Origin of the sequence: Actinomadura sp. GC306, from assembly GCF_004348665.1 — a bacterium.
Classification (GTDB): Bacteria; Actinomycetota; Actinomycetes; order Streptosporangiales; family Streptosporangiaceae; genus Spirillospora.
Window position 1 is genome coordinate 1 of the sequence record NZ_SMKM01000019.1, and the last position, 45,714, is coordinate 45,714.

Consider the following 45,714-nt stretch of genomic DNA (forward strand, 5'->3'; position numbering starts at 1 on the left):
CCGAAGAGCCGGCCCCCGCAGGGCGGGCTCCCGCAGCGCAGGCCCCCGAAGCCCAGGCTTCCGGCGGGGCCTCCGAGGACCAGGCTTCCGAGGACCAGGCTTCCGGAGAGCAGGCCGCCGATGAGCCCGCCGTACCGTCCAGGCCCGCACAGGGCACGATCCCACCGTCCGCCGCCCGGGTGCGCCGCCGGCTCGCCAGGCTCGGCGCCCAGCGCGGCCCCGCTATGAACCCGGTACTCGAACCACTGATCAAGACGGTCCGCAACACCCATCCCAAGGCGGACCTGCGGCTCATCGAGCGCGCCTACGACGTCGCCGCGCACCACCACCGGCACCAGAAGCGCAAGAGCGGCGACCCGTACATCACGCACCCGCTCGCCGTCGCGACGATCCTCGCCGAGCTCGGCATGAACACCGAGACGCTGTGCGCGGCGCTGCTGCACGACACCGTCGAGGACACCCCCTACACGCTCGACCAGCTGCGCGACGACTTCGGCGACGAGATCGCCGCCCTCGTCGACGGGGTGACCAAGCTCGACAAGGTCAAGTACGGGGAGGCCGCCGAGGCCGAGACCGTCCGCAAGATGGTCGTGGCGATGTCCCGCGACATCCGCGTGCTGGTGATCAAGCTCGGCGACCGCCTGCACAACATGCGCACGCTGCGCTACATGCCGCGGCACAAGCAGGAGAAGAAGGCCCGCGAGACCCTGGAGGTGTTCGCGCCGCTCGCGCACCGCCTCGGGATGAACACGCTGAAGTGGGAGCTGGAGGACCTCGCGTTCGCCACGATGTACCCCAAGCGGTTCGACGAGATCGCCCGCCTGGTGTCCGAGCGCGCCCCGCGCCGCGACGTCTACCTCCAGGAAGTGATCCAGTACGTCTCCGCCGACCTGCGCGACGCCCGGATCAAGGCGACCGTCACCGGGCGCCCGAAGCACTACTACTCGATCTACCAGAAGATGATCGCGCGGGACGTCAGCTTCGACGACATCTACGACCTGGTCGGCATCCGGGTCCTCGTCGACAGCGTCCGCGACTGCTACGCCGCCCTCGGCACCATCCACGCGCGGTGGAACCCGGTCCCCGGCCGGTTCAAGGACTACATCGCGATGCCGAAGTTCAACATGTACCAGTCGCTGCACACGACGGTGATCGGCCCCGGAGGCAAGCCCGTCGAGCTGCAGATCCGCACCTGGGGCATGCACCGCCGCGCCGAGTACGGCGTCGCCGCGCACTGGAAGTACAAGGAGGAGACGGTCGCCGGGCGCAAGGCCGGCGACATGCAGTGGCTCCGCCAGCTCCTCGACTGGCAGAAGGAGACCGCCGACCCCGCCGAGTTCCTGGAGTCGCTGCGGTTCGACCTGTCGGTGTCCGAGGTGTTCGTGTTCACGCCGAAGGGCGATGTGATCGCGCTGCCGCAGGGCGCGACCCCCGTCGACTTCGCGTACGCGATCCACACCGAGGTCGGGCACCGATGTATCGGCGCCCGTGTCAACGGGCGGCTCGTCCCCCTCGAATCGACCCTCGACAACGGCGACACCGTCGAGGTCTTCACCTCCAAGTCGCCGGACGCCGGCCCGAGCCGCGACTGGCTCGGCTTCGTCAAGAGCGCCCGCGCCCGCAACAAGATCAAGCACTGGTTCTCCAAGGAGCGCCGCGACACCGCGATCGAGTCCGGCAAGGACGCCATCGCCCGCGCGATGCGCAAGCAGAACATGCCGCTGCAGCGGATGATGTCCGGCGAGGCGCTGCTCGCCCTCGCCCGCGACATGCGCTACCCGGACGTGTCGTCGCTGTACGCGGCGGTCGGCGAGAGCCAGGTGTCGGCGCAGCACGTCGTCCAGCGCCTCGTGGACGCCCTCGGCGGGGTCGAGAGCGCCGAGGAGGACCTCGCCGAGCTCGCGCTGCCGACCCGGCGCAAGCGGACCCGCCCCGCGGGCGACCCGGGCGTCGTCGTGGCCGACGACCCCGACGTGTGGGTGCGGCTGTCGCGCTGCTGCACCCCGGTGCCCGGCGACGAGATCGTCGGGTTCGTCACGCGGGGGCACGGCGTGTCCGTCCACCGCGCCGACTGCGTGAACGTCGAGAGCCTGAAGTCGCAGCCCGACCGGCTCATCGACGTGAAATGGTCCCCGGGCGAGGACTCGGTCTTCCTGGTCGCCATCCAGGTCGAGGCGCTCGACCGCCCGCGGCTGCTGTCGGACGTGACCCGCGTGCTGTCCGACCAGCACGTCAACATCCTGTCGGCGTCGGTCACCACGACCCGCGACCGCGTCGCCGTCAGCCGCTTCACGTTCGAGATGGGCGACCCGAAGCACCTCGGGCACGTCCTGAAGGCCGTCCGGTCCATCGACGGCGTCTACGACGTGTACCGGACGCCGAGCGGCGCCGCCCGCTGAGGGACGGCGCCGCCCGCGCCACGGTTCGTTCCCCGCCGGTCAGCTCCCGGCGGCCGCGCTCTTCTGCTCGGGGTCCGCGTCGACGCCCGCCTCGGCGCGCTGCCGCGGCGTGATCGGCGTCGGGGCGGCGGTCAGCGGGTCGTAGCCGGACGCCGCCTTCGGGAAGGCGATCACGTCGCGGATCGAGTCCTGCCGGGACAGCAGCATGACCATCCGGTCCCACCCGAACGCGATGCCGCCGTGCGGGGGCGGCCCGAACTTGAACGCCTCCAGCAGGAACCCGAACTTCGACTCGGCCTCCTCCTTCGACATGCCGAGCACGTCGAACACCCGCTGCTGCATCTCCGCGCGGTGGACGCGCAGCGACCCGCCGCCGATCTCGGTGCCGTTCAGCACGAGGTCGTAGGCGTTGGCGAGCGCACCGCCCGGGTCGTCCTGGAAGGTGGCGGCGAACTCCGCCTTCGGCGCGGTGAACGGGTGGTGCACGGCCGTCCAGCCGATCTGCTCGCCCTTGTCGTCCTCGACCGGCTCGAACACCGGCGCGTCGACCACCCACACGAACTTCCACGCCGACTCGTCGATCAGCTCGCGGCGGCGGCCGATCTCCAGCCGGGCGGCGCCCAGCAGCTCCTGCGTCGCGTGCCGCTTGCCGGCGCCGAAGAAGATCGCGTCGCCGATGCCGGCGCCGGTCCGGGCGGCGAGGCCCTCCTTCTCGGCGTCGGAGAGGTTCTTGGCGACGGGGCCGCCGAGCGTCCCGTCCTCCTGGACGAGCACGTACGCGAGGCCGCGGGCGCCGCGCGCCTTCGCCCAGTCCTGCCAGCCGTCGAGCTCCCGGCGGGTCTGGGACGCGCCGCCCGGCATGACCACCGCGCCGACGTACGGGGCCTGGAACACCCGGAACGACGTGTCCGCGAAGTACTCGGTCATGTCGGTCAGTTCCAGGCCGAACCGCAGGTCGGGCTTGTCGGAGCCGTACCGGGACATCGCGTCGGCGTAGGTGATGTGGGGGATCGGCCGGGGCACCTCGTACCCCGCGATCTCCTTCCAGAGCCGGCCGACGAGGTCCTCGGAGACCCGGATGACGTCGTCCTGGTCGGCGAACGACATCTCGATGTCGATCTGGGTGAACTCCGGCTGCCGGTCGGCGCGGAAGTCCTCGTCGCGGTAGCAGCGGGCGATCTGGTAGTACCGCTCCAGCCCGCCGACCATGAGCAGCTGCTTGAACAGCTGCGGCGACTGCGGCAGCGCGTACCAGTGGCCCGGCTGCAGCCGGACCGGCACCAGGAAGTCGCGGGCGCCCTCGGGCGTCGACCGGGTCAGCGTCGGGGTCTCGACGTTGACGAAGCCGTGCTCGCGCATCACCTCGTGCACCAGGAACGACGCCTCGGAGCGGACCTTCACCGCCCGCGCGACGGCGTCGCGGCGCAGGTCGAGGTAGCGGTACTTGAGCCGGATCTCCTCGTTGACGTTGACGTCGCCCTCGATGGGGAACGGCAGCGGCGCGGCCTCCGACAGCACCTCGATGTCGGCGGCGGCGACCTCGATGTCCCCGGTCGGCAGCTCGGGGTTCTCGTTGCCCTCCGGCCGGATCCGCACCTCCCCGACGACCTTCACGCAGAATTCCGAGCGCAGGTCGTGCGCGGCGTCCTCCTCCCGGAAGACCACCTGGGCGGTGCCGGAGGCGTCCCGCAGGTCGATGAACGTGACGCCGCCGTGGTCGCGGCGGCGGCCGACCCAGCCGGCCAGCGTGACCTGCTGCCCGGCGTGCTCCCTGCGGAGCGTGCCCGCCTCGTGGGTGCGGATCATTTCGAGAGCCTTTCCTTCAACGTCGTGACGATGGCGGTGAGCGGGACGGCGGCCTGCTCGCCCGCGGCGAGGTCCTTGACCTGGGCGACGCCCTCGGCGATGTCCCGCTCCCCGAGGATCACGGCGTAGCGGGCGCCGGAGCGGTCCGCGTCCTTCATGGCGCCCTTCAGCTTCTTGCCGCCGAACGCCGTGTCGGCGGCGATCCCGGCCCGGCGCAGCTCGTCGACCAGCGCGAACATGCGGCGCTCGGCGGCGTCGCCGAGCGGCACCCCGAACGCCTCGCAGCGCGGCCGGGCGGCGGCCGCGGCGGCCCCGCCCTCCGGCGCCTCGGCCTCCAGCGCGAGGACCGTGCGGTCCAGGCCGAGCCCGAACCCGATGCCGGGCAGCGGCGGGCCGCCGATGTCCTCCGACAGCCCGTCGTAGCGGCCCCCGCCGCCGATGCCGGACTGGGCGCCGAGCAGCGGGTGGTCGAACTCGTAGGTCGTCCGGGTGTAGTAGTCGAGCCCGCGGACGAGGGTGGGGGTGTCCTCCCACGTGATGCCGAGGTCGCCGAGCAGCTCGCGGACCCGGTCGTGGTACGCCTTGCAGGCGGGGCACAGGTGGTCGGCCATCAGCGGGGCGCCCGCCAGCTGCGCGCGCACCTGCGGCCGCTTGTCGTCCAGCACCCGCAGCGGGTTGATCTCCACCCGGGCGCGGGTGTCCTCGTCCAGGTCCAGGCCGCGCAGGAAGTCCTGCAGCCGGGCCCGGTACGCGGGGCGGCACTCCTTGCAGCCCAGCGAGTTCAGCAGCAGCCGCACCCGGGTCAGCCCGAGGGAGCGGTACCAGTTCCACGCGATCGCGATCGTCTCGGCGTCGACCCGCGGGTCCTCGCTGCCGATCGCCTCCAGGTCGAGCTGGTAGAACTGCCGGTAGCGGCCCTGCTGGGGCCGCTCGGCGCGGAACGCCGGCCCGGTCGTCCACACCTTCACCGGCAGCGCGCCCTTGTGGAGGTTGTTCTCCAGCACCGCCCGCAGCACCGACGCGGTGAACTCGGGACGCAGCGTCAGCGAGCGGCCACCCCTGTCCTCGAAGGTGTACATCTCCTTGGAGACGACGTCGGTGGACTCCCCGACACCGCGCCGGAACAGGTTGGTGTCCTCGAAGACGGCCAGCTCCAGGTAGCCGTACCCGGCGAGCCTCGCCTGCTCGGCGAACGCCTCCCGGATGCGGTAGAAGAGGTCCGCGCGCGGCGGAACGTATTCACTGACCCCCTTGGGGGCCCGGAAAATCGAACTCATGGTCTTTTAGGCTCAGAATCCCTTGCCGGGGCCGTCCGCGGGCGCCAGCTCCGAGAGGAACGGGTTCGTCGCGCGCTCGCGGCCGATTGTGGTCTGTGTCCCGTGGCCGGGCAGGACGGCCGTCTCGTCGGGCATGGCGAGGCACACCCGCGACAGGCTGGCGAGGATCTCCTCGTACGACCCGCCCGGCAGGTCGGTGCGTCCGATCGAGCCGGCGAACAGCAGGTCCCCCGTGAACATCACGTCCGGCAGCTCCCGCGTCTTCGGCGTCCGGAAGGTCACCGACCCGGGCGTATGGCCCGGCGCGTGGTCGACGGTGAAGCTCAGCCCGGCCAGCTCGAGCACCGCCCCGTCGGCCAGCTCCTGCACGTCGTCCGGCTCGGTCAGCTCCAGGCCGCCGAAAAGCTGCTGCCCGGCGCCGAGCGACAGCCCCTTCGCCGGATCGGTGAGCAGGTCGCGGTCGTCCGGGTGGATGTAGGCCGGGACGTCCTTCGCGCCGCAGACCGGCGCCACCGACCACACGTGGTCGAGATGGCCGTGCGTGAGCAGCACCGCGACCGGCTTCAGCCGGTGCTCGCGCACGATCTCGTCGATCCCCGCCTCGGCGTTCTCGCCGGGGTCGATGATGACGCATTCCTCACCCGCGGCGGGGGCCACGACGTAGCAGTTCGCGGCGAAAGATCCGGCGGGGAACCCGGCGACGAGCACGGTCGTCCTTCCTTAGAACCATCTCGGTGGGCCTGTCCGAGGGTACCGGCGCGGCCACGGCCACCGCGAACGAGATCACCGGGTCGCCGTGTCGCGTCCGGTGCCCGGCGGCCGGGGCGGCGCCGCCTGAGCGCCCGCTGAACGCCGGGACGCGTTCACCCCCGGGGGCCGCTACTATGCGCTGCACGTTCACCTGATCACATCGGAGGAGCAGCCCGTGGCGGGGAAGGACCGCAAGAAGCAGCTCGCGCGTGCGCGGTACGAGCGGCAGGAGCAGCGGCGGGCCCAGCAGGCGGCGCGGGCGCGCCGCCTCAAGGTCATGGGCTCGGCCGGCGCGGTGGCCGCGATCGTGGCCGGCGGGGCAGCGATCGTCGCGTTCACCGGCGGGGACGACGAGTCCGAGGCCGCCGCGCAGGCGTCCGCGAGCCCCCAGGCCAAGCCCGGGGAGTGCCTCTACAAGCCGGCGCAGGTGCCGGGCGCGCCCGAGGACCTCGGGACCCCGCCCGTCAAGCCCGTCCACAAGGGGACGGTGAAGGCGACCGTCAAGACCAACCACGGCGACGTCGTGCTGGAACTGGACGGCCAGAACGCGCCTTGCACCGTTAACTCCTTCGCGTTCCTGTCGGAGAAGGACTTCTACGACAAGACCGACTGCCACCGGCTGACCAGCGGCGGGCTCAGCGTCCTGCAGTGCGGCGACCCCACGGGCGAGGGGACCGGCGGGCCGGGCTACCAGTACGCCAACGAGAACACCGAGGGCGCCCAGTACAAGGCCGGCACCCTCGCCATGGCGCACAGCTCGCAGCCGGACTCCAACGGCAGCCAGTTCTTCATCGTCTACGAGGACTCGCAGCTCCCGCCCGACTACACCGTCTTCGGGAAGGTCTCCAAGGGGCTGGACGTCATCAAGGGGATCGCGAAGGCCGGGTCGGAACCCGACGGAGACGGCGAACCCAAGAAGAAGGTCACGATCCGGGACGTCTCGATCGCCGGGAAATAGGCGAACGGGATACTAAGGTGTGGAGGGTCCGGTGGCTGGAAAAGCGTCCGGACCCGCGATTCAGGAGGCAAGGGTGTCCAGCGCGACCGATCCCTGGGGCCGGGTGGACGACGACGGCACCGTGTACGTCAGGACGTCCGACGGTGAGCGCGTCGTCGGGTCCTGGCAGGCCGGTGCGCCCGAAGAGGCCCTGGCCTACTTCAAGCGCAAGTACGACGCGCTCGTCACCGAGATCGGCCTGCTGGAGCAGCGGGTCCGCACCACCGACCTGCAGCCCGCGCAGGCGCAGCAGAGCATCGACCGGCTCCGCGAGGCCGTCTCCGACGCGCACGCCGTCGGCGATCTCGACGCCCTCGCCCGGCGCCTGGACGCCCTCACCGAACTGGTCGGGCGGCGCCGCGAAGAGGTCAAGGCGCAGCGCGAGCAGCACCGCAACGAGGCCCGTGAGGTCAAGGAGCGGATCGTCGCCGAGGCCGAGCGGATCGCCGCCGAGGAGACCCACTGGAAGAACGGCGGCGAGCGGCTGCGCCAGCTCGTCGAGGAGTGGAAGGCCGCCGACCGCATCGACCGGCCCACCGAGACCGCCCTCTGGAAGCGCCTGTCGTCCGCCCGCAACGCCTTCACCAAGCGCCGCAAGGCGTACTTCGCCACCCTCGACGACCAGCGCGAGGAGTCCCGCAGGGAGAAGGAGCGCCTCGTCGCCGAGGCCGAGGCGATGGCCGGCTCGACCGACTGGGGCGAGACGGCCGCCGCCTACCGCGAGCTGATGCGCCGCTGGAAGTCCGCCGGACGCGCCTCCCGGGACGCCGAAGAAGACCTCTGGACCCGCTTCAAGGGCGCCCAGGACACCTTCTTCCAGGCCCGCAGCGCCGCCTTCGCCGAACGCGACGCGGAGTTCCGCGGCAACGCCGCCGAGAAGGAGAAGATCCTCGCCGAGGCGGAACGGCTGCTGCCCGTCAAGGACGTCCGGCAGGCCAGGCAGACGCTGCGCACCATCCAGGAGCGCTGGGAGGCCGCCGGCATGGTCCCCCGCGACCAGCGCGACCGCCTCGAAGGCCGGCTCCGCAAGATCGAGGAGACGGTCCGCGCCGCCGAGGAGAACGAATGGCGCCGCACCAACCCCGAGGCCCGTGCCCGCGCCGAAGCGACCGTCACCCAGCTCCGCACCTCCATCGACCAGCTGGAGAAGCGCCTGGCCAAGGCCCGCGACGCCGGCCGCGAGAAGGACATCAAGGAAGCCGAAGAGGCCCTGACCGCCCGCCGAGCCTGGCTGGAAGAAGCAGAACGAACCCTGGCCGAGTTTTCTTAATCCCCCAGGGGGCGACCCCCGGAACCTCCGTCAGCGCACGGCGAGCCGTGCGTCGGGTGCTCGGCTGGCTGGGTGGTCAGGAGTGGGGGGTTCGGCCCAGGAAGGCCAGGAGGCGAGATTGTTCGTCCGCGCCTTTCGGGGGGTGTTGCGGGGGTGACAAGTGGCCTGTGGTGCGCAGGTGGGGGGCCACTACCTGGGCTGTGGCGAAGGCGTGGTGGACCAGGTCCGGGTCCAGGCGGGACGGCTGGGCTGTGGCTTGTGCCAGGTCCCAGGCGTGTACCAAGGGCTCCAGAATGTACGCCTCCAGGCAGTCGGCCAGGGGAAGTTCGCCTAGGCCGCCGAACGGGATCGGGCGGGTCAGGGCGTCCTCGGTGAGGGCGGCGGCGCACTCTTTGCGCGCCGCGCACCAGCTCATCAGTACGTCGCCCGGGACGAAGCGTGCCGGGTCGCCGCCGATGCCGGGGACGGGCCGCCCGGCCGCCAGCGCCATGATCAGGAACTGGCCGCCGGTCACGTGGCCCGCCACGTCGCGGGCGGTCCAGCCCTCGCAGGGGGACGGCGCGTCCCAGCCGTCCCGGGGGACGCCGGCCACCAGGCCCTCGAACAGGTCGAGGGCCCGGTGGTAGCCGCTGAGGTTCCGAGCCATGGTCGTCAGTGACCCGCGATACGCCCGGCCTGTCAAGCGGTATCGCCAAGGTCGCCCGTCTCACGCTTCGGGGGCGCCCCGCTCGCGCAGCATCCCGTTCATCTGATCGATCTCCGACCGCTGGCCGTCCACCATCGTCCTGGCGAGCCGGCGCACCCGGTCGTGGCCGCTGAGGGTGAGCACCGCCTCCGCCATGTCGACGCCGCCGCGGTGATGGGCGATCATCAGCCGCAGGTACCGGACCTCCGAGTCCTCACCCGACGCCTTCTCCAGGCCGGCGAGCTCCTCCCGGGTCGCCATGCCCGGCATCGCGCCCGGCGCGTGGCCGTTCCCCGCGTGCCCGTGCCCCGCGTGCCCGGACATCCAGCGCATGGGGCCCGCCGGGTCGGTCTTCGGCAGCCCCCACTCGTCCAGCCAGGCGGTCATCATGCCGATCTGCGCCTGCTGGGTGTTGATGATGTCGTAGGCGAGCAGGCGGACGCCGTCGTCGTCCGTCCGGTCCCGGACGATGAACGACATCCGCACCGCCTGGGCGTGGTGGGTGCTCATATCGCGGGCGAACCCGGCTTCCGGGTCGTTCGGGCCGGGTCCGCCGGAGCGGAACAGGAGCAGCGCCAGCCCCGCCACGAGGATGAGGACCGCGAGGACGACGGTGGGGCGCCGCCCCCGGGTCACGGTGCGTCCTTGGCGCCGTCGCAGGGCGCGCCGGGCTCAGGGGTCTGCGGGCCCTTCACGAAGGCGCGGAGGAACTCGTCCACGCGCGGGTCGGCGGCGTCCTGCAGCTTGAGCTGCTTGCCCCAGGCGCTGAGCGCGATCGGGGAGTCCTGGGAGGGGTACGGGCTCATGAACGTGTAATCGGTGCCGTTCACCCTGGTCTGGAGCGCCTGCAGCTGGTCGGCGGCGAGCCCCGGGCGGTAGGTGATCCAGACGGCGCCGTGCTCAAGGGAGTGCACCGCGTTCTCGTTGCGCAGCGGCGCCTCGTACACGCGGCCGTTGCAGTTCTGCCACGCGCCGTCGTGCTCGCCGCCCATCGGCGGGTCGGTCTCGTACTCGACGCTGCCGGTCACGTGGTCGCGGCTCAGGTCGTCCTTGGTCACCAGCCCGGCGATCGACTCGTCGGCGGACGACCTCGACTGCATGAACGCGTAGCCGATGGCGACGAACGCCACGACGCCGATGACGGTGAAGAAGGCGATGGTGCCCCACGGCACCTGCCGCTGGGTGAGGACGTTCTTGGCGGGGGCCTTCTTGGCGGGGGTGCTCTTGGCGCGGGCGTTCCTGTTGCGGGCGCTCTTCGACATGCGAGGGGTTTCCTTCCAGGGGGCTGGGTCCGGCTGTGCGTGACGTGCCGCGGCGCCGGGGGACGCCGCGGTGGCCTTGCGGCCGGTCGTCTACAGCCGGAGCACCTGGAGGGAGTGCCGGTGGAGGGGGACCCGCCTGCCTTCGGGCAGCCGGACGACCGCCCAGCCGACCCGGGCGGGCAGCCGGAAGGCCGGGCGCCGCGTCCCGGCGGCGAGGCCGAGCAGGAGGAGGGTGAACAGGACGGCGAGGCACAGGCAGGCGTCCGGCGGGGTCTCCGGCCGCTCCTGCTGCGGTGGCGTGCGGTCCTGCAGCGGCGCGCTCACCGCCTGCTCGGTGCAGACGCGGGACACCGGCGCATGGCCCAGGCCGTAGCTGAAGGCCAGCCCGCCCACCACGAAGAGAATCACGAGCAGCCCGGCCGGCCCGTACCGACGCCGCGGGGTCGTACCGGACACCGTCACGCTCCTGTATCTACACTCCGGGCTGTTCCAACGCGACACCGGGTTCCCGGGTTCCCGGGGCCGGGAGTGTCCGCCCCGCCGGATACTGTCGGAGCGTGACCACGGGTGAGCCGGAGGGACTCTTCGACACGGAGGCGGGGGCGGCGCCGGAGCCCGCCGCGCCGCAGGCGCCGCCCGCCGCGGCCGGGCCGGGGGCCGGGCAGCCCCTCGCGGTGCGGATGCGTCCCCGCGCGCTGGACGAGGTCGTCGGCCAGGGGCACCTGCTCGGCGCCGGCACCCCCATCCGGCAGCTCGTCGACCGGGACGTGCCGATGTCGCTCGTCCTGTGGGGGCCGCCGGGCACCGGCAAGACGACCCTCGCCACGGTCGTCAGCCACGTCACCTCCCGGCGGTTCGTGGAGATCTCCGCCGTCAGCGACGGCGTCAAGCGCGTCCGCGCCGAGATCGACCTGGCCAAGCGCGAGCTGGGGATGACCGGGCGGCAGACCGTCCTGTTCGTGGACGAGGTCCACCGCTTCAACAAGGCGCAGCAGGACGCGCTCCTGCCCGCCGTCGAGAACCGCTGGGTCTCCTTCATCGGCGCCACCACCGAGAACCCGTTCTTCTCCGTCATCAGCCCGCTGCTGTCGCGGTCGCTGCTGCTCACCCTGGAGCCCCTCGGCGAGGAGGCGCTGCGCGAGGTGATCCACCGGGCGCTCGCCGACGAGCGCGGCCTCGGCGGGGCCGTCGCCCTCGACCAGGCGGCCGAGGACCACCTCGTCCGGCTGGCCGGCGGGGACGCCCGGCGCGCCCTCACCTACCTGGAGGCCGCCGCCCTGGTCGTCGAGGACGGCGCCGTGATCGACACCGGCGTCCTGGAGAAGGCCGTCGACCGGGCCGCCGTCCGCTACGACCGCGAGGGCGACCAGCACTACGACGTCGTCAGCGCCTTCATCAAGAGCATCCGCGGCAGCGACGTCGACGCCGCGCTGCACTACCTGGCCCGCATGATCGAGGCCGGGGAGGACCCGCGCTTCATCGCCCGGCGGCTGATCGTCCACGCCAGCGAGGACATCGGCATGGCCGACCCGACCGCCCTGCAGACGGCGGTCGCCGCCGCGCAGGCGGTGGAGTTCGTCGGGCTGCCCGAGGCGCGCATCAACCTCGCCCAGGCGGTCATCCACCTGTCCCTCGCCCCCAAGTCCAACGCGGTGATCACGGCGGTGGACGGTGCGCTCGGCGACGTGCGCAAGGGCCTCGCCGGGCCCGTCCCCGGGCATCTGCGCGACGCGCACTACAAGGGCGCGGCGAAGATCGGGCACGGGCAGGGCTACAAGTACGCCCACGACCACCCCGGCGGGGTCGTCCGGCAGCAGTACGCGCCCGACACCGTGGACGGACGGGAGTACTATCGCCCGACCAGGTACGGTGCCGAGTCCAGGTTCACCGAGGTGCTCGCGCGGATCCGCTCGGTCCTGCGCGGTACCGCGGACCGGCGCTGACCGGAACCCGACCCGCCCGGTGGTCCCGGCATGTGGGGCGGCTGACCGGTAAGGTCTGTCACTGGCCACATGTCCGGCTCCGAGCCGAACTCACGCGAACGGAAAGCCCTGATGCTCACTGGTGGACAGCTGGCAGGTCTCATCGTGGCGGTGTTCTGGGCGGTGCTCGTCACGTTCATCGCGCTCACCCTGCTGCGGCTCTCCCGCCTCCTCGGCGAGGCGACCAAGGTCGTCCACGACATCGGCGACCAGGCGGGCCCGCTGATGAACGACATGACCCGGACGGTCAAGCGCGCCAACGAGCAGCTCGGCCGCACCGACGTCATCACCAAGCAGGTGGCCGGCGTCACCCAGAACGTCTCCGCCGTCACCACCGTCATGACGTCGGTGGTCGGCGGCCCGCTGGTGAAGGCCGCCGCGTTCTCCTACGGGGTGCGCAAGGCCCTCGGCGGGCGCGACGGCGACGCCGATCCGGGCAGGCCGCAGCTGCAGGCGCGCTCCTCGGGCAGGGGACGCGGATGAGGCGGCTGTTCTGGGTCTCGGTCGGGGCGGGCGCGGGCGTCTACGTCTCGCACCGCGTCAAGCGCCGCGTCGAGCGGATCGCGCGCGCCTGGTCCCCCGAGGGGGTCGCCGCGCGGGCGGTGTCCACCGGGCAGGGCGCGAGCGAGCGGTTGAGGCTTTTCGCCTCCGACGTGCGTACCGAGATGCGTGCCCGTGAAGAGGAGTTGCGCGAGGCCGTCCGCATGGACCAGGCTCCGCCGGACGCCGAGCAGCCCGGCCGGCGCCGGGTGCTCAAGGCGCGATACACGATCATCGACAACGCCGATAACGACAAGGATGGCCACTGATATGGAGTCGGCAGAGGTCGCACGCCGCTTCCTCACGTTCTTCGAGGAGCGCGGGCACCTGGTGGTGCCCTCGGCAAGCCTCGTCGCCGAGGACCCGACCCTGCTGCTGGTGAACGCCGGCATGGTCCCGTTCAAGCCGTACTTCCTCGGCCAGCGCACCCCGCCGTCCCAGCGGATGACCAGCGCGCAGAAGTGCGTGCGGACGCCGGACATCGAGGAGGTCGGAAAGACCACCCGGCACGCCACGTTCTTCCAGATGCTGGGCAACTTCTCCATCGGGGACTACTTCAAGGAGCAGGCGATCCCGTTCGCCTGGGAGCTGCTGACCCGGCCGCGCGAGGACGGCGGTTTCGGGTTCCCCGAGGAGAAGCTGTGGGTCACCGTATTCGACGATGACGACGAGGCGCGGAGCATCTGGCACGACAGGGTCGGCGTCCCCCTCGACCGCATCCAGCGGCGCGGCATGGAGGACAACTTCTGGTCGATGGGCGTCCCCGGCCCGTGCGGGCCCTGCTCGGAGATCTACTACGACCGCGGCCCCGCGTACGGGCGCGAGGGCGGGCCGGTCGCCGACGAGGACCGCTACCTGGAGGTGTGGAACCTCGTCTTCATGCAGTTCGAGCGGGGGCCGGGCGACGGCAAGACCGACTTCCCGATCCTCGGCGACCTGCCCGCCAAGAACATCGACACCGGCATGGGCCTGGAGCGCATGGCGGCGATCCTGCAGGGCGTCGACAACATCTACGAGACCGACACGCTGTGGCGCGTCCTGGACCGCGCGGCCGGGCTGACCGGCGCCCGGTACGGCCGCGACCGGCGCGCCGACGTGTCGCTGCGCGTGATCGCCGACCACGTCCGCAGCGGGACGATGATGGTCGCCGACGGCATCCGCCCCGGCAACGAGGGCCGCGGGTACGTGCTGCGCCGCATCCTGCGCCGCTCCATCCGCAACCTGCGGCTCCTCGGCGGCCAGGACGCCGGCCTCATGCACGAGCTGACCGACGTCGCGATCAAGGCGATGGGCGAGCAGTACCCCGAGCTGGTGCGCACCGCCGCGAACATCCACACGGTCATCGACGCCGAGGAGGACTCCTTCCTCCAGACGCTGCGGACCGGCACCGCCATCTTCGACACCGCGGTCGAGGAGGCCAGGCGGTCCGGCGGCCGCACGCTCGCCGGCGACCAGGCGTTCAAGCTGCACGACACCTACGGCTTCCCGATCGACCTCACCCTGGAGATGGCGTCCGAGCAGGGCCTCCAGGTGGACGAGGAGGGCTTCCGGCGCCTCATGCGCGAGCAGCGCGAGCGCGCCAAGAAGGACGCCCGCGACAAGCGGACCGGCAACCTGGACGTCTCCGTCCTCGACGAGCTGCTCACCGGCGCCGGCGGCGAGGTCGACTTCATCGGCTACGGCCACCTGCGCGGCGACGCCCGCCTCGTTGGCCTGCTGGTCGGCGGCGCGAACGCGCCCGCGGCCGGGGAGGGCACCGAGGTCGAGGTCGTCCTCGACCGCACCCCCTTCTACGCCGAGGGCGGCGGGCAGCTCGCCGACCACGGCGTGATCAGGCTCGGCAACGGCGCGGTCATCGAGGTGACCGACGTGCAGGCGCCCCTGCCCGGCCTCATCGTGCACCGCGGCCGCGTCCTCAGCGGCGAGGCCCAGGCGGGCGACTCGGCCCACGCGGAGGTCGACGTGGAGCGCCGCCGGGCGATCTCCCGCTCGCACACCGCGACCCACATGGTGCACGCCGGCTTCCGCCGCGCGCTCGGCGAGTCCGCGGCGCAGGCCGGGTCGGAGAACTCGCCCGGCCGGTTCCGGTTCGACTTCACCGCGTCCGGCGCGGTGCCCGCGAGCGTGCTGCGCGACGTCGAGGACGAGGTCAACGAGGTCCTGGTCGCCGACCTGGACGTCCGCGCCTTCCACACCTCGATCGACGAGGCCCGCGCGATGGGCGCGCTCGCCCTGTTCGGCGAGAAGTACGGCGACGAGGTCCGCGTCGTCGAGGTCGGCGACTACTCCCGCGAGCTGTGCGGCGGCACCCACGTCGCCCGCTCCGGGCAGCTCGGCCTGGTCAAGGTGCTGGGCGAGTCCTCGATCGGCGCCGGGGTACGCCGCGTCGAGGCCCTCGTCGGCATCGACGCGTTCCGCTTCCTCGCCCGCGAGAGCGTGCTGGTCGCGCAGCTCGCCGAGCAGCTCAAGACGCGCAAGGAGGAGCTGCCCGAGCGGATCTCCGGTGTCGTGACCCGGCTCCGCGACGCGGAGCGGGAACTGGACAAGCTCCGGTCCCAGCAGGTCCTCGCCATCGCGGGCTCGCTCGCCGACACCGCCAAGGACGTGGGCGGCATCGCCTTCGTGGGGCACCGCGCACCCGACGGCACGGGGGCCGACGACCTGCGCAAGCTCGCCGTGGACGTGCGGGGCCGGCTCGTCTCGCGCCCGGCGGTCGTCATGGTCACGGGTGTGCCGAAGGACCGTCCCGTCGTGGTGGTCGCCGTCACCGAGGGCGCGCGCGAGCGCGGCCTCAAGGCGGGCGCGCTCGTCGGCACGGCCGCCAAGGCCCTCGGCGGGGGAGGGGGCGGCAAGGACGACCTCGCCCAGGGCGGCGGCGCGAACCCCGCCGCGGTCGGCGAGGCGCTCGACGCGGTCGAACGCGCAGTAGGGGCCGCGTGATCCCCGCACATCGGGGTAGAGCGACCGGGGGCGAAGCGACGACACCCGCACAGGGCGCGCCGGGGAGGCGCCCGCAGCCGCTGAGCGGAGCGAGGCCATGAGCGCGGAGGGCGCGGCGCCGGCTGGACTGAGGAGCGCGCGGAGCGACGAAGGAGTGAGCACGCGACGAGGGAGGCCGGTGCCGGGAAGGCGCCCGGAGCCGCTGAGCGGAGCGAAGCCATGAGAAACGGCGTCCGGCTGGGGGTGGATGTGGGGAGCGTGCGGGTCGGGGTCGCGCGGTGCGATCCCGGCGGCGTGCTCGCCACCCCCCTGGAGACCGTGAAGAGCGGCAAGGGCGACGTCGACCGGCTGGTGGAGCTGGTCGCCGAGTACGAGGCGGTCGAGGTCGTCGTGGGCCTGCCGACGTCCCTGTCGGGCCGGGAGGGCCCGGCGGCGGAGGCGGCGCGCAGGTTCGCGGCCCGGCTCGCGGACCGGCTGCCCCCCGGGACGGTCCGGCTGCACGACGAGAGGCTCACCACCGTCACGGCCGAGAGCGGCCTGCGGGCGGGGGGAGTGCACGGGAAGGCGCGCCGCAAGGTCGTCGACCAGGCCGCCGCGGCGGTGCTGCTCCAGGCGGCCCTCGACGCGGAACGATTGACGGGAAGCCCCCCAGGAGAGATCGTCCGGGGGAGCTCATGAACGACTTGGACCTTTTTTCGGACCCGTACGACGACCCGTACGGCGACGGGCGGCCGCCGCCGGAGGAACGGCCGGGCGGCAAGGACAAGCGGCGCACCCGCAAGCAGCAGAAGCGCCGCAGGCGCAACGGCCGGGCCGCGGCGCTGTTCGCGATGGCGTTCCTGGTGGCGATCTTCGGTACCGGCGGCGTGCTCGGCTACGCGTGGCTCGACGACAAGTGGAACCCCCCCGACTACGCCGGTCAGGGCACGGGCAGCGTCACGGTCCAGATCAAGGACGGCGCCAGCGGCGCGGTGATCGGCAAGGCGCTGGAGGAGCACGAGGTCGTCAAGAGCTCCCGCGCGTTCGTCAAGGTGTTCCAGACGGAGACGCGCGCGTCCAGCATCCAGCCGGGCTTCTACCAGATGCGGCAGCGGATGTCGTCCGCGGCGGCGATGGCGCTGCTGCTGGACCCGAAGTCGCGCGCCGACACCCAGATCACGATCCCGGAGGGCCGGCGGGCCGTCGAGGTCTTCGAGCTGCTGGCCAAGAAGACCGGCATCCCGGTGAAGGAGTTCGAGGCGGCCGCGAAGAAGCCGGAGGGCCTCGGCCTCCCGCCGTACGCGAACAACAGGGTGGAGGGCTACCTCTTCCCGGGCCGCTACGACCTCGACCCGAACGGCTCGGCGGGGCAGATCCTCAAGCAGATGGTGGACCGCTTCAACGAGCAGGCGGAGAGCGACGACCTCATCGGCAAGGCGCGCGAGGCGGGGATGAAGCCGGGGACGGTCGTCACGCTGGCCAGCCTCATCCAGGCGGAGGGCGCCCGGCCGAGCGACCTGCCGAAGGTCTCCCGGGTGATCTACAACCGGGTCGACCAGGACATGCCGCTGCAGTTCGACAGCACGGTCGTGTACGCGCTCGGCAAGCGGACGCTCACGGTGACCAACGAGGACCTCAAGTACGACTCGCGGTACAACACCTACAAGTACAAGGGGCTGCCGCCGGGGCCGATCGGCAACCCGGGCAGCGCGGCGATGGAGGCGGCGCTGAACCCCAAGCCCGGGCCGTGGCTGTTCTTCGTCACCACCGACCCGGACCGCGGGATCACCAAGTTCGCCGCCACCTACGAGCAGCAGCTGGAGCTGGAGAAGGAGTTCCGGGCCTGGCAGCGGGAGAACCCGGGCAACTGATCCGAGGGAGTGACGGTGGGGGAGACGGCCCGGCGGGCCGCCGTACTGGGCGCGCCGATCGCGCATTCGCTGTCGCCGGTGCTGCACCGCGCGGCGTACGCGGCGATGGGACTGGACGCCTGGTCCTACGCGGCGGTCGAGTGCGATGAGGGCGGCCTGGCGGGGCTGCTGGACGGCCTCGGGCCCGAATGGGCGGGCCTGTCGCTGACCATGCCCTTGAAACGCGTCGCGCTGGACCTGGTGGACACGGTGTCGGACCTGGCGGTGAAGGTCGGCGGCGTCAACACGATCGTGCTGCGGGACGGGCGGCGCCACGGCGACAACACCGACGTGCACGGCATGGTGGCGGCGCTGACCGAGGCGGGTGTCACGGTCGGCGGGCCGGACGCCGGAGCGGTGGTGCTGGGCGGGGGCGCGACCGCCGCGTCCGCGCTCGCCGCCCTCGCCGCGCTCGGCGCGGCCGAGGCGGTGCTCGCGGTGCGCACGCCGGAGCGCGCCGCCGAGACCGTGCGGGTCGGGGAGCGGTTCGGGCTCGCGGTCAAGGTCGGCACGCTCGACCGGGTGGCCGGGGAACTCCCGGCGGCCGGGCTGGTGGTGTCGACGCTGCCGGGTCGGGCGGCGGACGCGTTCGCCGCCCCGGTCGCCGCGTCGGGCGCCGCCCTGTTCGACGTCGTGTACGCGCCGTGGCCCACGGCGCTCGCGACGGCGGTCGAGAAGGCCGGCGGGACGGTCGTGGGCGGCTTTCCGATGCTGCTGCACCAGGCGGTCCGGCAGGTGGCGCTGATGACCGGCCGCGACGACGTGCCCGTGGCGGCGATGCGCGCCGCCGGGGAGGCGGAACTGGCCCGCCGGGCGCGCCTGGCGTGAGCCCGGTCAGGGCGCGGAGGACGGCGGCCCGCGCGGGGTGCGGCGCCGCCGCCTGCGCGCCACCGGGCCGGCGGCCGGCGGTGCGGCAGCAGCCCGCTCAGCGGCACGTCCCGGGCGTGCGCGCGCTGACTGCAGCCCGAGCGGTGCCCCTCGTCACCCGCCCCGGGAATGCACCGGCGGCCCGGCATGTTGACGAGGTGGCGTACCTCACGCGGACCGGCCGCGAATCCGCGGGATCGCAGGCCGCCGACCGGGGCCATGCGGTCCCCGCGGATGGTAATGTGGTTGGCCGACCGGCCCTGTGCGCGCGGCACCTGCTCGTGCGGACGGGGCGCTCTAAGCGGAGGCCACCTCCCACCTGACCGGCCTGGAGGCCGGTGGGTCCTCGGTCCGGCGAACGGGCTCCGTGCCCGTCGCGCCGTCGTCCTCGGACGGCTCCGCCGTCCAGGAGACCGAAGGTGGCCCCGTGCGTGAGTCGTACGGGGCTTTTCTCGTGGAAGCCTCGGGGTACGACCGGTCCAACGAACTTGAGAACGGCCCCAAGGAGGTCCCATCAGCGCCGAACCGCGTATCAACGACCGCATTCGCGTGCCCGAGGTCCGGCTCGTCGGCCCGAACGGCGAACAGGTGGGCATAGTGCCCATCGCCAAGGCCCTTGAGATCGCGCGTGAGTCGGACCTCGACCTCGTCGAGGTCGCGCCCACCGCGCGGCCGCCCGTCGCCCGGCTCATGGACTACGGCAAGTTCAAGTACGAGTCCGCGATGAAGGCACGTGAGGCGCGGAAGAACCAGGCGCACACGGTCATCAAGGAGATCAAGCTCCGCCCGAAGATCGACCCGCACGACTACGAGACCAAGAAGGGTCACGTGGTGCGGTTCCTGAAGGCCGGGGACAAGGTGAAGGTCACGATCATGTTCCGCGGTCGTGAGCAGTCCCGCCCCGAGCTCGGCTACCGGCTGCTGCAGCGGCTCGCCGACGATGTCGAGGAGCTCGGCTTCGTCGAGTCGCGGCCCAAGCAGGACGGCCGGAACATGATCATGGTGATCGGTCCGCACAAGAAGAAGACGGCCCGCGGGCAGGAGGCCGAGAGCACCGCCTGACGGCCGTTCGGGACCGGCCACGCGGCGGCCCCGGACTCCGCGACCTCGCGCCTGAGCGGGGTCGCGGCGCACGTACATTGATGCCTGACCTGGCGTGTCCACGGAACCTCGTGCGATACGCCGATCAGGCGCGCTCCCATGCGTCCGGCACGGGAGCCGGGAAAGAAGGAGACGACGGCGACCATGCCGAAGACCAAGACGCACAGCGGTGCCAAGAAGCGCTTCAAGGTGACCGGCTCCGGCAAGGTGATGCGCCGCCGCGCCAACAAGAACCACCTGCTCGAGCACAAGTCGTCCAAGCGGACGCGGCGGCTCGACGGCCCGGCCGTGGTGGCCGACGCCGACGCGAAGAACATCAAGAAGCTGCTGCGCAAGTAGCCCTCGACCTGCAACATCAGCGACCGGCCGAGGCTGGCATGGCCCCGGCCCCCACGAAGGAGTCAGCACGTGGCACGCGTGAAGCGGGCGGTCAACGCCGCCAAGAAGCGTCGGGTCGTCCTGGAGCGGTCGAGCGGCTACCGCGGTCAGCGTTCGCGCCTGTACCGCAAGGCCAAGGAGCAGCAGCTCCACTCGATGACCTACGCGTTCCGGGACCGCAAGGACCGCAAGGGCCAGTTCCGCCGGCTGTGGATCCAGCGGATCAACGCCGCGGCCCGCGCCAACGGGATCACCTACAACCGGTTCATCCAGGGCCTGAAGGCCGCCGAGATCGAGGTCGACCGCCGCATGCTCGCCGAGCTGGCCGTCAACGACCCGGCGGCGTTCACCGCGCTGGTCGAGGTGGCCAAGGGCGCGCTTCCGGTCGAGGGCTCGGAGGCCGCCTGATCCCGCGCCCCGGGCGACAGGCGATTACAGCGATATGGCGGGCCGCGAGCTGACCTCCCTCCGATCACCACGGGTGAAGGCCGCTCGCCGGCTCGCCAAGCGCGCCTTCCGGCGCCGCGAGAGCCGGTTCCTCGCCGAGGGGCCGCAGGCGGTGCGCGAGGCGCTGCGGATCCCCGGCGGGCTCGCCGAGCTGTTCACCACGGCCGAGGCGGAGGCCCGCCATCCCGAGCTGGTCCTCGCCGCGGAGCGCGCGGGCGCGCCGGTCCTGCGCGTCAGCGGCGAGATCATGGCCGAGCTCGCGCAGACCGTCACCCCGCAGGGGCTGCTGGCGGTCTGCGAGTTCGTCGACGTCCCGCTGGAGGAGGCGCTGAAGGCGGGGCCCCGGCTGGTGACCGTCCTCGCGCACGTCCGCGATCCCGGCAACGCGGGCACCGTCCTGCGCACCGCCGACGCGGCGGGGTCGGAGGCGGTCGTGTTCACCGACGCGTCCGTCGACCCGTACAACGGCAAGTGCGTGCGGGCCTCGGCGGGCAGCCTGTTCCACCTGCCGGTCGTCGTCGGCCCGCGGTTCGGCGAGCTCGCCGCGGAGCTGAAGGGCGCCGGGCTCACCGTCCTGGCCGCCGACGGCGCGGGCGACCGGACCCTGGACGAGGCGATCGACCAGGGGCTGCTCGCGCGGCCGGCCGCCTGGGTGTTCGGCAACGAGGCGTGGGGGCTCCCCGAGGAGATCCTCGCCCACGCCGACGAGGTCGTGCGGGTCCCGATCTACGGGCGCGCGGAGAGCCTGAACCTGGCAACGGCCGCGGCCGTATGCCTGTACGCCTCGGCACGCGCTCAGCGCGGCGCCGCCGCGGCGGGTGAGGCGGTTCCGCCGGAATGAGAGGAACCGGGCGGGACGACCGCAGGTGACGGCGGTCGCGGCGGTTCGATGCGGTGCGCAGCGTACCCGGATGGCCGCCATCGGTCGCCTCCGGCGTCGTTTTCCGGCCGGTTGACTGCGAGGATGTTCCGCGCACGGGCGGAGGGTCAGGGGGCCCGCCGCGACGCGGTGCTCGTTCGCAGGTAGGAGCGGGATACGGGCCCGGCGAGGGAGTTCGCCGGCCGGTTCCGCGGTCTACGGTGTTGATCAGTGCGTTGACCAGGGGCGGCGAGGGTGCCGTGCAGAGTTGGGGGCGAAAGTGATGACCGACGGGTTCAGGCCGTCCAGGCGGACGGCGGGCCGGCGCGCGCCGGAGGTGAGGTGCCGCACCGCCGCTCCGCCCGGAGCCGCCGCGCCCGCGGCACCCTCCGCCGAGATCCTCGGCGAGCAGGAGGCAGGGCCGGACGAGTTCGGGTTGGACGGGGCGGGGCTGGACGTCGCCACCGTCCGGGTCAGCGGCGAAACAGCCGTCGTCCTGGTGACCGGCGAGATCGACCTGCGCACGGCCGACCTCCTGCGGGCGAGGCTCGTCGAGCTGCACGCCGCGGGCCCGCGCCGGCTGGTGGCCGACTTCAGCGCCGTGCCGTTCTGCGACGCGGCCGGGCTCGGCGCGCTCGTGGCGGCGCACAACCAGATCGCCGCGACCGGCGGCGAGATCGTGCTCGCCGGGGTGCGGCCCGCCCAGCTGCGGCTGCTGCGCGTCACCGGGCTGCAGCGGCTGTTCGCCGTCCACCCGGACGTGCGCGGCGCACTCGCCGCCCTGGACTCGCCCACCGCGTCCGGCTGAGGTCCCCGGCGTTCCGGTGACCGTCCCGTCCCCCGCCGGAACGCCGCCCGAAGGCTACACATGCCTTTCCGCGGGGCGGTTTCCGGCTCCCGTCAGGTGTCCGAATGCGGCTAGAGTCTCTTCTCGACAGGCCGCGTTCTCTTCGGTGTTGTGGAGGCCGCTGTGGGCGGAGAGGAACCCCCTCGCGTGGCCGCGCGCGCGCCCGCGGCCGGTCCGGGCTCCGCCATGGCGTCCCCGGACGACCTTCCCGACGGGATGCTGGTCGCCGACCGTGCCGCCCGGGTCGTCGTCTTCAACGCCGCCGCGGCGCGGATGACCGGGATCTCCGCGGCGTCCGCGCTGGGCCGCGACTTCCGCGACGTCCTCCCGCTGCACGACGCGGAGGGCCGCGACTGGTGGAAGTGCCTGTCGCCCTACGACGGGCTGCGCACCCGCACCCGCCACCCCGAGCGCGTGCTGTTCCTGCCCGGCGGCACGGAGCTGCTGGTGACGGCCGCGTACCGGCGTGACGCCGAGGGCGGTGTGGAACGCTTCATCGTGTGCCTGCGCGACGCGCTGCACCGGGCCCGCCAGGAGCGCGACCGCGCCGACCTGGTGTCCACCGTGGCGCACGAGCTGCGCTCCCCGCTGACGAGCGTGAAGGGCTTCACCGCCACGCTGCTGGCCAAGTGGCACCGCTTCAACGACGACCAGAAGCGCGTCATGCTGGAGACCGTCAACGCCGACGCCGACCGGGTCACCCGCCTGATCACCGAGCTGCTGGACGTGTCCCGCATCGAGGCCGGCCGGCTGGAGATGCGGCGCCAGGTCGTCGACCTGCCCGGGGAGGTCCGTAAGATCATCGCGGGCCGGGTCGCCGCCGGGGAGCCGGAGGACCGGTTCCGCTTCGAGTCCCGCGGCGTGCTGCCGGAGATGTGGCTCGATCCCGACAAGATGGGCCAGATCCTGGGTAACCTCGTGGAGAACGCGGTGCGCCACGGAGCCGGCACCGTCACCATCGTGGTGGAGCCGGACGCGCACAAGGAGGGAGCCGCCGTGTCGGTGCGCGACGAGGGCGAGGGCATTCCGCCCGAGGCGGCCCAGCGCGTCTTCCGGCAGTTCTGGCGCGGCCCCGGCGGCAACCGCCGCGGCGGCACCGGCCTCGGGCTCTACATCGTCAAGGGCCTGGTCGAGGCGCACGGCGGCGTGATCACCGTGCGGCGGGCGCCCGGCGGCGGCGCCGAGTTCCGATTTACCGTGCCCGCAGGGGCCCCCGACTACGCCACCTGAGCGCGGCGCACGCCGCGCGTCCCGCCCGGCGCCGCCGGCGGAGGCGGTACCGGGCTCCGCAGGGCCAGCGCGTCACGCGCACGCTTGCCGGATACTCACCGCCCGCGCACTAGACTGCGGGCGTCCCACGCCGACCGGAGTCGATCACACCACCATGTCTGCACCCAACAAGTCCTATGACCCCGTCGAGGTGTCCGCGCTGCAGCCGGAGGAGCTGGAGCGGGCCCGCGAGGAGGCGCTCGCGGCCATCGCCGCGGCGGCCGGCCTCGACGAGCTGAAGCGGGTCCGCCTGGCGCACGCCGGCGACCGCTCGCCCCTGGCGCTCGCCAACCGCGAGATCGGCGCGCTGCCGCCCGCCGCCCGCGCCGACGCCGGCAAGCGCATCGGCGCCGCCCGCGGCGCGGTGTCCAAGGCGCTGAAGGAGCGCCAGGCCGAACTGGAGGAGGAGCGCGACCAGCGCGTCCTCATCGAGGAGACCGTCGACGTCACACTCCCGTGGGACCGCGCCCCCCGGGGCGCCCGCCACCCGCTGACCACCATGCAGGAGCGGATGGCCGACGTCTTCGTCTCGATGGGCTTCGAGGTCGCCGAGGGGCCCGAGGTCGAGGCCGAGTGGTTCAACTTCGACGCGCTGAACTTCAAGCCCGACCACCCCGCCCGCACCATGCAGGACACTTTCTTCGTCGGCTCGGAGGAGACCGGCCTGGTGCTGCGGACGCACACCTCGCCGGTGCAAATTCGGGCGCTGCTGTCGCGTGACCTGCCGGTCTACGTGGTGGTGCCGGGGCGCACGTTCCGCACCGACGAGCTGGACGCCACGCACAGCCCCGTCTTCCACCAGCTGGAGGGCCTCGCGGTCGACGAGGGCCTCACGATGGCCGACCTGCGCGGCGGCATCGACGCGTTCGTCGGCGGCATGTTCGGCGCGGGCCTGAAGACGCGGTTCCGCCCGTCGTACTTCCCGTTCACCGAGCCGTCAGCCGAGGTCGACATGCAGTGCTTCGTGTGCCGCGGCGCGTCCGCCGAGCCGGGCGGCGACCCGTGCCGCACCTGCAGCTCGGAGGGCTGGATCGAGCTGGGCGGCTGCGGCATGGTCAACCCGCGGGTGCTGGTGGCCTGCGGTGTCGACCCGGACCGCTACAGCGGCTGGGCGTTCGGGCTCGGCGTCGAGCGGACGCTGATGTTCCGGCACGGCGTGCAGGACATGTACGACATGGTGGAGGGTGACGTGCGGTTCACCCTCCCGTTCGGGATGGAGATCTGATGCGGGCCCCGCTTTCCTGGCTGCGCGAGTACGTCGAGCTCCCGTCCGGCGTCGACGGCCGGGCGCTGGCCGAGAAGCTGATCGCGGCGGGCCTGGAGGTCGAGACCGTCGAGCGGGCCGGTGCCGACATCACCGGCCCCCTCGTCGTCGGCGAGGTCTTGGCGGTGGAGGAGCTGACCGGCTTCAAGAAGCCGATCCGCTACTGCCAGGTGGACGTCGGCCAGGCCAACGGCACCGGTGCGCCGCAGAACATCGTGTGCGGCGCCACGAACTTCGCCGCCGGCGACCGCGTCCCGGTGATCCTGCCGGGCGGCGTCCTGCCCGGCGGCTTCGAGATCGGCGCCCGCAAGACCTACGGCAAGGTGTCCGAGGGCATGATCTGCTCGGTCAGCGAGCTGGGCATCGGCGAGGACCACAGCGGAATCCTCGTCCTGCCGCCGGACACGCCCGTCGGCGCGGACGCGATCGAGCTGCTCGGCCTGCGCGACGACGTCCTCGACATCGCGGTCACGCCCGACCGCGGCTACGCCCTGTCGATCCGCGGCATCGCCCGCGAGGCCGCGACCGCCTACGGCGTCCCGTTCACGGACCCCGCCGCCGTGGAGCTGCCGGAGGGGGACGGGGACGGCCCCGGGTCCTACCCGGCGAGCATCGCCGACCCGTCCGCGTGCGACCGGTTCGTGCTGCGCGAGGTGCGCGGCTTCGACCCGGACGCGGCGACCCCGCTGTGGATGCGGGTCCGCCTGCACCGCGCGGGGATGCGCCCGGTGTCGCTGGCCGTCGACATCACCAACTACCTGATGCTGGAGCTCGGCCAGCCGCTGCACGCGTTCGACCGGGCCGAGCTGACCGGCCCGATCACCGTGCGGCGCGCGGCGCCCGGCGAGAAGCTGGAGACGCTCGACCACGTCACGCGGGAGCTCGACCCCGAGGACATCCTCATCACCGACGAGTCGGGCCCGATCTCGATGGCCGGCACGATGGGCGGCCTCGCCACCGAGATCGGCGACCGCTCGGCCGACATGGTCATCGAGGCGGCGCACTTCGACGACATCGGCACCGCCCGGATGAGCCGCCGCCACCGGCTGCACAGCGAGGCGTCCTACCGGTTCGAGCGGGGCGTCGACCGCGAGCTGCCGCTGTACGCGTCCTACCGCGCGGTCCGGCTGCTGGCGGAGCTGGGCGGCGCGCAGGTCGTGCCGGGCGTCACCCACGCCGAGGCGCCGGTCGAGCCGGTCACCGTCACGATGGACGCCGGCCACCCCGACCGCGTCGCGGGAGTGGCCTACGGGCGGGACGCGGTCGTCCGCCGCCTGGAGCAGGTCGGCTGCGCGGTCGAGGGGGACGGGACGCTGACGGTGACGCCGCCGTCCTGGCGCCCCGACCTCACCGACCCGAACGACCTCGCCGAGGAGGTCATCCGGCTGGAGGGCTACGAGGACATCCCGGCCCGCGCCCCGCGCCCGGCCGCGGGCAAGGGGCTGACCGCCCGGCAGCGGCTGCGCCGCCGCGTGGGCCGCGCCCTCGCGGGCGCCGGCTACGTCGAGGCGCTGACCTTCCCGTTCGTCGCCGGCAAGGACCTGGACGGCCTCCAGCTCCCCGGTGACGACGCCCGCCGCCGGACGCTGCGCCTCGCCAACCCGATGTCGGAGCAGGAGCCGCTGCTGCGGACCACGCTGCTGCCGGGCCTGCTCAAGGTGCTGGCGCTCAACGTGGGCCGCGGCTTCGGCGACACCGCCCTGTTCGAGCTGGGCGTGGTGTTCCGGCCGCGCCCGGACGCGCCCGAGCGGGCGCCGCGCCTGGCGGTCGACCGGGGCCCGACGCGGGAGGAGCTGGCGGCGCTGGAGGCGGCGCTGCCCGACCAGCCGCACCGGGTGGCCGTCGTCCTGGCGGGCGACCGCGAGCCGTCCGGCTGGTGGGGCGAGGGCCGGCCGGCGCTGTGGGCGGACGCGATCGAGGCGGCCCGCACCGTGGCCCGCGAGGTCGGCACCGAGCTGACGGCGAAGGCCGACCAGCACGCCCCCTGGCACCCGGGCCGCTGCGCCGCGCTCTATGCCGGCGACACCCTCGTCGGCCACGCCGGGGAACTCCACCCGCGCACCATCAAGGCGTACGGGCTGCCCCCGCGCTCCTGCGCGATGGAGCTGGAGCTGCGCCTGCTGGGCGAGCCCGCGAGCGTCCGCGCCCCGCACGTGTCGAGCTACCCGGTCGCCACCCAGGACGTGGCGCTGGTCGTCGACTCCGCGGTGCCGGCCGCCGAGGTGGAGGCGGCGCTGCGCGACGGCGCCGGGGAGCTGCTGGAGGCGATCCGGCTGTTCGACGTGTACACGGGCGAGCAGGTCGGTGAGGGCCGCAAGTCCCTGGCCTACGCCCTGCGGTTCCGCGCCCCCGACCGCACCCTCACCGCCGAGGAGGCGTCGCAGGCCCGCGCCGCCGCCGTGGCGTCCGCGTCCGACCGCACGGGCGCGGTCCTGCGCGGCGCCTGACGACCGGGCGAAGACGCCCCGGCCCGGTTCTCGGGCCGGGGCGTCTCCATGTCCGGGACGATTCTCTTAATGCTACTTGTGTAGCGATAAGCGGTGGGGTAGTCTCGACCGCGTCACATCGCCGCCCGGCAGGGGAGTCCATTGAGGATCTGAGGTCCGACACCGCGCGTCCGGCCGCCATCGGCCCATGCGCACGTGACCTCAGAGCGGACTCCGTCCCGCCGGGCTTTCTCATGCCCGCCGGCACGTCGCGTGACCCGCGGTGTCTCCATGCGTCCAGCACCACCTGCTCACCACCCATGGAGACCGCCCATGTCATTCGCCATCGTGTGCTCGGACCTGTCGTTCGCCTGGCCGGACGGCACCGTCGTCCTCACCGGCCTCGACGCCGCGTTCGGCACCCGCCGGACGGGCCTGATCGGCGCCAACGGCTCCGGCAAGTCCACCCTGCTGAAGATCATCGCGGGGGAGCTGCGGCCCCGGTCGGGGACCGTGTCCGTCGCGGGGGAGATCGGCTACCTGCCGCAGAGCCTCGCCCTGGCCGGCACCGCCACGGTGTCGGACCTGCTCGGGATCAGCGCGACGCGCGCCGCCCTGCACGCCATCGAGCGCGGCGAGGCCACCGAGGAGAACTTCACCGCCGTGGGGGACGGCTGGGACGTCGAGGAGCGCGCCCGCGCCGAGCTCGACCGGCTCGGCCTCGACCGCGTCGGCCTGGACCGGACCGTCTCGACGCTGTCGGGCGGCGAGACCGTGATGGTCGCGCTCGCGGCGCTGTTCCTCGCCCGCCCCGCCGTCCTGCTGCTGGACGAGCCGACCAACAACCTCGACCGGGCCGCCCGGCACCGCCTGTACGACGCCGTCGCGTCCTGGACGGGCGTCCTCGTCGTCGTCAGCCACGACCGGGAACTGCTCGACCGCGTCGACGAGATCGCCGACCTGCGCGACGGCGCGATCCGGTCGTTCGGCGGGAACCTGTCCGCCTACGAGGAACTGCTCGAAGTGGAGCGGGAGGCGGCGGAGCGGACGGTCCGGGCCGCCGAGACCGACCTGCGCCGCCAGAAGCGCGAACTGGAGGACGCCCACGTCAAGCTGGCCCGGCGGCAGCGCTACGGCAAGAAGATGTACGAGAACAAGCGCGAGCCCAAGATCGTCATGGGGGCGCGCAAGCGGCAGGCGCAGGAGTCGGCCGGCAAGCACCGCATCATGCACGAGGAGCGGCTCGCCGATGCCCGCACGCGGCTCACCGAGGCGGAGGAGGCGGTCCGCGACGACGCGGAGATCCGGATCGAGCTGCCCGCCACCCGCGTCCCGGCGGGCCGGACGGTCCTGACCGTGACGGGCCTGACGGCGCCCGAGCCGGTGCCCGGGACGCTGTCCGAGCTGATCGTCCGGGGCCCGGAGCGGATCGCGCTGGAGGGCGCGAACGGCTCGGGCAAGACCACGCTGCTGCGGACGCTCGTCGGCGACCTCGTCCAGGAGGGGGTGGCGGTCCGGATCGGCGTGGACGGCGTCCGGTACCTGCCGCAGCGGCTCGACGTCCTCGACGACGACCTGAGCGTCCTGGACAACGTCCGCGCGCAGGCGCCGTCGGTGCCGCCGGCGCGGATCAGGGCCGGGCTGGCGCGCTTCCTGTTCCGCGGCGCGCGGGCCGAGCAGCGGGCGGGGACGCTGTCGGGCGGCGAGCGGTTCCGCGCCGTGCTGGCGTCCCTGCTGCTCGCCGAGCCGGCCCCCAGGCTGCTGCTGTTGGACGAGCCGACCAACAACCTCGACCTGGCGAGCGTCGCGCAGCTCGCGCAGGCCCTCGCCGCCTACGAGGGCGCGCTGGTCGTCGCCAGCCACGACGAGCGCTTCCTGGCCGGCCTCGGCCTCACCCGCCGGCTGCGCGTGGACCGCGCGGCGGGCCTGACCGAAGCACCACCCATATAGAAAAATGCGGTGATATGCCGATCAACGACTGTTAGCGTCGTCCTGCATCGAGGGGGTCGTGCATCGAGGGGAGTGACGGGGTGCCGACGAAGCTGAACCAGATCATCGCGGTCGAGAAGGGCGTCAAGAGCAAGTCCTTCCAGGACCTGACGGCCGCGCACCACTCGGTCCAGAAGGCCCCGCTGCTGTCGGGGATCTCGCGGACCTACCAGCCGAAGGACGAGGAGGGCGAGCAGCTGCCGGCCGAGTCGACCCGCGTCCAGGTGAAGGTCGACGACGTCCTGCGCGACGTGACGGCCTCGCTGACGCGGCTGTTCGACGTCACCGCCACCAAGGACTGGGCGAACTGCGTCGCCCGCGCCGACGTGACGGTCGACGGCACGACGCTCCTGCGCGACGTCCCGGTCTCCTACCTGCTCTTCCTGGAGAAGCAGCTCAAGGACCTGCACACGTTCGTCAAGAAGCTGCCGGTGCTGGACGCCGCGGAGACGTGGACGTTCGACCCGTCCACCGACGTGTGGCGCACCGAGGCGGTCCGCACCGTGAAGACCAAGAAGGTGCCCCGCAACCACGTCAAGGCGGAGGCGACCGAGAAGCACCCGGCCCAGGTGGAGGTGTACTACGAGGACGTCAGCGTCGGCCACTGGACGACGGTGAAGTTCTCGGGCGCGCTCCCGGCCAGGCGGGTCAACGAGCTGCTCGGCCGTGTCGAGCGGCTGCAGGACGCGGTCAAGTTCGCCCGCGAGGAGGCCAACGGCACCGAGGTGACCGACCAGCGCGTCGGCGAGGCGGTCTTCGGCTACCTGTTCGGGTGACCGGCCCGCGACCCGGCGGACAACGTCGACGAGTCACACAACTCAATAGGATCCCCCCGCCGCCGCGCGGGGGGTGCGCGAGGAGCGCAAGCTGAAGCTGAAGCCGAAGCTGACCAGGGTGAGCGACACAGTGCGGGTTCGACTCCCGCCCCCGGCACCCGCGCCGGGGTAGCCCAAGTGGTAGAGGCGGCCGCCCGCTCAATCTCAGACTCTCGCTCCAGACTCAGCATTCGCCGCCGATCGCCGGATCGCGCGGACGTGGACGGAAACCGTCGAGATGCCGGTTCGAATCCGGCTCGCTCTGCTCGGAGGGCGATGGCGTAACGGGATCGCGCGACGGTCTGAGAGTGATCCGCGTCCATCCATGTGCCGGCGTGCGAATTGGGCGGCAACCACAGGGGCCCAGGGGCGGCTAGACCCCCGGGCCCCGCTCGCGCCGGTCGGTGTCCGGTTTGACCGCCGCCGCCGGGATGGGCATCGTCGCCTGAATGATGCGGATCTCGATGCGGCGGTGCGGCGCCCTGGCCGCCGCGGCGGTGCTGGCGGTGGCCGGATGCGGCGGAGGCGACGGCGAGGGTGAGCGGGCGCCCGCCCCGCGAGCGGCGTCGCCGTCCGCCTCTCCGTCGGAGTCACCCTTGCCGGAGCCCAACGGCGAGCTGGCGAAGGACCCCGAGGGCCTCGCCGCGGACCTGGAGCGGACGCACCAGGCCATGGGGTCCGCCGTCGACCAGTGGCTGCGCGCAGACCCGGCCAGGACCGGGCCGCCCGCCTCGATCGTCCACCTCTCCCTGCGCCAGCAGCGGATCTACCGGGCGCTGGCGAAGGACGAGGGGCTCGAAAAGCGGACGAGGAAGCTCCTGCCGGGCGAACTCGCCGGCGCGGCGCGCGACAACGCGGTCGCCGCCCGCAAGCTCCTGGAGCTGGCCAAGCCGGAGGACGACCTCGGCAAGTTCCGCACCCGGGAGCCGCGCCCCGCGGGCGAGCTGCTGAAGCACTTCGAGGACGCCGGGAAGCGGTTCGGCCTCGACTGGCAGGTGCTCGCCGCCATCATGCTCGTGGAGACGAAGTACGGCCGGATCAAGTCGCCGAGCTGGGCCGGGGCGAAGGGCCCCATGCAGTTCCTGCCCTCGACCTGGCGGCAGTACGGGATGGGCGGCGACATACACGACCCGCGCGACGCGGTCATGGGCGCCGCGAACTACCTGAAGGCGTCCGGGGCGCCGGGCGACTACCGGCGCGCGCTGCACGCCTACAACCCCACCCCGCTCTACGTCGACGCGGTGCAGAGGCACGCGCGCCAGATGAGGAAGGACGCGCGTGCCTACTACGCCTACTACAACTGGCAGGTCTTCGTTGTGACCAGCCGCGGCGACGTCCGCATCACCGGGCCTGCCGCGCGCCGCTGACGGCGCCCGTCAGGTGAGGACCCGCTTGGTGAAGGTGCGGGTCGCGGCCCACGTCAGCAGGACCGTCCCGCCGACGATGGCGAGCAGGAACGCCCACGCCGGCATGTGCGGGACGTCCGGCGTGAGCGCGCTGCGCAGGCCCTCGCTGACGTACACGAGCGGGTTGAACAGGCTGGCGACCTGCAGCCAGCGGATGTCGTCCAGCGCCGCCCACGGGTAGTAGACGCAGCCGAGCATGGTCATCGGCAGCAGCACCATCCCGAACAGCACCTGGACCTTCTGCGGGTTCATCAGCGTGCCGAGCAGCAGCCCGCCCGAGGCCGACATCAGCGACCCCGCCACCATGACCAGGACCAGCACCGGCCAGTTCGCCACGTGGACGCTGGGCGACTCGCCCTCGGCGTGGATGAACAGCACGGCGGGGAACACCAGCAGCCCGCCGATCAGCCCCTGCGCCGCCGCCGCGACGATCTTCTGGGCGGCCAGCAGCGGGATCGGCACCGGCGCGAGTGCCCGGTCGGTGATGGACTTCTGCCAGTTCAGCTCCATCATGAGCGGGAAGATCACCGCCATCATGGCCTGCATGATGATGGACGACCCCACGAGGCCGGGCAGCAGGATCGTGGCGAACGTCGGCCCGCCGGACGCCGCCATCGCGCCGCCGCCGAGCTTCGGCAGCACGTAGGCGAACACGAAGACGAACATGACCGGCTGCACCAGCACCCGGACGAACGTCGACACGAAGTTCCTGCGCATCACCCGGGCCTCGCGCGCCATCATCGCGGCGAACGTGCGGGGGAGCGTAGCCCGCGCGGGGGGCGGCGGGGCGAGGACCATGGGCGCGGTCATTCGCGGTAGTCCCTTCCGGTGAGGGTGAGGAAGACGGTCTCCAGGCTGGGCCGGAGCTGGGTGGCGTCGGTGACGCCCGCGCCGGCGCCGGTGCCGATCGCGACGAGCTCGCCGAGGATGCCCTCCGGTTCGGCGGCGAACACGCGCGCCTGGCCGTCGTTGATCTCGACCCTGCTGATGCCCTTGCGGTCGGCGAGTGCCCTGATCTTCTCTGGGACGGGCGCGTCGTAGGTCACGGTGATGATGGTGTCGGCGCCCGCGCCCGCCTTCAGCTGGTCGACCGTCCCGCTGGCGAGGATCTTGCCGTGGTCGACGACCGCGACCCTGTCGCAGAGGGCCTCGGCCTCCTCCATGTAGTGGGTGGTCAGCACGATGGTCTGCCCGGCGGCCTGGAGACCGCGCAGCACCTCCCACAGATTGGTGCGCGTCTGCGGATCGAGCCCGGCGGTCGGCTCGTCGAGGAAGAGGACCTCCGGCCCGTGCATCAGGGCGCGGCAGATCATGACGCGCTTGGCCTGCCCGCCCGAGATCTCGAACGGGTTGCCGCCGCGCTGCTCGGCCAGCCCGAACAGCTCCAGCAGCTCGCCGGCCCGCGCGCGGGCCTCGCGGGCGCCGAGCCCGAAGTAGCGGCCCCGGAACTCCAGGTTCTCGGCGACGGTCAGGTCGCTGTCGAGGGTGTTGTTCTGCGACACCACCCCGATGCGGCGCTTGATCTCTACGGCGTCCCGCACGACGTCCCGGCCGAGGACGTGCGCGCTGCCGCCGGTGGGGACGACGAGGGTGGTGAGCATCCCGATCGTGGTGGACTTGCCCGCGCCGTTCGGGCCGAGCAGCCCGAAGAACTCGCCGCGCGGGACGTCCAGGTCGATGCCCTGGACGGCCGGCACCGCGGGACGCGGCCCGGACGGGGGATAGGTCTTCTCCAGGCCGGCCGTGCGGACGGCGGCCTCCGAGGGGTCGGTCATGCGCCGTCTCCCTCCGTTTCCTGTGCGTGGGGATGGTTCTCGAACTTCTCGATCAGGCTGAGCAGGAACCTGCGGACGGCGGCCTCGTCGCCCTCGTCCACGACGTCGTAGAGCCGCGACAGGTCGCGGCCGATGGGGCCGGACTTCTCGGCGAGCAGCCGCCGCCCGGAGTCGGTGATGCGCAGCAGCACGCCGCGCCGGTCCCGGTAGGAGCGCTCGCGCCGGACGTGCCCGTTGCGTTCGAGGGTGTCGACCACCGAGGTGACCGTCGCGGGGGTCACCAGGAGCCGCTTGGCGACCTCGCCGGGGCGCAGGCCGTCCTCCACGATGAGCAGCCGCAGCAGGAAGAACCCCGTGGGGCTGATCCCGTGCCGCTCGATGATCCGCCACACGACCGGCCCGGACAGCCGGGAGGCGAGCCCGAACAGCCGTCCGATCGGCCACTCCTCCATGGACGGGAACGCTTCCAGGTCGTCGAAGCCGAGGTTCTGCATGGCGATGATGTTAGAGCTCTAATGATTAGAGCGCAAACTATTAGAACCCTAACGACTTCTGCCGGATCGCGGGTGACGGAGATCGCGGTTGTATAGAATTCCATCGTCATGCATACTCTTGCTCAGTGCTTCCGAAGGGCAGGGTGGACATGGGAATCCGGACGGCGGTCGCCGGCGCCAGCGGTTACGCGGGCGGCGAGCTGCTGCGCATCCTGGCGGGACATCCAGAGTTCGAGATCGGCGCGCTGACGGCGGGCTCCAACGCGGGCACCGAGCTGGGCGCGCACCAGCCCCACCTGCGATCCCTGGCCGGGCGCGTCCTGGCCGAGACCGGCCCCGGCACGCTCGCCGGCCACGACGTCGTGTTCCTCGCGCTGCCGCACGGCCGGTCCGCGGAGCTCGCCGCGCAGCTCGGCGAGGACGTGCTGGTCATCGACTGCGGCGCCGACCACCGGCTCGGCGACCCCGCCGCCTGGGAGGCGTTCTACGGGACGCCCCACGCGGGCACCTGGCCCTACGGGCTCCCCGAACTGCCCGGCAAGCGGGACGAGCTCCGCTCCGCCCGGCGCGTCGCCGTCCCCGGCTGCTACCCGACCGCGGTGTCGCTCGCGCTGTTCCCGGCGTTCGCCGCCGGGCTCGCCGAGCCCGACGTCGTCGTGGTCGCCGCGTCCGGCACCTCGGGCGCCGGACGCGCCCTCAAGCCGCACCTGCTGGGCAGCGAGGTCATGGGCTCGGTCACCGCGTACGCCGCCGGCGGCACGCATAGGCATACACCCGAGATGGTCCAGAACCTGAGCGCGGCCGCGGGCGAGCCGGTCACGGTGTCGTTCACCCCGACGCTCGCCCCGATGAGCCGCGGCATCCTCGCCACCTGCACCGCCAAGGCCCGGCCGGGCGTCACCGCCGCGGCGGTCCGCGCCGCCTACGGCGACGCCTACGCCGGCGAGCCGTTCCTCGGCCTGCTGCCCGAGGGGCAGTGGCCCGCCACGTCGATGACGCTCGGTGCCAACACCGTCCTCGTCCAGGTCGCCCTCGACGAGTCCGCCGGGCGCATCGTCGTGGTCGCCGCGGTCGACAACCTCACCAAGGGCACCGCGGGCGGCGCGGTGCAGAGCGCCAACATCGCCCTCGGCCTCCCGGAAGAACTCGGGCTCACCACGATCGGAGTGTCCCCGTGAGCGTCACCGCCCCGCGGGGCTTCCGCGCCGCCGGCGTCGTCGCCGGGCTCAAGGACAGCGGAACCCGCGACCTGGCCCTGGTCGTCAACGACGGGCCGTCCCGCGCCGCGGCCGGGGTCTTCACCCGCAACCGCGTCAAGGCCGCGCCCGTGCTGTGGTCGGAGCAGGTCCTCAGCGGCGGCCGGGTCCGCGCGGTCGTGCTGAACGCCGGCGGCGCCAACGCCTGCACCGGCGCCCCTGGCTTCCAGGACACCCACGCCACCGCCGAGAAGGCCGCCGCGCTGCTGGACGACTCGGCCGGCGAGATCGCGGTCTGCTCCACCGGCCTCATCGGCGAGCGGCTCCCGATGGACCTGCTGCTGCCCGGCGTCGGCAAGGCCGCCGCCGAGCTGTCGCGCGGGGACGGCGGCCTCGCCGCCGCCGACGCGATCCGCACCACCGACACCGTCGCCAAGATATCCTTCCGGCAGGGCGCCGGCGGCTACATGATCGGCGCGATGGCGAAGGGCGCGGGCATGCTGGCCCCGTCGCTGGCCACCATGCTGTGCGTCATCACCACCGACGCCGACCTGCCCGCCGAGACGCTCGACCGGGCCCTGCGCGCGGCCACCTCCGTCACCCTCGACCGGCTCGACTCCGACGGCTGCATGTCCACCAACGACACCGTGCTGCTGCTGGCGTCCGGCGCCGCCGGCACCGCCCCGGGCGAGGAGGAGTTCACCGCGCTGCTCACCGAGGTCTGCGCCGATCTCACCCGGCAGCTGCTCGTGGACGCCGAGGGCGCGTCCAAGGCCATCGCGATAGAGGTCGTCGGCGCCGCGAGCGACGACGACGCGGTCACCGTCGGGCGCTCCATCGCCCGCAACAACCTGCTCAAGTGCGCCATCCACGGCGAGGACCCGAACTGGGGCCGGGTGCTGTCGGCGGTCGGCACGACCGACGCGGTGTTCGAGCCCGGCCACCTGAACGTCGCGATCAACGGCGTATGGGTGTGCCGCAACGGCGCGCCCGGCGACGACCGCGACAAGGTCGACCTGCGCCCCCGCGACGTGACGATCACCGTGGACCTCGCCGCGGGCCCGCACAGCGCCACCGTCTGGACGACCGACCTCACGGCCGACTACGTCCACGAGAACTCGGCGTACTCCACATGAGCGCCGTCACCTCGGGCGCGCAGATGCGCAAGAACCGGGCCGGCGTGCTCGGCAAGGCGGGGACGCTGATCGAGGCGCTGCCGTGGCTGGAGCGGTTCCACGGCCGGACCGTCGTGATCAAGTACGGCGGGCACGCGATGACCGACGAGGCACTGCGGCACTCGTTCGCCGAGGACATCGTGTTCCTGCGCTACGCCGGGCTGAAGCCGGTGATCGTGCACGGCGGCGGCCCGCAGATCAACGCGGCCCTCGCCCGCAACGGCATCGACTCGACGTTCACCGCGGGGCTGCGGGTGACCACGCCGGAGGCCATGGAGGTCGTCCGGATGGTGCTGACCGGGCAGGTGCAGCGCGACGTCGTCGGGCTGATCAACCGGCACGGGCCGTTCGCGCTCGGCATGTCCGGCGAGGACGCGAACCTGTTCACCGCCGAGCGCAAGCACGCCGTGGTGGACGGCGAGCCGGTCGACATCGGCCAGGTCGGCGAGATCGTCGAGGTGGAGGTCGGGGCGGTGCGGGCCCTGCTGGACGACGGCCGGATCCCGGTGATCTCCAGCATCGCGCGCGGCGACGACGGCGAGGTCTTCAACGTCAACGCCGACACGGCCGCGGCGGCGCTGGCCGTCGCGCTGGACGCGACGAAACTCGTCGTGCTGACCGACGTCGAGGGCCTGTACGCGGACTGGCCGGACAGCGACGACGTGATCGACAGCCTCACCACCGATGAGCTGGCGGTGCTTTTGCCGGACCTGTCGGCGGGGATGGTTCCCAAGATGGAGGCATGCCTGACCGCCGTGCGCGGCGGGGTGCCGCAGGCGCACGTGCTGGACGGCCGCGTCCCGCACTCGCTGCTGCTGGAGATCTTCACCGACGAAGGGATCGGAACGATGGTGCTGCCCGGCGCCGCCGGAGGGGAGTCCGCATGAGCGGCGACCTCAGGGAGCGGTTCGAGGCCGCGTTCATGCCGAACTACGGCGTCCCGCCGCTCGCGCTGGCGCGCGGGGAGGGCTGCCGGGTGTGGGACACCGCCGGCCGCGAGTACCTCGACCTGATCGCCGGGATCGCGGTCAGCTCGCTCGGGCACGGCCACCCCGCCCTCGTCGAGGCCGTGTCGGCGCAGGCCGCGACGCTGGCGCACACGTCGAACCTGTTCCTGCACGAGCCGGAGGTGCTGCTCGCCGAGCGGCTGCTGGACCTGCTCGGCGGGGGCGGCAGGGTGTTCCTCGCCAACAGCGGCACCGAGGCCAACGAATGCGCGCTCAAGCTCGCCGTCAAGTACGGCAAGGCGAACGGCCGGTCCTACATCGTGGCGGCGGAGAACGGGTTCCACGGCCGGACCATGGGCGCGCTGTCGCTGACGGGGAAGGCGTCGATCCGCGAGCCGTTCGGCCCGTTCGGACCCGACGTCCGGTTCGTCCCCTATGGTGACGTGGACGCGCTGAAGGCCGCGGTCGGCGAGGACTGCGCCGCGGTCTTCCTGGAGCCCACGCAGGGCGAGGCCGGGGTCGTCCCGCCGCCGGACGGGTACTTCGCCGCCGTCCGCGAAGTCTGCGACGCGACGGGCGCGCTGTTCGTCGCCGACGAGATCCAGTCCGCGATCGGCCGCACCGGCGCCTGGTTCGCCTTCGAGCACGAGAACGCCAGGCCCGATGTCCTCACGCTGGCCAAGGGCCTCGGCGGGGGGCTGCCGGTCGGCGCGTGCATCGCGTTCGGGCCGCACGGCGAGCTGTTCGCCAAGGGAGACCACGGCAGCACGTTCGGCGGGAACCCGGTCGCCGCGGCCGCCGCCCTCGCCGTCCTCACCACGATCGAGAAGGACGGCCTGCTCGCCAACGCCGTGTCGGTGGGGGAGACCCTCGCCGAAGGGCTCGGCGCCATCGACCACCCGCTGCTGGCGGGCGTGCGGGGGCGCGGGCTCTGGCGCGCCGCCGTCCTCACCGGGCCGCACGCCCCCGCCGTGGAGGCCGCCGCCCGCGACGCCGGGTTCCTGATCAACGCCGTCGCGCCGGACGCGCTGCGGATCGCCCCGCCGCTCGTCCTCACCGCCGGGCAGGCGCGGACGTTCACCGCCGCGCTCCCCTCGATCCTCGACGCCGCCGCCGGGCAGGAGGGCTGACGATGACCAGGCACTTCCTCCGCGACGACGACCTCACGCCCGCCGAGCAGGCCGAGGTCCTGGACCTGGCCGCCCAGGTCAAGAAGGACCGGTTCGGGTTCCGGCCGCTGGAGGGCCCGAAGTCCGTCGCGGTCCTGTTCGACAAGCCGTCCACCCGGACCCGGATCTCCTTCGCCGTCGGCATCGCCGAACTCGGCGGCCACCCGCTGGTCATGGACGCAGGTACCAGCCAGCTCGGCCGCGGCGAGACCATCGCCGACACCGCCCGCGTCCTGGAGCGCCAGGTCAGCGCCATCGTGTGGCGGACCGCGGGGCAGGAGCGCATCGCCGAGATGGCCGCCGGCACCACCGTCCCCGTCGTCAACGCCCTCACCGACGAGTTCCACCCCTGCCAGATCCTCGCCGACCTGCAGACCGTCAAGGAGGCCAAGGGCGGCCTCGCGGGCGCCGTCCTCGCCTACTTCGGCGACGGCGCCAACAACATGGCGCACTCCTACCTGCTCGGCGGCGCCACCGCCGGGATGCACGTCCGGATCGGCGCGCCCGCGGCCCAGCCGCCCGACCCCGCCGTCGTCGCCCGCGCCGCCGGGATCGCCGCCGCCACCGGCGGCTCGGTGACGGTCACCGACGACGCCGGCGAGGCCGCCGCCGGCGCCGACGTCCTCGCCACCGACACCTGGGTGTCGATGGGCCAGGACGGCAAGGACACCTCGCTGTACGAGCCCTACGCCGTCACCGGAGACCTCCTCGCCCGCGCCGACTCCGACGCGATCGTCCTGCACTGCCTGCCCGCCTACCGCGGGAAGGAGATCGCCGCGTCCGTCCTCGACGGCCCGCAGAGCCGGGTCTGGGACGAGGCGGAGAACCGGCTGCACGCCCAGAAGGCGCTGCTCGCCTGGCTCCTGGAGCGCGCCCGGTGACGACGACCCCCATGACCAAGGCCGCCCGGCACGCCCGGGTGATCGAGCTGCTGACCCGGCACCCCGTCCACTCGCAGGGCGAGCTCGCCAGGCTCCTCGCGGACGAGGGCGTCGACGTCACCCAGGCCACGCTCTCGCGTGACCTGGTGGAGATCGGCGCGGTGCGGCTGCGCGCCGACGACGGCAGCCTGATCTACGCCGTCCCCGGGGAGGGCGGCGAGCGGATCCGGCGGGCCCGCACCGGCACCGCCGAGACCTTCACCGGACGGCTCTCCCGGCTCGCCGCGGAGCTGCTCGTCTCGGCCGAGGCGTCGGCCAACCTGGTCATGGTGCGGACCCCGCCCGGGGCCGCCCAGTACCTGGCCTCGGCGATCGACCACGCCGAATGGCCGACCATCCTCGGCACCGTCGCGGGCGACGACTCCATCCTCGTCATCGCCCGCGACCCCAGCGGCGGGGAGGACGTCGCGCAGGCGCTCCTGCGGCTGGCCGCCGGACGCGAACGACGAAGCTAGGGCCCGCCCGGCCCGGTCCCAGCCAACACCAACCGAACTTCACGCAGACACAGGAGATAAAGATCATGAGCGAGCGCGTCGTCCTCGCGTACTCCGGGGGCCTGGACACCTCCGTCGCCATCCCGTTCCTCGCCGAGCAGACCGGCGGGGAGGTCATCGCCGTGGCCGTCGACGTCGGCCAGGGCGGCGAGGACCTCGACACTATCCGCAAGCGGGCCCTCGCGTGCGGCGCGGCCGAGTCCGTCGTCGTGGACGCCAAGGAGGAGTTCGCCGCGGACTTCTGCGTCCCCGCGATGCAGGCGAACGCCCTCTACATGGACCGCTACCCGCTGGTGTCCGCGCTGTCCCGGCCGCTGATCGTCAAGCACCTGGTGGCGGCGGCCCGCGAGTTCGGCGGCACCTCCGTCTCGCACGGCTGCACCGGCAAGGGCAACGACCAGGTCCGCTTCGAGGCCGGCCTGTCCGCCCTCAACCCGGACCTGAAGGTCATCGCGCCCGCCCGCGACTTCGCCTGGACGCGCGACAAGGCGATCGCGTTCGCCGAGGACAAGGGCCTCCCGATCGACGTGTCCGCCAAGTCGCCGTACTCGATCGACCAGAACCTGTGGGGCCGGGCCGTCGAGACCGGGTTCCTGGAGGACATCTGGAACGGCCCGACCGAGGACGTCTACGACTACACCGCCGACCCCGCGACCCCGCGGGACGCCGACGAGGTCGTCATCACCTTCGCCGCCGGCGTCCCCGTCGCGCTCGACGGCCGCCCGCTGACCCCGTACCAGATCATCGCCGAGCTGAACCGGCGCGCCGGCGCCCAGGGCGTCGGCCGGATCGACATGGTCGAGGACCGGCTCGTCGGCATCAAGAGCCGCGAGGTCTACGAGGCGCCCGCCGCGATCGTGCTCATCAACGCGCACATGGAGCTGGAGAACGTCACCGTCGAGCGCGACCTCGCCCGCTTCAAGCGGTCCGTCGACCAGCGGTGGGGCGAGCTCGCCTACGACGGCCTGTGGTTCTCGCCGCTGAAGGACGCGCTGGACGCGTTCATCGCCGACACGCAGAAGCACGTCTCCGGCGAGGTCCGGGTGACGCTGCACGGCGGCCGCGCCGTCGTCACCGGGCGGCGCAGCGACGCGTCCCTCTACAGCTACGACCTCGCCACCTACGACACCGGCGACACCTTCGACCAGAGCCTCGCCAAGGGCTTCGTCGAGCTGTGGAGCCTGCCCACCAAGATCGCCGCCAAGCGCGACCGCGGGGCCTGACACGCCACGCCCGGCGGCCAGGCGCCGTACCCTAAGGGACGCCGTGCACCGCGTGGGGACGCCGTGCGCGGCGTCCCCACGCCCGCGCGTGCGCGTTCCGGCGTGGTGAGATGGAAGAAGAGTCCAGCGGTGGGAAGAAGAGGAATCACGTGACCAAGGCACCGACGCGGCTGTGGGGCGGCCGGTTCGAGGGCGGCCCGTCGGACGCGCTCGCACGGCTCTCGGTGAGCGTCCAGTTCGACTGGCGGCTCGCCCCCTACGACCTGATGGGCTCGCGGGCGCACGCCCGCGTCCTCAACCGGGCGGGGCTGCTCACCGACGACGAGCTGGACCGCATGCTCGGTGCCCTGGACGACTTGGAGGAGGCGTGCCGGTCCGGGGAGTTCCGGCCCGCCGTCGCCGACGAGGACGTCCACACGGCCCTGGAGCGGGGGCTGCTGGAGCGGCTCGGCGCCCTCGGCGGCAAGCTGCGCGCCGGCCGCAGCCGCAACGACCAGGTCGCCACCGACCTGCGCCTCTACCTGCGCGACCACGCCCGCCAGATCGTGTCCCGGCTGGTGGAGCTGGAGACCGCGCTGATCGCGCAGGCCGAGCACAACCTCGGCGTCGCCGCGCCCGGCATGACCCACCTCCAGCACGCCCAGCCCGTGCTGTTCTCCCACCAGCTCCTCGCGCACGTCCAGCCGCTCACCCGCGACGTCGAGCGGCTGCGCGACTGGGACCGCCGCGCCGCGGTCTCGCCGCTCGGCTCCGGCGCCCTCGCCGGCTCGTCGCTGCCGCTCGACCCGCAGGCCACCGCCGCCGAGCTCGGCTTCGACTCCGCCGCGCCGAACTCCATGGACGCCGTCGCCGACCGCGACTTCGTCGCCGAGTTCCTCTTCGCCGCCGCGCTCGTCGGCGTCCACCTGTCGCGCCTCGGCGAGGAGATCTGCCTCTGGGCGTCGCAGGAGTTCCGCTGGATCGAGATGGACGACACCTACGCCACCGGGTCGTCGATCATGCCGCAGAAGAAGAACCCCGACGTCGCCGAGCTGGCGCGCGGCAAGGCGGGCCGCCTCATCGGGCACCTCGTCGGGCTCCTCACCACCCTCAAGGGCCTGCCGCTCACCTACAACCGCGACCTGCAGGAGGACAAGGAGGGCGCGTTCGACGCCGTCGAGACGCTGCTGCTCGTCCTGCCCGCCATGTCCGGCCTCATCGCGACGATGCGCGTCAACACCGAGCGCCTGGAGGCCACGGCGCCGGAGGGCTTCGCCCTCGCCACCGACCTCGCCGAGCTGCTCGTCCGCCGCGGCGTGGCGTTCCGCGACGCCCACGAGGTCGTCGGCCACCTCGTGGTGTGGTGCCAGGTCAACGACAAGGACTTCGACGACCTGACCGACGAGGAGCTCGGCAAGGTGTCGCCGCACCTGACGCCGGACGTCCGGGAGGTCCTCAACGTCCAGGGCGCCCTGGCGTCCCGGAAGGCGTACGGCGGCACCGCCCCCGACCGCGTCCGCGAGCAGATCGGCGCGCTGCGCACCCAGGTCGACGAGCACGCCGCCTGGGCCGCCGGTTCCGACGGCTGAGCCGCGCCGGCCCGCACGCGGAGCGTCCAGACCCTGCCCGCACGGCGGCGAGCCCCCCCGTCCCCAGAGGTGATTCGATGAGCAGAGAGCCGCTGCCCCGCGACTTCTTCGACCGCCCTGTCGAAGAAGTCGCGCCGGCGCTGCTCGGACGCGTGGTCAGACATCGCACCCCCGAAGGGGACGTCGCGGTCAGGCTCACCGAGGTCGAGGCGTACGCGGGCCCGCTGGACCCGGCCTCCCACGCCTACCGCGGCAAGACGGCGCGCAACGCCGTGATGTTCGGGCCGCCCGGCCACGCCTACGTCTACTTCACCTACGGCATGCACTACTGCATGAACCTCGTGTGCGGGCCGGACGGGACGTCCATGGCGGTGCTCCTCCGCGCCGGCGAGGTCGTCGCGGGGGAGGAGACGGCGCGAGCGCGGCGCCTCCGCTCCACCGCCCGCGACCTGGCCAGAGGGCCGGCCCGCCTCTGCCAGGCGCTCGGTGTCGCCCGCGAGCAGAACGGCCTGGACGTCTGCTCGCCGGAAGGGTCGCTCAGCGTCCACGCCGGTGAACCCGCCGACGCCTCCCTCATCAGGACGGGGCCGCGCACCGGCGTGACCGGCGCCAAGGACGTCCCGTGGCGCTACTGGATCGACGGCGACCCGACCGTGTCCCAGTACCGCCGGCACGTCCCCCGGCAGCGAAGGAAGGCCGCCCCCGGTGAGTGAGAACGCCCCGCAGGCGGCGAGCCCCGGCCGCACACCGCCGGCGCCGCCCCCGCCACGGCCCAGACGGGCTTTGCTCACCGCGGGCGGCTACGTCGCGTTCGCGATGCTTCTGGCGCTGTTCGTCCTCGACACGAGCGGCTGGCTGCACCGCACCGAGAAGCTCGGTGACGTCGAACGCCAGCCCGACTCGGTCACCTACGAAGGCCCGCACGGCGCGTCCGGGACCCACTACGTCGGTGTGCTCCACGAGCGCAGCTTCGTCTTCGGCCGGCATCGCGCCTACCAGCTGTTCGCGGGTCCCGAGCCGGACTTCGGGTACGGGCACTTCATCGACTTCGACCACGGCGGCGGCGAACCGCCCGCCATCCGGTCGGCGACCTGGGACGCCGAGGGCGTCCGCGTAACCTTCACCACGGGGCACGAGGTCTTCGTTCCCGCCCGTGCCTTCGTGGGCTCGCGCTGAATAACGTTGGCGTGACACGCGCCCACCCGGCACGCTGGTGGGCGCACCGTATGCGGAAACTGAGACGAGGGAGACCGTGACCGACATCCTGGACGATCTCGCGTGGCGCGGCCTGATCGCGCAGTCCACCGACCTGGACGAACTGCGGGCGCTGCTCGCCGCGGGACCGGTCACGCTCTATTGCGGGTTCGACCCGACGGCGCCCTCGCTGCACCTCGGCAACCTCATCCAGATCCTCATGCTGCGCCGCTTCCAGCGGGCCGGGCACCGGCCCCTCGGGCTCGTCGGCGGCGCCACGGGACTGATCGGCGACCCGAGCGGGAAGAGCACTGAACGCGTCTTGAACTCGGCGGACACCGTCGCCGCCTGGGTCGAGCGGATCCACGGCCAGGTGTCGAGGTTCCTCGACTTCCATGACGGCCCCACGGGCGCCACGATGGTCAGCAACCTCGACTGGACCGGCCCCATGACGGCCATCGAGTTCCTGCGCGACATCGGCAAGCACTTCCCGGTGAACCGGATGCTGGCCCGGGAGACGGTCAAGGCCCGCCTCGACAGCACCGGCATGAGCTACACCGAGTTCAGCTACGTCCTCCTGCAGTCCATGGACTTCCTGGAGCTGTACCGGCGGTACGGGTGCCGGCTGCAGACCGGTGGCAGTGACCAGTGGGGCAACCTCACCGCCGGCGTCGACCTCATCCGCCGCGTCGAAGGCGCCTCCGCGCACGCGCTCACCACACCGCTGCTCACCAAGGCGGACGGGTCCAAGTTCGGCAAGACGGCCGGCGGCGAGACGTACTGGCTCGATGCCGAACTGACCTCGCCGTACGCGTTCTACCAGTTCTGGATCAACGCCGACGACCGGGACGTGGAGAACTTCCTCAAGGTCTTCAGCTTCCGCTCCCGGGAGGAGATCGAGGACCTGGTCAAGCAGGGCGCCGACCGCCCGGCCGCCCGCGCCCCGCAGCGCGCGCTCGCGGAGGAGATGACCACGCTCGTCCACGGCGAGGACGAGACCGCCCGCGTCGTCGCGGCGTCCCGGGCCCTGTTCGGGCAGGGCGCCCTGGACGAGCTGGACGAGCGGACGCTGCGCGCCGCGCTGGCGGAAGTGCCCCGCACGGAGGTGGCACCGGGCGAACTGCCACCGGTGGTGGACCTCCTGGCGGCGTCCGGCCTGTGCAAGAGCAAGTCCGAGGCACGTCGCGCCATCGCCCAGGGCGGCGCCTACCTCAACAACGCCAAGGTCGAATCGGAGGACGCCGCGCCGGCCGCCTCCGACCTCCTCCACGGCCGCTTCCTCGTCCTGCGGCGCGGGAAGCGCAACGTGGGCGGCGTCGAGGTGACCTCGTCCTGAACCGCCCTGCGGCCGCCCGTCCGGATGATCCGGGCGGGCGGCCGTCGTCATTGGGCGGGCAATCTTCGGCAAATACACGTCACAGTGCGGTTACGAGGTCGCATCCCAGGGCATGTTCAGAGTCTTGAAAGCCGTGATGACCTGGGGTTTCGCACTCGCCGAGGCTGATTTGACGGTCTCGGCGGGCGGATCTAATGTTCTACTCGCCCCAAGGGGAACGAGACGCCGAGAGGCGGCCGGCCCGAGGGGAACCCTCTACAACTTGCCAGGTGGAGACGTATCTCCGCGTGGAAAAGGACGTATTGGGCCGAACCATCCCAGAGTTGGACGAACGGGATGGATCGGGTAGGCTGGAGTGGTTGCCCCGGAGCCGGGGTCCGCGGGAGCGGGGTTCGGCGCGGTGGGTGTCCGTTTCTTGAGAACTCAACAGCGTGTTAAAAGCCAGTGCCTTTATCGGCTCGACCGGTGTTTTCTGGTCGGGTCGCCCCGTGGCCGCCCCTTCTTTTGTGGGGGTGGTGGGGATTTCTTTGAGGCAAGAACCCCTTTTGGGGGTTTATTGCTGGGATTGATTCCGAGGTTTGGCCGGGTCTGGGGTTCGCCCCCTGGACGTGGTCGTTTGGACCTTAATGGAGAGTTTGATCCTGGCTCAGGACGAACGCTGGCGGCGTGCTTAACACATGCAAGTCGAGCGGAAAGGCCCCTTCGGGGGTACTCGAGCGGCGAACGGGTGAGTAACA

42 protein-coding genes and 1 rRNA gene are annotated in these 45,714 nt (G+C 72.6%); 33 read left to right on the plus strand and 10 right to left on the minus strand.

The genetic code is table 11. From position 1 onward, the window contains the following. Positions 1-224: 224 nt before the first annotated feature. Positions 225-2,399 carry a bifunctional (p)ppGpp synthetase/guanosine-3',5'-bis(diphosphate) 3'-pyrophosphohydrolase gene (locus E1200_RS04980; RefSeq protein ID WP_131950628.1) on the plus strand — a complete coding sequence of 725 codons (2,175 nt, stop codon included), beginning with the start codon at positions 225-227 and terminating at the stop codon, positions 2,397-2,399. Between the two features lie 39 nt (positions 2,400-2,438). Here E1200_RS04980 and aspS read toward each other — a convergent pair whose 3' ends face one another. Genes aspS through E1200_RS04995 form a run of 3 tightly spaced genes read right to left on the minus strand, consistent with a single transcriptional unit; the run spans position 2,439 to position 6,190 of the window. Next, on the minus strand, positions 2,439-4,205 hold the full coding sequence (gene aspS, locus E1200_RS04985) for an aspartate--tRNA ligase (protein ID WP_131950591.1): 1,767 nt from the start codon (positions 4,203-4,205) through the stop codon (positions 2,439-2,441). Beyond that, the gene (hisS, locus tag E1200_RS04990; RefSeq protein ID WP_131950592.1) at positions 4,202-5,482 is read right to left on the minus strand and encodes a histidine--tRNA ligase; all 1,281 of its coding nucleotides are present in this window, start codon (positions 5,480-5,482) and stop codon (positions 4,202-4,204) included. The genes aspS and hisS overlap by 4 nt, the downstream gene beginning before the upstream one ends. Positions 5,483-5,494: 12 nt before the next feature. Then, a complete protein-coding gene (locus tag E1200_RS04995; protein WP_131950593.1) occupies positions 5,495-6,190 on the minus strand; it encodes an MBL fold metallo-hydrolase in 696 nt (231 codons plus the stop codon). 217 nt (positions 6,191-6,407) lie between these two features. Here E1200_RS04995 and E1200_RS05000 point away from each other — a divergent pair, with 217 nt between their 5' ends. Continuing rightward, entirely contained in the window at positions 6,408-7,190 is a 783-nt protein-coding gene (locus E1200_RS05000; RefSeq protein WP_131950594.1) for a peptidylprolyl isomerase, read from the plus strand. Between the two features lie 73 nt (positions 7,191-7,263). Next, positions 7,264-8,499 (plus strand): DUF349 domain-containing protein, encoded by a 1,236-nt coding sequence (locus E1200_RS05005; protein WP_131950595.1) that lies wholly within the window; start codon positions 7,264-7,266, stop codon positions 8,497-8,499. 76 nt (positions 8,500-8,575) lie between these two features. Here E1200_RS05005 and E1200_RS05010 read toward each other — a convergent pair whose 3' ends face one another. The 4 genes from E1200_RS05010 to E1200_RS05025 all read right to left on the minus strand — a co-directional run bounded on the left by E1200_RS05010 (position 8,576) and on the right by E1200_RS05025 (position 10,902). Then, positions 8,576-9,145, minus strand: a complete 570-nt coding sequence (locus E1200_RS05010; protein ID WP_131950596.1) for a TIGR03086 family metal-binding protein — start codon at positions 9,143-9,145, stop codon at positions 8,576-8,578. A 60-nt stretch (positions 9,146-9,205) separates the two neighbouring features. Continuing rightward, a complete protein-coding gene (locus tag E1200_RS05015; RefSeq protein WP_243708346.1) occupies positions 9,206-9,820 on the minus strand; it encodes a DUF305 domain-containing protein in 615 nt (204 codons plus the stop codon). Further along, positions 9,817-10,446 (minus strand): DUF3105 domain-containing protein, encoded by a 630-nt coding sequence (locus tag E1200_RS05020; RefSeq protein ID WP_131950598.1) that lies wholly within the window; start codon positions 10,444-10,446, stop codon positions 9,817-9,819. Before E1200_RS05020 ends, E1200_RS05015 begins: the two co-directional genes overlap by 4 nt. Before the next feature lie 90 nt (positions 10,447-10,536). Then, a complete protein-coding gene (locus E1200_RS05025) occupies positions 10,537-10,902 on the minus strand; it encodes a hypothetical protein (RefSeq protein ID WP_131950599.1) in 366 nt (121 codons plus the stop codon). A 224-nt stretch (positions 10,903-11,126) separates the two neighbouring features. Here E1200_RS05025 and E1200_RS05030 point away from each other — a divergent pair, with 224 nt between their 5' ends. The 18 genes from E1200_RS05030 to E1200_RS05115 all read left to right on the plus strand — a co-directional run bounded on the left by E1200_RS05030 (position 11,127) and on the right by E1200_RS05115 (position 31,426). Beyond that, positions 11,127-12,389, plus strand: coding sequence for a replication-associated recombination protein A (locus tag E1200_RS05030; RefSeq protein WP_131950629.1), 1,263 nt, complete (start codon positions 11,127-11,129; stop codon positions 12,387-12,389). A gap of 111 nt (positions 12,390-12,500) precedes the next feature. Then, positions 12,501-12,911 (plus strand): DUF948 domain-containing protein, encoded by a 411-nt coding sequence (locus E1200_RS05035; RefSeq protein WP_131950600.1) that lies wholly within the window; start codon positions 12,501-12,503, stop codon positions 12,909-12,911. Continuing rightward, entirely contained in the window at positions 12,908-13,237 is a 330-nt protein-coding gene (locus E1200_RS05040; protein ID WP_131950601.1) for a hypothetical protein, read from the plus strand. The genes E1200_RS05035 and E1200_RS05040 overlap by 4 nt, the downstream gene beginning before the upstream one ends. 1 nt (position 13,238) lies before the next feature. Next, positions 13,239-15,908, plus strand: a complete 2,670-nt coding sequence (alaS, locus tag E1200_RS05045) for an alanine--tRNA ligase (RefSeq protein ID WP_131950602.1) — start codon at positions 13,239-13,241, stop codon at positions 15,906-15,908. A 219-nt stretch (positions 15,909-16,127) separates the two neighbouring features. Next, positions 16,128-16,586 carry a Holliday junction resolvase RuvX gene (gene ruvX, locus E1200_RS05050; protein ID WP_131950603.1) on the plus strand — a complete coding sequence of 153 codons (459 nt, stop codon included), beginning with the start codon at positions 16,128-16,130 and terminating at the stop codon, positions 16,584-16,586. Beyond that, a complete protein-coding gene (mltG, locus tag E1200_RS05055) occupies positions 16,583-17,758 on the plus strand; it encodes an endolytic transglycosylase MltG (RefSeq protein WP_131950604.1) in 1,176 nt (391 codons plus the stop codon). The genes ruvX and mltG overlap by 4 nt, the downstream gene beginning before the upstream one ends. A 9-nt stretch (positions 17,759-17,767) precedes the next feature. Further along, complete coding sequence (locus E1200_RS05060; protein WP_131950605.1) at positions 17,768-18,625, plus strand: shikimate dehydrogenase; 858 nt, start codon at positions 17,768-17,770, stop codon at positions 18,623-18,625. A 552-nt stretch (positions 18,626-19,177) separates the two neighbouring features. Continuing rightward, positions 19,178-19,726, plus strand: coding sequence for a translation initiation factor IF-3 (gene infC / locus E1200_RS05065; protein WP_131950606.1), 549 nt, complete (start codon positions 19,178-19,180; stop codon positions 19,724-19,726). A gap of 183 nt (positions 19,727-19,909) precedes the next feature. Then, positions 19,910-20,104, plus strand: a complete 195-nt coding sequence (gene rpmI / locus E1200_RS05070; RefSeq protein ID WP_131950607.1) for a 50S ribosomal protein L35 — start codon at positions 19,910-19,912, stop codon at positions 20,102-20,104. A 69-nt stretch (positions 20,105-20,173) separates the two neighbouring features. Continuing rightward, a complete protein-coding gene (rplT, locus tag E1200_RS05075; protein WP_131950608.1) occupies positions 20,174-20,551 on the plus strand; it encodes a 50S ribosomal protein L20 in 378 nt (125 codons plus the stop codon). A gap of 34 nt (positions 20,552-20,585) precedes the next feature. Then, positions 20,586-21,431: an RNA methyltransferase gene (locus E1200_RS05080; RefSeq protein ID WP_131950609.1), complete on the plus strand. Its 846-nt coding sequence runs from the start codon at positions 20,586-20,588 to the stop codon at positions 21,429-21,431. A 301-nt stretch (positions 21,432-21,732) separates the two neighbouring features. Further along, positions 21,733-22,257, plus strand: a complete 525-nt coding sequence (locus E1200_RS05085; RefSeq protein ID WP_131950610.1) for an STAS domain-containing protein — start codon at positions 21,733-21,735, stop codon at positions 22,255-22,257. 225 nt (positions 22,258-22,482) lie between these two features. Continuing rightward, positions 22,483-23,526 (plus strand): ATP-binding protein, encoded by a 1,044-nt coding sequence (locus E1200_RS05090; protein WP_131950630.1) that lies wholly within the window; start codon positions 22,483-22,485, stop codon positions 23,524-23,526. A gap of 154 nt (positions 23,527-23,680) precedes the next feature. After that, a complete protein-coding gene (gene pheS, locus E1200_RS05095; protein ID WP_131950611.1) occupies positions 23,681-24,790 on the plus strand; it encodes a phenylalanine--tRNA ligase subunit alpha in 1,110 nt (369 codons plus the stop codon). Continuing rightward, positions 24,790-27,276, plus strand: coding sequence for a phenylalanine--tRNA ligase subunit beta (pheT, locus tag E1200_RS05100; RefSeq protein WP_131950612.1), 2,487 nt, complete (start codon positions 24,790-24,792; stop codon positions 27,274-27,276). Before pheS ends, pheT begins: the two co-directional genes overlap by 1 nt. Before the next feature lie 312 nt (positions 27,277-27,588). After that, positions 27,589-29,205, plus strand: coding sequence for an ABC-F family ATP-binding cassette domain-containing protein (locus tag E1200_RS05105; RefSeq protein ID WP_131950613.1), 1,617 nt, complete (start codon positions 27,589-27,591; stop codon positions 29,203-29,205). Between the two features lie 80 nt (positions 29,206-29,285). Next, entirely contained in the window at positions 29,286-30,020 is a 735-nt protein-coding gene (locus tag E1200_RS05110; RefSeq protein WP_131950614.1) for a hypothetical protein, read from the plus strand. A gap of 488 nt (positions 30,021-30,508) precedes the next feature. Next, positions 30,509-31,426 carry a lytic murein transglycosylase gene (locus E1200_RS05115; RefSeq protein WP_131950615.1) on the plus strand — a complete coding sequence of 306 codons (918 nt, stop codon included), beginning with the start codon at positions 30,509-30,511 and terminating at the stop codon, positions 31,424-31,426. 9 nt (positions 31,427-31,435) lie between these two features. On the opposite strand, the gene E1200_RS05120 is transcribed toward E1200_RS05115, so the two are convergent. The 3 genes from E1200_RS05120 to E1200_RS05130 are packed head-to-tail and all read right to left on the minus strand — an operon-like array spanning position 31,436 to position 33,734. Further along, on the minus strand, positions 31,436-32,275 hold the full coding sequence (locus E1200_RS05120) for an ABC transporter permease (protein WP_131950616.1): 840 nt from the start codon (positions 32,273-32,275) through the stop codon (positions 31,436-31,438). Further along, entirely contained in the window at positions 32,272-33,240 is a 969-nt protein-coding gene (locus E1200_RS05125; RefSeq protein ID WP_131950617.1) for an ABC transporter ATP-binding protein, read from the minus strand. Before E1200_RS05125 ends, E1200_RS05120 begins: the two co-directional genes overlap by 4 nt. Then, positions 33,237-33,734, minus strand: a complete 498-nt coding sequence (locus E1200_RS05130) for a MarR family transcriptional regulator (protein ID WP_131950618.1) — start codon at positions 33,732-33,734, stop codon at positions 33,237-33,239. Before E1200_RS05130 ends, E1200_RS05125 begins: the two co-directional genes overlap by 4 nt. A 149-nt stretch (positions 33,735-33,883) precedes the next feature. Between E1200_RS05130 and argC the strand changes: the two genes are divergently transcribed. The 12 genes from argC to E1200_RS05190 form a co-directional block, all read left to right on the plus strand. Then, positions 33,884-34,912, plus strand: a complete 1,029-nt coding sequence (gene argC / locus E1200_RS05135; protein WP_131950619.1) for an N-acetyl-gamma-glutamyl-phosphate reductase — start codon at positions 33,884-33,886, stop codon at positions 34,910-34,912. After that, positions 34,909-36,066: a bifunctional glutamate N-acetyltransferase/amino-acid acetyltransferase ArgJ gene (gene argJ, locus E1200_RS05140; RefSeq protein ID WP_131950620.1), complete on the plus strand. Its 1,158-nt coding sequence runs from the start codon at positions 34,909-34,911 to the stop codon at positions 36,064-36,066. The genes argC and argJ overlap by 4 nt, the downstream gene beginning before the upstream one ends. A gap of 23 nt (positions 36,067-36,089) precedes the next feature. Beyond that, positions 36,090-36,992, plus strand: a complete 903-nt coding sequence (gene argB / locus E1200_RS05145; protein WP_131950631.1) for an acetylglutamate kinase — start codon at positions 36,090-36,092, stop codon at positions 36,990-36,992. Next, positions 36,989-38,182: an acetylornithine transaminase gene (locus E1200_RS05150; RefSeq protein WP_131950621.1), complete on the plus strand. Its 1,194-nt coding sequence runs from the start codon at positions 36,989-36,991 to the stop codon at positions 38,180-38,182. Before argB ends, E1200_RS05150 begins: the two co-directional genes overlap by 4 nt. A gap of 2 nt (positions 38,183-38,184) precedes the next feature. Continuing rightward, a complete protein-coding gene (argF, locus tag E1200_RS05155) occupies positions 38,185-39,102 on the plus strand; it encodes an ornithine carbamoyltransferase (RefSeq protein ID WP_131950622.1) in 918 nt (305 codons plus the stop codon). A gap of 11 nt (positions 39,103-39,113) precedes the next feature. After that, positions 39,114-39,617, plus strand: coding sequence for an arginine repressor (locus tag E1200_RS05160; RefSeq protein WP_131950632.1), 504 nt, complete (start codon positions 39,114-39,116; stop codon positions 39,615-39,617). Positions 39,618-39,682: 65 nt separating this feature from the next. Continuing rightward, entirely contained in the window at positions 39,683-40,879 is a 1,197-nt protein-coding gene (locus E1200_RS05165; protein ID WP_131950623.1) for an argininosuccinate synthase, read from the plus strand. A gap of 149 nt (positions 40,880-41,028) precedes the next feature. Beyond that, positions 41,029-42,447, plus strand: a complete 1,419-nt coding sequence (argH, locus tag E1200_RS05170) for an argininosuccinate lyase (RefSeq protein ID WP_131950624.1) — start codon at positions 41,029-41,031, stop codon at positions 42,445-42,447. Between the two features lie 77 nt (positions 42,448-42,524). Next, positions 42,525-43,160 (plus strand): DNA-3-methyladenine glycosylase, encoded by a 636-nt coding sequence (locus E1200_RS05175; protein ID WP_131950625.1) that lies wholly within the window; start codon positions 42,525-42,527, stop codon positions 43,158-43,160. Continuing rightward, positions 43,153-43,623 (plus strand): hypothetical protein, encoded by a 471-nt coding sequence (locus E1200_RS05180; RefSeq protein WP_131950626.1) that lies wholly within the window; start codon positions 43,153-43,155, stop codon positions 43,621-43,623. Before E1200_RS05175 ends, E1200_RS05180 begins: the two co-directional genes overlap by 8 nt. Positions 43,624-43,699: 76 nt before the next feature. Continuing rightward, on the plus strand, positions 43,700-44,977 hold the full coding sequence (gene tyrS, locus E1200_RS05185) for a tyrosine--tRNA ligase (protein ID WP_131950627.1): 1,278 nt from the start codon (positions 43,700-43,702) through the stop codon (positions 44,975-44,977). Positions 44,978-45,600: 623 nt separating this feature from the next. Continuing rightward, positions 45,601-45,714 (plus strand): 16S ribosomal RNA (locus E1200_RS05190); the annotation flags it as partial.

Excerpts from the sequence above, each read along its gene's own strand:
- argC (WP_131950619.1), top strand. The coding sequence starts at position 33,884 with ATGGGAATCCGGACGGCGGTCGCCGGCGCCAGCGGTTACGCGGGCGGC.
- E1200_RS05080 (WP_131950609.1), top strand. The coding sequence starts at position 20,586 with ATGGCGGGCCGCGAGCTGACCTCCCTCCGATCACCACGGGTGAAGGCC.
- E1200_RS05125 (WP_131950617.1), bottom strand. The coding sequence starts at position 33,240 with ATGACCGACCCCTCGGAGGCCGCCGTCCGCACGGCCGGCCTGGAGAAG.
- E1200_RS05105 (WP_131950613.1), top strand. The coding sequence starts at position 27,589 with ATGTCATTCGCCATCGTGTGCTCGGACCTGTCGTTCGCCTGGCCGGAC.
- E1200_RS04980 (WP_131950628.1), top strand. The coding sequence starts at position 225 with ATGAACCCGGTACTCGAACCACTGATCAAGACGGTCCGCAACACCCAT.
- E1200_RS05090 (WP_131950630.1), top strand. The coding sequence starts at position 22,483 with ATGGCGTCCCCGGACGACCTTCCCGACGGGATGCTGGTCGCCGACCGT.
- E1200_RS05175 (WP_131950625.1), top strand. The coding sequence starts at position 42,525 with ATGAGCAGAGAGCCGCTGCCCCGCGACTTCTTCGACCGCCCTGTCGAA.
- E1200_RS05020 (WP_131950598.1), bottom strand. The coding sequence starts at position 10,446 with ATGTCGAAGAGCGCCCGCAACAGGAACGCCCGCGCCAAGAGCACCCCC.
- E1200_RS05120 (WP_131950616.1), bottom strand. The coding sequence starts at position 32,275 with ATGACCGCGCCCATGGTCCTCGCCCCGCCGCCCCCCGCGCGGGCTACG.
- E1200_RS05030 (WP_131950629.1), top strand. The coding sequence starts at position 11,127 with ATGCGTCCCCGCGCGCTGGACGAGGTCGTCGGCCAGGGGCACCTGCTC.
- E1200_RS05165 (WP_131950623.1), top strand. The coding sequence starts at position 39,683 with ATGAGCGAGCGCGTCGTCCTCGCGTACTCCGGGGGCCTGGACACCTCC.
- E1200_RS05085 (WP_131950610.1), top strand. The coding sequence starts at position 21,733 with ATGACCGACGGGTTCAGGCCGTCCAGGCGGACGGCGGGCCGGCGCGCG.
- pheS (WP_131950611.1), top strand. The coding sequence starts at position 23,681 with ATGTCTGCACCCAACAAGTCCTATGACCCCGTCGAGGTGTCCGCGCTG.
- mltG (WP_131950604.1), top strand. The coding sequence starts at position 16,583 with ATGAACGACTTGGACCTTTTTTCGGACCCGTACGACGACCCGTACGGC.
- alaS (WP_131950602.1), top strand. The coding sequence starts at position 13,239 with ATGGAGTCGGCAGAGGTCGCACGCCGCTTCCTCACGTTCTTCGAGGAG.
- E1200_RS05040 (WP_131950601.1), top strand. The coding sequence starts at position 12,908 with ATGAGGCGGCTGTTCTGGGTCTCGGTCGGGGCGGGCGCGGGCGTCTAC.
- ruvX (WP_131950603.1), top strand. The coding sequence starts at position 16,128 with ATGAGAAACGGCGTCCGGCTGGGGGTGGATGTGGGGAGCGTGCGGGTC.
- rpmI (WP_131950607.1), top strand. The coding sequence starts at position 19,910 with ATGCCGAAGACCAAGACGCACAGCGGTGCCAAGAAGCGCTTCAAGGTG.
- E1200_RS05130 (WP_131950618.1), bottom strand. The coding sequence starts at position 33,734 with ATGCAGAACCTCGGCTTCGACGACCTGGAAGCGTTCCCGTCCATGGAG.
- E1200_RS05010 (WP_131950596.1), bottom strand. The coding sequence starts at position 9,145 with ATGGCTCGGAACCTCAGCGGCTACCACCGGGCCCTCGACCTGTTCGAG.
- hisS (WP_131950592.1), bottom strand. The coding sequence starts at position 5,482 with ATGAGTTCGATTTTCCGGGCCCCCAAGGGGGTCAGTGAATACGTTCCG.
- argB (WP_131950631.1), top strand. The coding sequence starts at position 36,090 with ATGCGCAAGAACCGGGCCGGCGTGCTCGGCAAGGCGGGGACGCTGATC.
- argF (WP_131950622.1), top strand. The coding sequence starts at position 38,185 with ATGACCAGGCACTTCCTCCGCGACGACGACCTCACGCCCGCCGAGCAG.
- E1200_RS05160 (WP_131950632.1), top strand. The coding sequence starts at position 39,114 with ATGACCAAGGCCGCCCGGCACGCCCGGGTGATCGAGCTGCTGACCCGG.
- aspS (WP_131950591.1), bottom strand. The coding sequence starts at position 4,205 with ATGATCCGCACCCACGAGGCGGGCACGCTCCGCAGGGAGCACGCCGGG.
- pheT (WP_131950612.1), top strand. The coding sequence starts at position 24,790 with ATGCGGGCCCCGCTTTCCTGGCTGCGCGAGTACGTCGAGCTCCCGTCC.
- E1200_RS05035 (WP_131950600.1), top strand. The coding sequence starts at position 12,501 with ATGCTCACTGGTGGACAGCTGGCAGGTCTCATCGTGGCGGTGTTCTGG.
- E1200_RS05115 (WP_131950615.1), top strand. The coding sequence starts at position 30,509 with ATGATGCGGATCTCGATGCGGCGGTGCGGCGCCCTGGCCGCCGCGGCG.
- E1200_RS05150 (WP_131950621.1), top strand. The coding sequence starts at position 36,989 with ATGAGCGGCGACCTCAGGGAGCGGTTCGAGGCCGCGTTCATGCCGAAC.